51 protein-coding genes and 1 pseudogene (2 of these 52 only partly in view) are annotated in these 57,157 nt (G+C 62.8%); 32 read left to right on the top strand and 20 right to left on the bottom strand.

The features are described 5' to 3' along the window. The 7 genes from NKJ80_RS01840 to NKJ80_RS01810 form a co-directional block, all read left to right on the top strand. On the top strand, positions 1-662 hold the 3' portion of the coding sequence (locus tag NKJ80_RS01840; RefSeq protein ID WP_352496935.1) for a DUF427 domain-containing protein. 115 nt of this gene lie to the left of the window's left edge; only the last 662 of its 777 coding nucleotides appear in the window; its start codon lies beyond the left edge, outside the window; its stop codon occupies positions 660-662. A 35-nt stretch (positions 663-697) separates the two neighbouring features. Beyond that, on the top strand, positions 698-2,341 hold the full coding sequence (locus tag NKJ80_RS01835; RefSeq protein ID WP_023684250.1) for an ABC transporter substrate-binding protein: 1,644 nt from the start codon (positions 698-700) through the stop codon (positions 2,339-2,341). A 37-nt stretch (positions 2,342-2,378) separates the two neighbouring features. Next, complete coding sequence (locus tag NKJ80_RS01830) at positions 2,379-3,338, top strand: ABC transporter permease (RefSeq protein WP_352496934.1); 960 nt, start codon at positions 2,379-2,381, stop codon at positions 3,336-3,338. Further along, the gene (locus NKJ80_RS01825; RefSeq protein ID WP_352496933.1) at positions 3,335-4,216 is read left to right on the top strand and encodes an ABC transporter permease; all 882 of its coding nucleotides are present in this window, start codon (positions 3,335-3,337) and stop codon (positions 4,214-4,216) included. The genes NKJ80_RS01830 and NKJ80_RS01825 overlap by 4 nt, the downstream gene beginning before the upstream one ends. Before the next feature lie 100 nt (positions 4,217-4,316). Next, entirely contained in the window at positions 4,317-4,802 is a 486-nt protein-coding gene (locus tag NKJ80_RS01820) for a hypothetical protein (RefSeq protein ID WP_023694218.1), read from the top strand. Between the two features lie 165 nt (positions 4,803-4,967). Continuing rightward, entirely contained in the window at positions 4,968-6,407 is a 1,440-nt protein-coding gene (locus tag NKJ80_RS01815) for an aldehyde dehydrogenase family protein (RefSeq protein ID WP_023746609.1), read from the top strand. A 15-nt stretch (positions 6,408-6,422) separates the two neighbouring features. Beyond that, positions 6,423-7,004 (top strand): DUF1349 domain-containing protein, encoded by a 582-nt coding sequence (locus NKJ80_RS01810; protein ID WP_023732560.1) that lies wholly within the window; start codon positions 6,423-6,425, stop codon positions 7,002-7,004. 19 nt (positions 7,005-7,023) lie between these two features. Here NKJ80_RS01810 and NKJ80_RS01805 read toward each other — a convergent pair whose 3' ends face one another. After that, positions 7,024-7,803 (bottom strand): helix-turn-helix transcriptional regulator, encoded by a 780-nt coding sequence (locus NKJ80_RS01805; protein WP_352496932.1) that lies wholly within the window; start codon positions 7,801-7,803, stop codon positions 7,024-7,026. 109 nt (positions 7,804-7,912) lie between these two features. Between NKJ80_RS01805 and NKJ80_RS01800 the strand changes: the two genes are divergently transcribed. The 5 genes from NKJ80_RS01800 to NKJ80_RS01780 all read left to right on the top strand — a co-directional run bounded on the left by NKJ80_RS01800 (position 7,913) and on the right by NKJ80_RS01780 (position 15,267). Next, positions 7,913-10,072, top strand: coding sequence for a hydantoinase/oxoprolinase family protein (locus NKJ80_RS01800; RefSeq protein ID WP_352496931.1), 2,160 nt, complete (start codon positions 7,913-7,915; stop codon positions 10,070-10,072). A gap of 12 nt (positions 10,073-10,084) precedes the next feature. Continuing rightward, positions 10,085-12,289, top strand: a complete 2,205-nt coding sequence (locus NKJ80_RS01795) for a hydantoinase B/oxoprolinase family protein (protein WP_352496930.1) — start codon at positions 10,085-10,087, stop codon at positions 12,287-12,289. Then, on the top strand, positions 12,286-12,771 hold the full coding sequence (locus NKJ80_RS01790) for an acetone carboxylase subunit gamma (protein WP_023725869.1): 486 nt from the start codon (positions 12,286-12,288) through the stop codon (positions 12,769-12,771). The genes NKJ80_RS01795 and NKJ80_RS01790 overlap by 4 nt, the downstream gene beginning before the upstream one ends. Positions 12,772-12,867: 96 nt before the next feature. Continuing rightward, positions 12,868-13,695 carry an SDR family NAD(P)-dependent oxidoreductase gene (locus tag NKJ80_RS01785; protein ID WP_352496929.1) on the top strand — a complete coding sequence of 276 codons (828 nt, stop codon included), beginning with the start codon at positions 12,868-12,870 and terminating at the stop codon, positions 13,693-13,695. A 288-nt stretch (positions 13,696-13,983) separates the two neighbouring features. Beyond that, entirely contained in the window at positions 13,984-15,267 is a 1,284-nt protein-coding gene (locus tag NKJ80_RS01780; RefSeq protein WP_352496928.1) for an O-antigen ligase family protein, read from the top strand. Between the two features lie 10 nt (positions 15,268-15,277). On the opposite strand, the gene NKJ80_RS01775 is transcribed toward NKJ80_RS01780, so the two are convergent. The 3 genes from NKJ80_RS01775 to NKJ80_RS01765 form a co-directional block, all read right to left on the bottom strand. Further along, positions 15,278-16,369 (bottom strand): acyltransferase family protein, encoded by a 1,092-nt coding sequence (locus NKJ80_RS01775; protein ID WP_352496927.1) that lies wholly within the window; start codon positions 16,367-16,369, stop codon positions 15,278-15,280. Positions 16,370-16,484: 115 nt separating this feature from the next. After that, positions 16,485-17,708, bottom strand: a complete 1,224-nt coding sequence (locus tag NKJ80_RS01770) for a polysaccharide biosynthesis/export family protein (RefSeq protein ID WP_032885928.1) — start codon at positions 17,706-17,708, stop codon at positions 16,485-16,487. 218 nt (positions 17,709-17,926) lie between these two features. Then, the gene (locus tag NKJ80_RS01765; RefSeq protein ID WP_023746616.1) at positions 17,927-18,604 is read right to left on the bottom strand and encodes a sugar transferase; all 678 of its coding nucleotides are present in this window, start codon (positions 18,602-18,604) and stop codon (positions 17,927-17,929) included. A 577-nt stretch (positions 18,605-19,181) separates the two neighbouring features. Here NKJ80_RS01765 and NKJ80_RS01760 point away from each other — a divergent pair. Beyond that, positions 19,182-19,484 (top strand): exopolysaccharide production repressor protein, encoded by a 303-nt coding sequence (locus NKJ80_RS01760; protein ID WP_348524462.1) that lies wholly within the window; start codon positions 19,182-19,184, stop codon positions 19,482-19,484. Between the two features lie 47 nt (positions 19,485-19,531). On the opposite strand, the gene NKJ80_RS01755 is transcribed toward NKJ80_RS01760, so the two are convergent. From NKJ80_RS01755 to NKJ80_RS01730, 6 genes are all read right to left on the bottom strand, one after another. Beyond that, positions 19,532-21,367, bottom strand: a complete 1,836-nt coding sequence (locus tag NKJ80_RS01755) for an ABC transporter ATP-binding protein (RefSeq protein ID WP_352496926.1) — start codon at positions 21,365-21,367, stop codon at positions 19,532-19,534. 5 nt (positions 21,368-21,372) lie between these two features. Then, positions 21,373-22,341, bottom strand: a complete 969-nt coding sequence (locus tag NKJ80_RS01750) for a phosphoenolpyruvate carboxykinase (ATP) (protein ID WP_023715553.1) — start codon at positions 22,339-22,341, stop codon at positions 21,373-21,375. Next, complete coding sequence (locus NKJ80_RS01745; protein ID WP_352496925.1) at positions 22,341-24,257, bottom strand: lasso peptide isopeptide bond-forming cyclase; 1,917 nt, start codon at positions 24,255-24,257, stop codon at positions 22,341-22,343. Before NKJ80_RS01745 ends, NKJ80_RS01750 begins: the two co-directional genes overlap by 1 nt. 3 nt (positions 24,258-24,260) lie before the next feature. Continuing rightward, complete coding sequence (locus tag NKJ80_RS01740) at positions 24,261-24,635, bottom strand: lasso peptide biosynthesis B2 protein (RefSeq protein WP_245261015.1); 375 nt, start codon at positions 24,633-24,635, stop codon at positions 24,261-24,263. 25 nt (positions 24,636-24,660) lie between these two features. Beyond that, the gene (locus tag NKJ80_RS01735) at positions 24,661-24,960 is read right to left on the bottom strand and encodes a PqqD family protein (protein ID WP_352496924.1); all 300 of its coding nucleotides are present in this window, start codon (positions 24,958-24,960) and stop codon (positions 24,661-24,663) included. A 134-nt stretch (positions 24,961-25,094) separates the two neighbouring features. Next, positions 25,095-25,247 carry a lasso RiPP family leader peptide-containing protein gene (locus NKJ80_RS01730; RefSeq protein ID WP_023684233.1) on the bottom strand — a complete coding sequence of 51 codons (153 nt, stop codon included), beginning with the start codon at positions 25,245-25,247 and terminating at the stop codon, positions 25,095-25,097. Between the two features lie 484 nt (positions 25,248-25,731). Here NKJ80_RS01730 and NKJ80_RS01725 point away from each other — a divergent pair, with 484 nt between their 5' ends. The 9 genes from NKJ80_RS01725 to NKJ80_RS01685 all read left to right on the top strand — a co-directional run bounded on the left by NKJ80_RS01725 (position 25,732) and on the right by NKJ80_RS01685 (position 36,379). Beyond that, positions 25,732-26,856 (top strand): nucleotidyltransferase family protein, encoded by a 1,125-nt coding sequence (locus NKJ80_RS01725; protein WP_023831204.1) that lies wholly within the window; start codon positions 25,732-25,734, stop codon positions 26,854-26,856. Between the two features lie 142 nt (positions 26,857-26,998). Further along, positions 26,999-28,021 (top strand): glycosyltransferase family 2 protein, encoded by a 1,023-nt coding sequence (locus tag NKJ80_RS01720; RefSeq protein ID WP_023668808.1) that lies wholly within the window; start codon positions 26,999-27,001, stop codon positions 28,019-28,021. Between the two features lie 127 nt (positions 28,022-28,148). Further along, positions 28,149-28,544 carry a cytochrome P450 family protein gene (locus NKJ80_RS01715; protein ID WP_023668807.1) on the top strand — a complete coding sequence of 132 codons (396 nt, stop codon included), beginning with the start codon at positions 28,149-28,151 and terminating at the stop codon, positions 28,542-28,544. A 121-nt stretch (positions 28,545-28,665) separates the two neighbouring features. Further along, positions 28,666-29,565 (top strand): endo-1,3-1,4-beta-glycanase ExoK, encoded by a 900-nt coding sequence (exoK, locus tag NKJ80_RS01710; protein ID WP_023668806.1) that lies wholly within the window; start codon positions 28,666-28,668, stop codon positions 29,563-29,565. 55 nt (positions 29,566-29,620) lie between these two features. Beyond that, a complete protein-coding gene (locus NKJ80_RS01705; protein WP_023668805.1) occupies positions 29,621-30,952 on the top strand; it encodes a UDP-glucose dehydrogenase family protein in 1,332 nt (443 codons plus the stop codon). A 31-nt stretch (positions 30,953-30,983) separates the two neighbouring features. After that, positions 30,984-32,063 (top strand): glycosyltransferase, encoded by a 1,080-nt coding sequence (locus NKJ80_RS01700; RefSeq protein WP_023668804.1) that lies wholly within the window; start codon positions 30,984-30,986, stop codon positions 32,061-32,063. Positions 32,064-32,286: 223 nt separating this feature from the next. Further along, entirely contained in the window at positions 32,287-33,528 is a 1,242-nt protein-coding gene (locus NKJ80_RS01695; protein WP_023736210.1) for a glycosyltransferase, read from the top strand. 221 nt (positions 33,529-33,749) lie between these two features. After that, positions 33,750-34,919 carry a glycosyltransferase gene (locus tag NKJ80_RS01690; RefSeq protein ID WP_023736209.1) on the top strand — a complete coding sequence of 390 codons (1,170 nt, stop codon included), beginning with the start codon at positions 33,750-33,752 and terminating at the stop codon, positions 34,917-34,919. Continuing rightward, complete coding sequence (locus NKJ80_RS01685; protein WP_023684224.1) at positions 34,916-36,379, top strand: lipopolysaccharide biosynthesis protein; 1,464 nt, start codon at positions 34,916-34,918, stop codon at positions 36,377-36,379. The genes NKJ80_RS01690 and NKJ80_RS01685 overlap by 4 nt, the downstream gene beginning before the upstream one ends. A 225-nt stretch (positions 36,380-36,604) precedes the next feature. Here NKJ80_RS01685 and NKJ80_RS01680 read toward each other — a convergent pair. After that, a pseudogene (locus NKJ80_RS01680) lies at positions 36,605-37,654 on the bottom strand (polysaccharide pyruvyl transferase family protein); the annotation flags it as partial. A 294-nt stretch (positions 37,655-37,948) separates the two neighbouring features. Between NKJ80_RS01680 and NKJ80_RS01675 the strand changes: the two are divergent. The 6 genes from NKJ80_RS01675 (at position 37,949) to NKJ80_RS01650 (ending at position 45,581) form a co-directional block, all read left to right on the top strand. Next, a complete protein-coding gene (locus tag NKJ80_RS01675; RefSeq protein WP_023689991.1) occupies positions 37,949-39,121 on the top strand; it encodes a glycosyltransferase in 1,173 nt (390 codons plus the stop codon). A 42-nt stretch (positions 39,122-39,163) separates the two neighbouring features. Continuing rightward, positions 39,164-40,159: a glycosyltransferase family 2 protein gene (locus NKJ80_RS01670; RefSeq protein ID WP_023711254.1), complete on the top strand. Its 996-nt coding sequence runs from the start codon at positions 39,164-39,166 to the stop codon at positions 40,157-40,159. Beyond that, positions 40,156-41,103 carry a glycosyltransferase family 2 protein gene (locus NKJ80_RS01665; protein WP_352496923.1) on the top strand — a complete coding sequence of 316 codons (948 nt, stop codon included), beginning with the start codon at positions 40,156-40,158 and terminating at the stop codon, positions 41,101-41,103. Before NKJ80_RS01670 ends, NKJ80_RS01665 begins: the two co-directional genes overlap by 4 nt. Further along, positions 41,093-42,040, top strand: a complete 948-nt coding sequence (locus tag NKJ80_RS01660; RefSeq protein ID WP_023689993.1) for a glycosyltransferase family 2 protein — start codon at positions 41,093-41,095, stop codon at positions 42,038-42,040. Before NKJ80_RS01665 ends, NKJ80_RS01660 begins: the two co-directional genes overlap by 11 nt. 75 nt (positions 42,041-42,115) lie before the next feature. Beyond that, positions 42,116-43,012 carry a UTP--glucose-1-phosphate uridylyltransferase GalU gene (galU, locus tag NKJ80_RS01655; protein WP_023668795.1) on the top strand — a complete coding sequence of 299 codons (897 nt, stop codon included), beginning with the start codon at positions 42,116-42,118 and terminating at the stop codon, positions 43,010-43,012. 190 nt (positions 43,013-43,202) lie between these two features. Continuing rightward, a complete protein-coding gene (locus NKJ80_RS01650; RefSeq protein ID WP_023816349.1) occupies positions 43,203-45,581 on the top strand; it encodes a polysaccharide biosynthesis tyrosine autokinase in 2,379 nt (792 codons plus the stop codon). A gap of 89 nt (positions 45,582-45,670) precedes the next feature. Here NKJ80_RS01650 and NKJ80_RS01645 read toward each other — a convergent pair whose 3' ends face one another. Next, positions 45,671-46,372, bottom strand: a complete 702-nt coding sequence (locus NKJ80_RS01645; protein WP_352496922.1) for a metallophosphoesterase family protein — start codon at positions 46,370-46,372, stop codon at positions 45,671-45,673. A gap of 71 nt (positions 46,373-46,443) precedes the next feature. Continuing rightward, positions 46,444-48,351, bottom strand: coding sequence for a propionyl-CoA synthetase (locus NKJ80_RS01640; protein ID WP_352496921.1), 1,908 nt, complete (start codon positions 48,349-48,351; stop codon positions 46,444-46,446). Positions 48,352-48,569: 218 nt separating this feature from the next. On the opposite strand from NKJ80_RS01640, the gene NKJ80_RS01635 reads away from it, so the two are divergent. From NKJ80_RS01635 to NKJ80_RS01620, 4 genes are all read left to right on the top strand, one after another. Then, positions 48,570-49,367 (top strand): DUF2259 domain-containing protein, encoded by a 798-nt coding sequence (locus NKJ80_RS01635; protein ID WP_023689998.1) that lies wholly within the window; start codon positions 48,570-48,572, stop codon positions 49,365-49,367. A gap of 545 nt (positions 49,368-49,912) precedes the next feature. Continuing rightward, entirely contained in the window at positions 49,913-50,200 is a 288-nt protein-coding gene (locus NKJ80_RS01630; RefSeq protein WP_023684213.1) for a PqqD family protein, read from the top strand. Continuing rightward, positions 50,200-50,634 (top strand): lasso peptide biosynthesis B2 protein, encoded by a 435-nt coding sequence (locus NKJ80_RS01625; protein WP_023668789.1) that lies wholly within the window; start codon positions 50,200-50,202, stop codon positions 50,632-50,634. The genes NKJ80_RS01630 and NKJ80_RS01625 overlap by 1 nt, the downstream gene beginning before the upstream one ends. After that, positions 50,631-51,626, top strand: a complete 996-nt coding sequence (locus NKJ80_RS01620; RefSeq protein ID WP_023694189.1) for a phosphoenolpyruvate carboxykinase (ATP) — start codon at positions 50,631-50,633, stop codon at positions 51,624-51,626. Before NKJ80_RS01625 ends, NKJ80_RS01620 begins: the two co-directional genes overlap by 4 nt. A gap of 8 nt (positions 51,627-51,634) precedes the next feature. On the opposite strand, the gene NKJ80_RS01615 is transcribed toward NKJ80_RS01620, so the two are convergent. The 7 genes from NKJ80_RS01615 to dhaL form a co-directional block, all read right to left on the bottom strand. Further along, entirely contained in the window at positions 51,635-52,660 is a 1,026-nt protein-coding gene (locus NKJ80_RS01615) for a nucleotidyltransferase family protein (RefSeq protein ID WP_023668787.1), read from the bottom strand. A gap of 448 nt (positions 52,661-53,108) precedes the next feature. Beyond that, positions 53,109-54,095, bottom strand: a complete 987-nt coding sequence (dhaK, locus tag NKJ80_RS01610) for a dihydroxyacetone kinase subunit DhaK (protein ID WP_352496920.1) — start codon at positions 54,093-54,095, stop codon at positions 53,109-53,111. Between the two features lie 22 nt (positions 54,096-54,117). Continuing rightward, positions 54,118-54,543 carry a hypothetical protein gene (locus NKJ80_RS01605; protein WP_023668784.1) on the bottom strand — a complete coding sequence of 142 codons (426 nt, stop codon included), beginning with the start codon at positions 54,541-54,543 and terminating at the stop codon, positions 54,118-54,120. A gap of 10 nt (positions 54,544-54,553) precedes the next feature. Then, positions 54,554-56,140: a phosphoenolpyruvate--protein phosphotransferase gene (ptsP, locus tag NKJ80_RS01600; protein ID WP_023702322.1), complete on the bottom strand. Its 1,587-nt coding sequence runs from the start codon at positions 56,138-56,140 to the stop codon at positions 54,554-54,556. Then, positions 56,124-56,426 carry an HPr family phosphocarrier protein gene (locus tag NKJ80_RS01595; protein WP_023729629.1) on the bottom strand — a complete coding sequence of 101 codons (303 nt, stop codon included), beginning with the start codon at positions 56,424-56,426 and terminating at the stop codon, positions 56,124-56,126. Before NKJ80_RS01595 ends, ptsP begins: the two co-directional genes overlap by 17 nt. Positions 56,427-56,447: 21 nt before the next feature. Then, positions 56,448-56,837: a dihydroxyacetone kinase phosphoryl donor subunit DhaM gene (gene dhaM / locus NKJ80_RS01590; protein ID WP_023668781.1), complete on the bottom strand. Its 390-nt coding sequence runs from the start codon at positions 56,835-56,837 to the stop codon at positions 56,448-56,450. Beyond that, positions 56,834-57,157, bottom strand: partial view of a dihydroxyacetone kinase subunit DhaL gene (gene dhaL / locus NKJ80_RS01585; RefSeq protein ID WP_023668780.1) — the 3' portion only. It continues 279 nt past the right edge of the window; the window shows 324 of its 603 coding nt (coding positions 280-603); its start codon lies off the right edge, out of view — the gene reads right to left on this strand; its stop codon occupies positions 56,834-56,836. The genes dhaM and dhaL overlap by 4 nt, the downstream gene beginning before the upstream one ends.

The following is a 57,157-nucleotide window of genomic DNA, read 5'->3' as shown; positions in this document are numbered from 1 at the left end:
GCCGCAACGTCCTGGTGCTGCGCTCCAACCATTTTCTGCCGATCTATTTCTTCCCGGCCTCCTCGGTGGACCGCTCGCTCTTGAAGCCGTCCGAGCATCGCCAGCCGCATCCAGTCGGCGGCGAAACCACCTATTGGAACCTGGAGACGGGAGAAAAAGCTTCGCCCAACGCGGCCTGGTCGCTTGCCGCGCCGCCGGATGAAAATCTGTCGCCGCTGGCCGGGCGTATCGCCTTCACCTGGAAGGCGGTCGACCAATGGTTCGAGGAGGAAGAAGAGGTCTTCGTCCACGCCCGCGATCCATACGCACGCATCGATGTGCTGCAGAGTTCAAGTCACGTCCAGATCTGGTTCGACGGCGAACTGATCGCCGACAGCCATCGCCCGGTGCTTCTGTTCGAAACGCATCTGCCGACGCGTTTCTACCTGCACCCGGACGATGTCAGGCTCGACCGGCTGACCGCTTCGGACAGCACGACGCGCTGTCCCTACAAGGGCATCGCCTGCTACTGGTCGGGCCGGCGCGCCGACGGCTCGGTAAGCCCCGATGTCGCCTGGAGCTACCGCGATCCCATTGCCGAAATGCCCAAGATCAGGGGCCTCATCGCCTTTTACCCGCAAGCCGTCGACCGCATCCATCTCGACGGCGAACCAGTCGCTTAAGCCATTCAACAGTCATTTCAGACAGGGGTTTCAAAATGACCAAACGCAACGACATCGATACGCTTCGCAATATGTCCGGCGACATCTGGAACGTCGCCGTCGATGAGCACCAGGCCGGCTTCCTCAAGCGCCGCGATCTCCTGAAATACGCAGCCTTGATCGGCCTCACCGGCTTTGCCGCCTCGCAGGGACTTGCTGGTTTCGGGACGGCGCGCGCTGCCGGCGCCGGCGGCACGGTCCGCGTTGGGCTCGGACAGCCGACCAAGGCGATCGATCCCGTCTCTATCACCGATCCGGCCAGCATCGGCGTCATCAGCCAGGTCGGCGAATATCTCATCCTCGACGATCCCAAGGACGGTCTGCAGCCCAAGCTCGCTCTGTCGTGGGAGGCCGACGAGACCGCCAGCCGCTGGACCTTCAAATTGCGGCCGGGCGTGAAATTCCACGACGGCCGCACCGTCACCGCCAAGGATGTGGTGGCGAGCTTCGAGCGGCTGGTCGATCCGGCCAGCGGTTCGTCCGCTTTGTCGGCCTATAAGGGCATCCTGTCCAAGGGCGGCGCCAAGGTCGTCGACGACCAGACAGTCGCCTTCGACCTCGACGGGCCCAACAGCAACTTCCCCTTCTATGTCTCCTCCGACGTCTACAATGCCGTCATCCTGCCGGCCGACTATGCCGGCGATTTCGAGAAGAATTTCAACGGCACCGGCCCGTTCAAGCTCGAATCCTTCCGCCCCAAGCAGGGCGCCAGCTTCGTGCGCAACCCTGACTATTGGGGCGACAAGGCGCTGCCCGACCGCGTCGAAATCAAGTTCTTCGACGACGAGCAGGCGCAGGTGCTGGCGCTGCAGGCCGGCCAGCTCGACGTCATCCCGAGCACGACCCGGCTCGAATTGGCGATCGAGGGCAATCCCAACTTCAAGCTGCTCAGCGTGCAGGCAAGCTCGCATGACGAGGTGCATCTGCGGACCGACCAGGCGCCGTTCACCGACAAGCGCATCCGCCGCGCACTGGCGCTCACCATCGATCGCGAGGCGGTGGTCAAGGGCTTGCTCAAGGGCCGCGCCATTGTCGGCAACGACACGCCGTTTGCGCCGATCTTCCCCTCGGCCGATCCGTCGGTGCCGCAGCGCAAGCAGGACATCGCCGAGGCCAAGCGCCTGCTTGGCGAGGCCGGCGTGCCGAACGGCTTCCCGGTGACGCTGACCACCGAACGCGCCTATGACATTCCCGACTATGCGGTGCTGATCCAGAACTTCGCCAAGAAGGCCGGCATCGACATCAAGCTCAACGTGCTGCCGCAGGACGCCTATTATGGCTCGGCGAAGTTCGGCTCGTCGCCATGGCTCGATTCCAATCTCGGCATCACCGATTTCGGACATCGCGGCACGCCCGACATCTTCCTCAACGCGACGCTGAAGAGTTCGGGCGCCTGGAACGCCGCGCATTTCAACAACCCGGCCTATGACGGGCTGCTGCTCGAATACGGCAAGGCCCGCGACCTTCAGGCGCAACGCCTTGCCGCGGGCAAGATCCAGACCTTGCTGCTGGATGAGACGCCGCTGATCATCAGCTACTTCTCGCAATACAGCCGGATCGTCTCATCGAAGGTCGAGGGCGTCCGCTTCACGGCAATCTCGCATCTGCTGCTCGACCGCGTGACGTTCGCCCAGGCATGATTGCGAGACGTCCAGCCACTCCGGGCACCAAAATCCGATGCTGACCGGCCGCACTGTGTCGGTGCGGGCAGCCTCGCTTCTGCTCACGCTGTGGTTGGTCAGCATGCTGGTGTTCTTCGCCGGGCAGGTTCTGCCCGGCGATGTCGGCCGCCTCATGCTCGGACCGTTCGCCGATGCCGAGGCCGTCGCGGCGCTGAACAGGCAGCTCGGCGCCGACCAGCCGGTGCTCGTGCAATACTGGCACTGGTTCAGCAGCGTGCTGTCAGGCGACTTCGGCACCTCCCTGTCGCTGCGTTTGCCGGTGGCGCCCTTCGTTCTGGAAAGCTTCAAGCGCTCGGCGGCCCTTGCCGGAATTATCCTCGTCTTTCTGCTGCCGCTGGGCATCGGCGCCGGCATCGTCGCCGGTCTCAACCAGGGCCGCTTTATCGACCGCCTGATCGTACTCGCCGGCGTGTCCTTCGGCATTGTCCCGGACTTCGTCTCCGGCCTGCTGTTGCTCATCGTCTTCGGCCTGTGGCTGAACTGGTTCCCGATCACCGGCGCTGCTCCCGATGGCGCCGGGCTGTGGGTCAGTGGCTATTACCTGATCCTGCCGGCGCTGCCGCTGGTGCTGAACCTTGCCGGCTACATCACCCGCATGACGCGGGCCGGCGTGATCGAGGCGCTGGCCGCCGACTATACGCGCACCGCCGTCCTGAAAGGCCTCGAGCGTCGCGAAATCCTCATCCGGCACGTGCTGCGCAATGCGCTGACGCCGACCGTCGCCGTGCTCGCGACGCAGACCGGTTACATGCTTGGCGGGCTGGTGGTCATCGAAGCGCTGTTCGGCATACAGGGCCTCGGCAACCTTGTCCTCAACGCCGCCAAGTCGCGTGACTTCCCGATGCTCGAAGCCGGCGTGCTGGTCATGGCGACCATCTTCGTGCTGTCGGCCGCGGCAGGCGATCTCGTGAATGCCTTGCTCGATCCGCGGCAGCGCCGCCGTGTCTCGCCATGATGGAACTGATGGAATTGCCGGAGCGCCGTACGCTGGGCTGGCGGGCAGCAAGTCGCATCCGCGAGACTGTTTCGCAGCTGCCGCCCTCGGTCATCATCGGCTCGCTGATCCTGCTGTTCTGGGTCGGCTGTGCCGTGTTCGGCAGCCTGTTTGTGCCCTACGATCCCTATGCCGAGGATTTCCTCGTCATGCTGGCGCCGCCCGACGCGGCGCACTGGTTCGGCACCGACCAGCTTGGCCGCGACGTGCTGTCGCGCATCGTCGTCGGCTCGCGTGACATCCTGCTGGTCGCGCCGGCAGCAACCCTGCTCGGCGTAGCCGCCGGCAGCGTGCTTGGCCTCGTGCTCGGCTATTTCGACGGGCTGATCGACGCCATCGGCGCCAGGCTGCTCGACACGCTGATCGCTTTTCCCTTCATCGTGCTCGTCACCATGACGCTGGTCGCGCTCGGGCCGTCCAACCTCACCGTCATCCTGGTGATCGGCATCGCCTATGCGCCGCTGGTGGCGCGAACGGTGCGCGCCGCCGTGCGCGAACAGCGCGAACGCGACTATGTCAGCGCCGCTCGTCTCGGCGGCGAGAGCGCTCTTTCCATCATGTTCCTCGAGATCCTGCCTAATGTCAGGGAAACCATCCTCATCGAGCTGGTCACAAGGCTTGGCTACGCCTTCTTTTCGATCGCCACGCTGAGCTTCCTCGGCCTCGGCATCCAGCCTCCCTCAGCCGATTGGGGACTGGCGGTCGCCGACGGCTACGGCTTCCTGACCGGCGGCAAATGGTGGGTGGTGATCTTCAACTCCGCAGCCATCGTTTCGCTTGTCATGGCAACCAATCTGATCGCGCAAGGCATGGGGGCCTTCGAAAACAGCGACCGGTGAAGAGCGGAACGCTCAGCAAAGCTGACGCGCAATCGCGGACCGTGCGCTAAAATCGTTCCTCGTGATTCGGCTCTGACAGGGCCTCAAAGCAAGGAACGGCATGAGCAAGGCCCTCATTACATTCGCATTGGTCGCGGTGCTCACCGCATTGCTCATGGCGCTCAGCCTGGCGGTGGCCAGGCACGGCTATCCCTATGGCGCGATCGGCGTGAGGCGGCTGGACGGCATTGCCGATGCCGGCTCGTTCCTGCCGCTCGCCGCCGTCTATTTCTTCGGCGCCATGCTGATGATGATCCTGCCGATCCGCGCCGCCGGCATCGTCTTGACCCATGCTGCGGATGCGCTGTTCTGGGCGGTGATCGCCTTGTTCGCGACCATTGTCGGCTGTCTCGTCGCCCGCTGGGCCTTCGGACAGAGCAGCGTGCTGTGGGCACTGCTGAACTGGCGTTTCCTGTTTGCCGCGGCCATCGTTGGCAGCCATTTCACCATGAACGAGCTGCGCCGCAACATCCTGCTCAGGAGCCTGTTTTTCGTCATCTTCGCCGCGGCGACGCTGGCTTGCCTGTTCTGGACTTTTCCGACCTGACAGGGCCCCTTCATATTGTCCATCTTGAGGTCGCGGCTTTCATAGCCGCGCGCCATCGGCTATCCAGTCCGCAGCCAGATTTCAGCCCTCACAGTGTCGTCATTTGTCTGATAAATAATTCAGGCATACGGCACCCCCAGCGAACCAATACAAGGAAACCGCGACATGAGCCTCTTTCGTAAAAATCTGATCGATGGCGAGTGGGTGGGCGAGGCCGGCTCACGCAACATCAATCCCTCGAACACGGGGGATGTCGTTGGCGAATATGCCTCGGCCGGCGCCGAACAGGCAAAGCAGGCCATAGCGGCGGCCAAAGCCGCCTTCCCGGCCTGGTCGCGTTCGGCGCCGCTGGTGCGCCACGCCGTGCTGAAAAAGGCGTCGGACGAGATCATGGCGCGCAAGGACGAGATCGGGCGCGCCCTGTCGCGCGAAGAGGGCAAGACGCTGGCCGAGGGCATTGGCGAGACCATCCGCGCCGCCCAGATCTTCGACTTCTTCGCCGGCGAGACGCTGCGCCTGTCGGGTGAATTGGTGCCCAGCGTGCGCCCGGGCGTCGGCGTCGAGATCACCCGCGAAGCCGTTGGTGTGGTCGGCATCATTACGCCATGGAATTTCCCGATCGCCATTCCCACCTGGAAGATCGCGCCGGCGCTCGCCCACGGCAACACCATCGTCTTCAAGCCGGCCGAACTCGTTCCCGAAAGCGCCTGGACCATCGTCGACATCCTGCACCGCGCCGGCCTGCCGAAAGGCGTGCTCAACCTGGTCATGGGCAAGGGCTCGGTGGTCGGCCAGGCCATGCTCGACAGCCCCGACCTCAACGCCATCACCTTCACCGGCTCGGTCGGCACCGGCAAACGCGTCGCCGCGGCAAGCGTCGAGCACATGCGCAAGTTCCAGCTCGAAATGGGCGGCAAGAACCCGATGGTTGTGCTCGACGACGCCGACCTCGCCACGGCTGTCGAGTGCGCCATCAACGGCGCCTATTTCTCGACCGGCCAGCGCTGCACGGCATCGTCGCGCCTGGTGGTGACCGAAGGCATTCACGACCGCTTCGTTGCCGCGCTCAAGGAGCGCCTGGAAAAGCTCGTCATCGGCGATGCGCTCGATGCCAAGACCCAGATCGGGCCCGTCGTCGATGCGAGCCAGCTGAAGCAGGACGAGGATTACATCGCCATCGGCAGCCAGGAAGGCGCCAACCTTGCCTTCGGCGGCGAGCGGCTCGATCGCGAAACGCCCGGCTTCTACCTCCGGCCGGCGCTGTTTACCGAGAGCACCAACGCCATGCGCATTTCGCGGGAAGAAATCTTCGGGCCGGTAGCCAACGTCATTCGCGTCAAGGACTATGACGAGGCGCTTGCGGTTGCCAATGACACCCCCTTCGGCCTGACCTCCGGCATCTGCACCTCTAGCCTCAAGCATGCCACGCATTTCCGGCGCAATTCCGAGGCCGGCATGGTGATGGTCAATCTGCCGACCGCCGGCGTCGATTTCCACGTCCCGTTCGGTGGCCGCAAGGGATCGAGCTACGGCCCGCGCGAGCAGGGCCGCTATGCCGCGGAGTTCTACACTACGGTGAAGACAGCCTACACCTTTGCCGGCTAATCGACGGGTGAACCGATGACAGCGGCGAAAGAGGAACTGACCTGGCTCAACCCGCCGCCGCACCATGCTTTCGGTAATGGCATCGTGCATGTGCGCACCGGCGGGGAAACCGACTTCTGGCGCGAAACCTTTTACGGCTTCTGGCGTGACAATGGCCATTTCCTCTATCGCCCGGTTGAGGGTGACTTCAGCGCCGAAGTCACCGTCAAGGGCGACTACAAGGTGCTCTACGACCAGGCCGGGCTGATGCTGCGGCTGAGTGAAACGCACTGGATCAAGGCCGGCATCGAATACACCGACGGGCTGGCTTACTTTTCGGTGGTGGTCACCAACGACACCTCGGACTGGTCGCTGCTCAGCATTCCCACCGGCCCCGACGGCGTGCGCATCCGGCTGACCCGCCATGCCGAGGCGATCCGCATCCAATATCTTGATACCACCGATGGCAAGTGGAAGCCGGTGCGGCTGGCTTATTTCCCGATCTCCAAATCCGTCGATGTCGGCATGATGTGCTGCTCGCCGCAGCGCGAAGGGTTTGAGGTAACATTCTCCGGCTTTACTGTCGGCCCGCCGATTTCCAGGCAATTGCACGACTGACGGCCATATCGATGGCGGACTAACCGTCTGCCCGATGCTGGAAGAACTGCAAAAACAGCTCCCGTTCGGTGGTTATGTCGAGCTTCTCGTAGATGCGGCGGCGGTGGTTCTTCACCGTGCCGACGGCGATGCCGAGCCGTTCCGCGATGTTGGCGGTCGGATGTCCCGCCAGGATCAACTGCACCAATTCCCGCTCGCGCAGCGACAGCTCCGGCCACAGGCTCGCCGGGATGGTCGGCTCCTGCCGGGGCGAGGCGCCGGGGCCGGTCGGCGCCGATGTGCGGGAGAACTCGGTGCCGCGCGCCTTGATGTCGAGCGCATGCAAGGCCTCGAACACCGGCAGCCGCTCGTCCAGCAGGGCGATCTCGCTCTCCTTGAAGGTGGAGGTCGAGCGGTCGAGGAAGATGCCGAGGCACCAGTCGCCGCCATCGGCCAGCATGATGCCGACCTCATCGCAGATTTCCGACTGCGCCAGGAAGCCGGCTATGTACTGGCCGCGCTTGGCCTCGTCATCGGCAAGCCGCTTCAGCGGCAGGATGCCCAGCCTCTGCTCACGCCGCCACGAGGCATAGAACGGGTCGAAGACGTAGTAATTGTCGAGATAGCGCCGGACCATCTCGTCGGAGAAGCGCCGGTGCTTGATGAATTCCGGCGTCTTCGTCGCCGAATATCGGGTCACGGTGACGAGATCGTGCTCGATGTCCGCGCCGATCAGGTCGATCAGGCAGTCGACATGCCTGTCCGTACCGGTGGCGGCAATCGCCCTGGCGAGCGGCCCCCAGATATTGCCCATGCGCATGCCCTTTTCTCAGCGATCCCGGTCCGGCGGTCATTGTGTCTTTTGGCACATGGCGCAAGGCCGCCCAAGGAATCTAGCTTGAGCATCCTAGAGCAATCCCGAGGCGACCGTGACACAACCCAACCTCACCAGTCCCATCGTCGGCAATCCAATCGTCATCGGCATCGACGCCGGCGGCACCATGACCGACACGATCCTTGTCGACCAGGACGGGCACTTCAAGATCGGCAAGTCGGCAACCACGCCCAAGAACGAGGCCGAAGGCTTCCTCGCATCGGCCGAAGACGCGGCCGACGCCTGGGGCATCTCGCTGGAGCAGCTGTTCTCCGGCGTCAACGTCGTGCTCTATTCCGGCACCGGCATGCTCAACACACTGTTGTCGCGCACCGGGCGCCGGCTGGGCCTGATCACCACCAAGGGTCTGGAAGACATGATCCTGATGGGTCGCGGCCTGCAGGCCTGGGCCGACTATTCCTATGCCGACCGGCTGCATGCGGTGACCCACCACCATCCCGATCCGCTGGTGCCGCGCCGCCGCACCCACGGCGTCACCGAGCGCATCGACCAGTTCGGCGACATCGTGCTGCCGCTCTACGAGCATGAGGTCTCGGCTGCGGCCAAAAAGCTGATCGCCGACAAGGTCGAAGCGATCTGCATCATGACCATCTTCTCGCACGTCAATCCGGTGCACGAAAAGCGCATCGCCGAGATCTGCCGCGAGGAGGTGCTGAAAGCCGGCGCCGACATCCTCGTCTACACCAGCCACGAGGTCCGCCCGGTCATCCGCGAACAGTCGCGGCTGAACTCGGTGCTGATCGAGGCCTACGCGACGTCGCGCGGCCGCAAGCAGCTTAGGGGTATCGAGGACGTTTCGAAAAAATACGGCTTCAAATACGGCGTGCAGACGCTGCTGTCCTTTGGCGGCCTGACCTCAATCAACCATCCGCGCCTGCACGAAACCATGATTTCGGGCCCGATCGGCGGTATTCTCGGCGCGGCCTATGTCGGCAAGCTCATCGGCAACGACTCCCTGATCTGCTCGGACATGGGCGGCACCTCCTTCGACATGGGCGTCATTTCGCGCGGCCAGACGCGGATCGAGAACGAGCCGCTGATGGACCGTTTCAAGCTCAACGTGCCGACGCTGCATCTCGACACGATCGGCGCCGGCGCCGGCATGATCCTCAAGGTCGACCCGCTGACCAAGAAAGTCTCGCTCGGGCCGGAAAGCGCCGGTTCCGACCCCGGCCCCATCTGCTTCGCCAAGGGCGGCACTGAACCCACCATCGCCGATTGCGACGCCATACTAGGCCGCCTCAACCCGTATTATTTCCTCGGCGGCAAGGTCGTCTTGCAGGTCGAGAAGGCGCGCAAAGCGTTTGAGGAAAAATGCTCCAGCATCCTTGGCGTCGGTGTCGAGGAGGCTGCCGAAGGCATGATCGACATGCTGGAAGCCGATGCCAACAACGCGCTACGCCGGGTCATCTCCGGCCAGGGCATCCATCCCTCGGAATTCACGCTGCTGTCCTATGGCGGCTCGGGTCCGCTGCATCTGGCCGGCTGCTCCAGGGGCATCGGCTTCAAGGACATCATCACCTTCCAGTTTGCCGCCGCCTTCTCGGCCTTCGGCTGCACCACCGCCGATTTCATGCGTCGGCATTCGGTCTCGACGCAGCACGACATCGGCGCCCGCGCAAGCGATGACGAGCTGCTCGCTTTCGGCAAGAAGGTCACCGACGTCTGGAATGATCTCACCAAGGCGGCGGTCGACGAGATGATCAGCGACGGCCATATCAGAGACAAGATCAAGACCGTGCCGTTCCTGATGATGCGCTACACCGGCCAGCTCGAGGATGTCGAGGTCATGGCACCGCTTGCCGAGGTCAATTCGGCTGACGACATGCGCAGGGTCATCGACGAGTTCGAGGCGGTCTACGCCAAGGTCAACCATCGCGTTTCGCGCTATGGCGAAGCCGGCTTCACCATCACCGAGCTCGGATTGATCGCCACCGCCGACAAGGTCAAGCCGGTGCTCTTGAAGCGCCCGCTCGGCAAGTCGGCCCCGGCAGCAGCGCACAAGGGCGTGCGCGAGGCCTATATCGGGGGACGCTGGCACAAGGCCAATCTCTACGAGATGGACCTACTGCAGCCCGGCCATGAGGTGATTGGTCCGGCCATCATCGAACATCCCGCCACCACGCTCGTTGTTCATCCGCAGGACCGTGTCCACGTCGATGAGTGGACGCTGCTGCATTACACCCATTCTTGAAAGGGCACCGCCATGTTGGACAGACCTGCCTCGGCCCTGCGCCTTCGCGAACGGCTGCTCGATTCAGAACGGCTGATGGAAGAGACCGGCTGCTATGACGGCATCACCGAGCTCACGCTACGCAACCAGGACCCGCTGAAATTCGAGACGCTGCACACCAAGCTGCGCGCCTATTGCGTCTCGGCCCGCGAAATGGCCCGCCGCATCTCGGCCTCGCCCGGCGTGCGCGAAGTCGGCGAAATGGTGGTGGCGATCTATACGCCCGAGGGCGATGCGATCGCGCTGTCCAACGGCATCATGGTCCACGTCCACACGATGAGCCGCTTCATCAAATGGATGATCAAGAACAATTACGAGGAAAACCCGAAGATCCGCGAAGGCGACATCTTTGCCAACAACGATGCCTTCATCGGCACCGTGCAGGTGCCCGACGTCATGGACGTGGTGCCGATCTTCCATGAAGGCACGCTGGTCGGCTGGGCCGGTGCGGTCTGCCACGAGCTCGAAGCCGGCGGCATCACGCCCGGCGGCGACGTCTGCCTGGCGCAGGAGCGCTTCACCGAAGGCCTGTTCGTCTGCGCCGAGAAGATCGGCGAGAATGACGAGATCCGCCGCGACTACGTCATCCGCTGCGAGCGCAATCTACGCATGCCGATCTACTGGGTGCTCGACGAGAAGGCCAAGGTCGCCTCCTGCATCGACATGCGCGAAAGCGTCAAGCAGCTGATCTCCGAGATCGGCCTCGACTACTGGATGAAGGTGTCGAAGGAGTTCATCGAGGAGGGCCGTCGCGCCCAGCTCGCCCGCACCCGCCAGCTCACCGTGCCCGGCATTTATCGTGGCCACACCTTCTACGGCCATGTCACGACGGGCAAGCCCGGCTTCCAGCTGCTTGGCGATCCCGACTGGCTCTACAACATCCCGATCGAGATGGAGATCACCACCGACGGCAAGATCACCATGGACTTCGAGGGCACGCAGCCCTGGGGCTACCATTCGATGAACTGCACGCCGGCCGGCATGGATGGAGGCATGTTCGTCACCTTGACCCAGCACATGAATTTCGAGGGCCTGGTCAATGACGGCGCCTGGATGGCGACCGAGCTGAAGCTGCCGCCCGGCACCTGGACCAACCCCGACAATGAGATGGTGGCGACCGCCACATCCTGGGCGCTGCTGCTGCCGGCCTATGGCGTGTTCCAGCGCCTTTTGTCGCGCGGCTTCGTCGCGCGCGGCTACGTCGAGGAAGCCTTCGTCGGCCAGGTCAACAGCCCGATGATCGAGATGGGCGGCGAAAGCCAGTACGGCACGCCGTTCGGCATGGCGCATTTCGAATGCGCCGCCGCCGGCTCCGGCGCGCTGGCCATCGCCGATGGCCTCGACACCGCCTATGTCGGCTGGAATCCGGAATCCGACATGGGCAACATTGAGGTCTGGGAACAGTCGATGCCGATGGTCTATATCGGCCGCTCGATCATGCCCAATTCGGGCGGCGCCGGCAAATATCGCGGCGGCTGTTCCTTCGTCTCGACCTGGCTGATCAACAAGACCTCGCACCTGCGACTGCACACCTCGGAACACTCCTCGCGGGTATTCGACAATGGCGGCATGTGTGGCGGCTATCCCGCGCCGACCTGCCAGAAGCATCGCGCGGTACGCAATTCCAACATCCATGAACTGGCGGCAAAAGGCGAACCGCTCGCGCATGCCCCAGGTATCGATCCGCATGTCTCCGACTACGAGAAGAACATCGGCGGCGACCATGCCGTGGTCGAAGGCCCCTACATCACCTCGCCGCACAAGTCGGGGGACATCTTCAGCCATTCCTACAATGGTGGCGGCGGTTACGGCGACGTGCTGGAGCGCGATCCGGTCAAGACCGCCTGGGATGTCGAGAACGGTTTTCTCACCCGCCAGGCGGCGGTCCAGATTTTCGGCATCGTGCTGAAGGACGACGCCGAGGGTTATCCGGTTGCCTATATCGACGCCACCGTCGAACGTCGTGCCGCCATGCGCAAGGAGCGTCTGGCCAAGGCGATCCCGGTTTCGGACTGGATCGCTGCCGAACGCGGCCGTGTCGAGAAGGCCGACTTCGCGCCCGAGGTGAAGAAAATGTATGCCAGCGCGATCAAGCTATCGTCGCGCTTCACTAGGGATTTCAGCGATTTCTGGACCGTCGACGCCAGATCGATCTTCATGCCGGGAGCAAAGCCATGACCTCATACAGCAAGGAAGTCCTCGGCGATCTCTCAGCCGGCAAGCTGCCCTGGCCGCAGACAAAGCGCATCATGAGCGCCTACAAGGACGACGACCGCTTCTTCAAGATGCTCGCCGTCTATCAGGACCGTGTCACCTGGAAGGACCCGATCCTGCTGCCGGTCTCGGATCATTTGTTCATCTGCCAGAGCGGCGACGAGCGCATCACCCGTTGCGAATGCGGCCACTCTTTCGGTGACTATCGCAAGAACTGGAAGCTCAAGGCCGCGATCAACGTGCGCAACACCGAGGAGGCGCTGCGCGAGATCTATCCCAATAGCGATATCCCCGATCCGCAATGGATGGAAATCCGCGAATTCATCTGCCCGCAATGCGGCACCATGCACGAGGTCGAGGCGGCGGCTCCGGGCTACCCCATCGTGCACGACTTCGAACCCGATCTCGAAGGCTTCTATCGCGAGTGGCTGGGCAAACCGCTTTAGCGACGTGGTGACCAGCGCTGCAGGCAAGGTAGCGCTCGTCACCGGGCTGGGTCTAAGACTATGGCATCAAACGTCGGCATCGGAGATTCACTGCCCATGACAGACCTTTCCGGCCGCAGCGCGATCGTCACCGGCGGGTTTTCCGGCATGGGCTTCGCCATTGCGACGGCGTTGGCGCAGGCCGGCGCAAATGTAGCGGTCGGCTCCTACATCGCCCCCGCCGGCGCCGACAGAACCGACGCCGCCTACTATCCCGGCGCCGATGAAATCGAGCGCGTGCGGTTGGCCCTGTCGGCACACGGCACCAGGGTTTATGCCGCCCACCTCGATGTCCGCGATAGCGAGGTGACCAACCGGTTTGCGGCTGACGCGCAGGCCGCCATCGGCCCGGGAGACATACTGGTCAATGCCGCGGGCACCACCGCCGAACAGCCGGTCTGCGGCCATTCCGACGCACTGTGGGACAAGATCGTCGACACCAATCTGAGCGGAGCGTTCCGCGTCACCCGAGCTGTGCTGCCCGGCATGATCGCGCGCGGCTGGGGCCGTATCGTCAACATCGGCTCGACAGCGGCTTCCGTCGGCTGGAAGGACAACCCGGCCTACTGCGCCTCGAAGGCCGGGCTGCTCGGCCTTACCCGCTGCGTGGCGCTGGAAGGCGCCCCGCACGGTGTCACCTGCGTCATGATCAGCCCCACCTGGGTCGAGACCGAACTGATGCGCCGCAACGTGGCGCAGGTCGTCGAGCGTGAGGGCAAGGGCAGAACCGCCGAGGAAGCGATGGCCGAGATCGCCAAGGGCAATCCCCAGCAGCGCATGCTGCAGCCGCAGGAAATCGCGGCTCTAGCCGTGTTCCTGTGCTCGGATCTGGCCAAGGGCATCACCATGGAAAACATCCAGATCACCGGCGGAGCGCTGTGGTAGCGGCCACAGCTTGTATTTTCGAACGAGCGAGCCGCATTAACGCCATTTGTCGGTTGCATGGTCGTTTTGGCCCTGCCTGCGGCAACTTTACCCCTCGCGGCAAATTTACCATTGAGTGACAGGCATAGAGGTTATATTGTGCACTGCACAATGGATGCCCGCTGATAGGGGTCCGGCAAGGGCAGGTTCCGGCGATCGCGCATGCAAGGGCGGACCTGACGCAGAAAAGCCGACCATGGGCGCTTCAGCCCAGCCGAAAGGCGGCAGCATGAGAAATCCGGTACGGATATGAAGATCCCGAAATCCATTCTGATCGATCCGGACAACAACAAGGTCTATGCCGCCTTCGCCGTTGCGGTGTCGGTCTTTGCCTTCGCCTACTCCACCAATTTCGGCCAGATCCTGATCCTCGCCTACTATCTGGTATGGCTGCCGCTGCTGTTCGTCGATTACCGGCGTTTCGCCCGCGATCTCTCCAGCGCCTGGCTGCCGCTGCTGTTTGCGGCCTATGTCTGCCTGTCGCTGTTCTGGTCGCAAGCGGCCGGCACCAGCGCGCGGGCGGGGCTGCAATATTTCTCCCACATGCTGTGCGCCTACATCGCGGCGCGCACCATCAGCACGCGCACGCTGGTGCTGGGCTCGCTGATCGGCATCTTCATCGTGCTGCTGTATTCGCTGAAGGTTGGCGCCTATGCGCTCGACACTATCGACGGCACCACCAATTTCGTCGGCGCCTTCGGCTCCAAGAACCAGATCGGCTTCTTCGCCTCGCTCGGCATCTTCTCCTGCTTCGCTTTTCTGGCCTTCTACCGGCGCAACTGGATGAGCTTCGTCTGGACCGCGCCGATCATCCTGCTGTCGGTCTATATGCTGGCGATCGCCCACTCGGCGACGTCGGTCGCTTCGCTTCCGGCGGTGATCGGTGTCGTTGCCTTGCTTGCCATGAGCAAGGTTCTGTCACGCCGCTACCGCCGCGTGCTGTTCGTCGTCGGCGCTACCGCGCTGGTCGGCGGTGTGATGGCTGCGCTGAACCTTGGCCTGCTCGATGTCGTGCTCGGCATCTTCGGCAAGGATTCGACGCTGACCGGCCGCACCTATCTCTGGGAACAGGGCTGGGCCGCCGCGCAGCAGCGTCCGGTGCTCGGTTATGGCTATGCCGCCTACTGGATCCAGGGTTTTGCCGATCCGGAACGGCTCTGGGCCGAGTTCTACATCTCCACCCGCACCGGCTTCCATTTCCACAACACCTATATCGAGACGCTGGTCGAGCTCGGCTTCATCGGCGTGACGATGCTGGCGCTGATCATCCTGCGCTCCTTCTGGGGCCATGTTTCGAAGGTGGTGTTCGGTGACTGGAGCGCCGATTCGGTGGTGCTCGCCGGCGCGGTCGGCATGATGCTGATCCGCTCCTTCTTCGAGGTCGAGATCCTCGGCCCCTATTTCATGGCCTCGTTCATCGTCTATTACGGCCTGTTCAAGCTGCGCCCGGTGCCGCTCGCCAGGGCAAGGCGGGCCTATGTTCCGGTGCCGGACGAGAACACCGCCAACGGCCGCATGCCGGCGCGCGTCTGACTTGCTTATCTCAGGCGACGGCGCGCTTGCGCAGCATCAGCCGCTGCAGGAAGCGGCGCAACGGCTCGTCATAGAGGCGCGTGGCGATGTCGGCGATGACGATGACGGAAACCGCCATGACGATTCCGAACCAGGGATGATGCGCGAACGGGTCGATCGCTGCGGCCTTGCCCGCCCCGGCGATGATCATCAGCAGCGGCGTGTGGATGATGTAGATTGGGTAGGAAATCCGCCCCAGCCAGCCATAGAGGCCTGACAGGCGCGGCGCCGTCGGCGCAATAGTGCCGACCACCACCAGCGCCGGGAAAACAAAGACGACGCAGGCGAGATCGTAGGCGACGCGCGCGCCGCCGGCCGGCGCGATGGCAAAGACGACGAGCGTCAGTGCGATCGCGGCCTCTATCCACCAGCCGCGCCGCAGAAAGCCGAGCCCGCTTTGATAGCGTGTCATGGACCGGCAAAGCAGCACGCCCAGGAAGAACGAGAAACAGACGCGCGGCAGGCCGCTGATGATGGTCGATCCGGTCATGCCGAAGTCGAGGGTGCCGGCAATGATAGAGACGACCACCAGCAACACCAGGCTGACGGCGATGAGCGTGCTCAGCACGCGTTTCGTCAGCAGGAAGAAGAAGGCGACATAGGCTATGTTGACGATCAGCTCGAAGAACAGCGACCACGACGCGGGGTTGAGCGGAAAGATCGTGCGATAGGCGTCGCTGACCAGCGGGATGAAGAACATGCCGGTCGTCAGCATGGTGCCGATCTCGGAGATCGGCATGTATTCCGCCGGAATCAGCCGGTTCTTGACGATGAGATAGAAGAAACCGAGCAGCGTGCCGGCGAGGTAGAGCGGGTAGAGGCGGATCAGGCGGATCGCCACGAACGTGCCGAAGCCCATGCCGTTTTCGATCTTGCGGTCATAGGCATGCGCGATGACGAAGCCGCTGAGCAGGAAGAACAGGTCGACCGCCAGATAGCTCGACGGCAGCACCTTGCCGGGGGCCAGGAACGGCGAGAAGTGGTAGAGCATGACGCTGATCGCCGCGACGCCGCGGATGGCATCGAGATTGAGGTAGACGTGGCGCGGTGCGGCGGGCTGCATGGAATGCCTTCAAGCGGTCGAAAAACGGAAGTTCCCGCCCGCACCCTGGCGCGAACGAGCCGAACTGGTTCTCCCGCCCCTCCGTCGTTCCGGTCTAGCTGAGCGAGACAGGAACTTACTGGCTGGCCGTCGGCGCCAGCTTCACCTTGATGACGTCGCCCGGCAGCACCGGCGTATCTTCCTTGGCGTCGATCTCGCTGGTCTTGCCGTCGGTCACGCGCACCAGCGAATAGATGAGCGCCGGCTCTTCATTGTTGTTTGTGATGGCGGCGGTCGTGGCCGGGTCCGATGCCTGGGCCATCAGGCCCTGTTGCATGTTGACCCTGAGTGCGGCTTCGTTGAGGTCTGCTTCGACCTGCTGCCGGTCGGCGGCAAGTCTCGAGTTCAACGTGTTCTGGGCATCGATGGCATCCTGCGTCGCCTTGCTGACCGACTGCTTGGCGGTGAGGATCGCCGTCTCATAGTCCAGGATCTTGCCCTGCAGATCGGTGACCGACTGTTGCGAGGAAAGCAGGCGTGCGTTGGCGACCAGGCCCTTTTGCGCCAGCGGACCGATACTGTCCGCCTGCTGCTGCGCCAGGTCGACCTGCTTTTGCTGGTTGACGATCTTTTTCTGCAGCGCCTCGATTTCGGACTGCAGGACCCCTTTCAGATCGTCAAGCGCCTGCAGCTTCAGCTTCAACGCTTTCTGGTCGGAGATCAGGATCTGCATTTCGTCGGCGACGATTGTCGCCAGGCGCGGGTCGCCCTCGACTTCCTTAGGCGCCTCGAAACTCTCCTTGCCGGCGAGATCGGCATCGATGCGGGCACGCTTGACGATCAACCGCACGCGCTGGTCGTCATAAATGTCGAAATTGCCCTTGGCGGTGATCAGGTCCTTGCCGAGCTGGGTGCCCAAATCGGCGTTGCGCCGGATGCCGCCGGCGATGCTGATCGCCTTGAGCACGGTCAGCTCCGGCACATAGGGAAACTGGCCAGGCGTCTGGATCTCGCCCGAGATGTAGAACGGCCGGAACTGCACCATTTCCACCGAGGCTTCCGGCTTGTCCGACAAGGCAAGCTTGCGCTGCAGGGCGACGCTGATCGCGGCCGCAACCTCCGACGTGGTCTTGCCGGCGGCCGGCAGTTCGCCGACGAACGGCACCGACAAATTGCCGGCGGGACCGACCGAATATTCGCCGTTTACCGCCGACCAGTCACGGAACGTGCCTTCCACCGTCTGCCACTCGGCGACGCGGATGTTGAGCTTGTCCTGCGAGCCGAGCCGGTACTCGTCGGCCATGGCTGGAACCGCGAGCGACAGAGCGAGGCACGTGGCGACGAGCCGTGCCGGCCGCATCGGGCCGGCAAGGCGAAAATACGCTGATATGTCTGTTTTCAACTGAACGTTTCCGATCCGTTTTGGCCCCATCCGCCCGATAGGCCTGCTGCCGAGTGCCTCCTTCGGAACCTGGCAGAACACTATGGCTGCAATGCGAGACCGGCCCATCGCCGAATAGCTTTGGACCGGATTGGCTTCGGGCCGTGCCGGCCCGATTGCTGACCAGTTGCGGTCGGTCAGTAGGAACCGCGCGACATCCACACCGCAGGCACGGTCTTGAGGATGATGCGAACGTCTTCGAACAGCGACCAGTTCTCGACATAGTGACGGTCGAACGCGACGCGACTGTCATAGGAGACATCGTTGCGTCCGCTCACCTGCCAGAGCCCGGTCAGGCCCGGCCGCGACTTCAAATAATAGACCGCGGCGCTGCCGTAGATCTCAAGCTCGTCGCGCACCACCGGGCGAGGCCCGACAAGGCTCATGTCGCCCTGCAGGATGTTGATGATCTGCGGCAGCTCGTCGAGGCTGAGCTTGCGCAGAACGGCGCCGACGCGGGTGACGCGCGGATCGTTCTTCAGCTTGCGGGTCGCGATCCATTCGGCGTTGGCTTCCGGATTGGCCGCGAGATAGGCGGCCAGCACACGTTCGCCGTCTTCGACCATGGTGCGGAACTTGAGGCAGGGGAAAATCCGCCCACCGCGTCCGATGCGCTTGTGGCCGTAGAAGATCGAGCCGCCGTCGGAAAGCTTGACCAGAAGGGCCACCATCAGGAACAGCGGGCTAAGCGCCACCAGGCCGACAAGTGAACCGAAAACATCGAAACTGCGCTTCAGCAGCCCGCCGATGGGTGGCGGAAAATCTACGCCGACATGCGAAAATGCCGCATTGGCCGACTTGGCAACGTCCCTCATGCAAAAGCTCCATACGTTGAACGGATGGTTTATGCCACGATACCAAAAAAATGCTGCAGCGCAACACACAATTTCCCATATGGCTGAAATAATCACGTCAGGAATTGACTAAATAATAAACGCTCCTTGCCCAAATTTTGCCCTTTATGGCGGGTTTGTGACGAATAATTAGCAACCGTAGGAAATGTAATGCCTTTTTTCGGCGGGTTTTGGGCAAATCGTCCTTTGCCGCAGAGGGAACGGCTTTAACTGATTTTCGAATCACTGGCTTTGCTAAATTAATCAAGTAAAATACTAATCAACATTGTAGATTCTACTGTAGTATAAAGCGCATGACGAGTTAGGTCACCACCCCTGCGTGTGCATCGCAGCATGGCGGAGTCCAAGCCGCCGCCAACCCGAAAATTATTGCTGGTTGCCCTTGCCGTCAGTTTCGCGCCTTAATAGAGTCGCAAATTATTCCTGATAGAGTCTGGATGGGTTGGGAAGGCCGGAAGCAACCGGCCGAAAAAGAGCAGCTAAATAAGCTCGCATGGCGAATGGGGAGATACTCGGGTGGGTAAGTCATCGCTTTTGCATGCTCGGGCCGGTTGACGGGCCGCCGAACATGTCATTACCAAAATTCGTCATTGGAATGGTTTTCGCCCTCGCGATCGTGGTCGCGTGGTCCTATGTCGACGGCGCGACGGTCACCACAACGGTGCTTCGCGTCATCGGCTGCGCTGTCCTCATCCAAGTCGGTTATTTCCTGCTGGTGTATGTTATGATCGCCAGCAGCGCGCCGACATCGGCCGACAGGGCTCGCGACGCCGAAAGAAGCCTCGGCGCCGACAAGGCGGTTGAAGGCGAGAAGCTCTCGGCGAGGCGCAGCGTGCATTGAGCAGTCTGAAGCCGCAAGGTCGGCCTCGGATCATCTTGCAGCCGGACTCAGCCTGCTTCGGCCGGCTCGGGATCCGATTGCTCGCCTGAAAGCATTTTCGACAGGCGGCTGCCGGCCTTCGCTTTCAACCTCTGATATTGCCCCACTTCGACGATTCGTCCGTTTTCGACTGCAACCACCCAGTCGGCGAAGGCGATCATCGATGGCCTGTGCGCAATGGTCAGGATCGTCATCGATCCGCGCAAGCCGTCGATCGATTTGGCGATCAGGGACTGGTTCTGCCAGTCGAGCGCGCTGGTCGCCTCGTCGAGAATGAGCAGCGAAGGTTTGCGCAGCAGCGCGCGCGCCAGCGCGATGCGCTGGCGTTCGCCGCCCGAGAGCCGGACGCCGCGGTCGCCGACCACCGTGTCGAGCCGCAACTCCAGCCGCTCGACGAAGTCGGCGCCATGCGCAGCGCGCAGTGCAGTCCACAGCTCCGCGTCACTGGCTTGCGGCGCGGCAAGGCGCAGATTGGCGGCGATCGTATCGTGCAGCAGGAACACGTCTTGCGGCACATACGCCACCTGGTCGCGCCAGCGCCGGCGGTTGGCGGCGCCGATCTCGACGCCATCGGCCAGGATCTTGCCCTCGCTCGGTTCGAGCAGGCCAAGCAGCATGTCGGCAAGCGTGCTCTTGCCCGAGCCTGACGGACCGATCAGCGCCGTTACCTTGCCGGCGGGAAGGCCAAAGGTGACATCGCTCACCACCGGCTTGCCGCCGGCCTCATAGGCAAAGGAGACATTGCGGATGTTGAGCCCGACATCGAGCGACAGCTTGGCATCCGATTCGAGGTTTGCCGGCTCGCGTTCGGCATCGAAACGCGCCTGCATGTCGCGCATCGAGGCATAGGCCGGCAGGTTGATCAGCACCTGCTGCGCCTGCATCTGCATGTCCATGAAACGCGGCGCAATGCGCATGAACACCAGAAGCAGCACAACGATCTCGGCCAGTGAGAGGTTGAAGCGGATCAGGGCGACATAGATGAACAAGCTCAGACCAATGACGCTGGCGACCTGGAACAGAGCGGTGCCGATGGTGCTGTTGCGGACGTAGTTGATGTTGTCGGCCTTCATCTTCTCCAGCGTCGCGCGAAGCTGTGCGTAATAGGTCGCCTCGACATTCAGGCTCTTGGCCACCTTGATGCCGCCGAGGAACTCCGAGACCGTTCGGTACTGCTCCTGGCGATTGCTGGTCAAAACCCGGCCGAAGGCGCTGGCTCGTGCCCGAAACGGCTGCAGCGCCAGGAAGGTGACGATGCCGACGACAATGGCAAATGCCGTCATCACTGTCGAAATGAACAGCGAGACAACGAGATAACCCGCCAGAAGCACGGCGATCTGCACCAGCATCAGCAGCGAGAACGCCGCCGACTGCACGCGGTCGATATCGCCGGTCAGCGCATGGTCGAGATCGGAGCTGCGCATGCGCGCGAATATCCCCCACCGCGCCTTGCCGATGCTCTCGAACAGGTTCATGCGCAGGCGATTGATGAAGTCGAGCAGCAGCCGCGCCATGTAGACGGATTTATAGCGGTTGAACGCCGCCTGCAGCGCGACAAGCCCGACCAGCAGGCAAAGCACCGTGGTCAATTGCAGCGTTCCGTCCGGAGCCAGCCAGCGCACCCAGTCGCGGTCAGGCAACCTGACCGCGAAATTCTGCTCGGGTCGCCCGACCAGATGCAGCAGCGGCACCAGAAGCAGGATCGAGATGCCTTCGGTCAGGCTTCCCAGGATCAGGAACAGCAATGCCGTGAAGGTCCTGCGCCCGCCGATCCGGGCCATGGCGGCGCCGAAGCCGGCGACATCGCGGTAAAACGAAAAGCGCAGGATCTGCGATGCGGACATGTCAGTCACCGCGGCCCTTTGTCGGCCGCCAGATCGTTTTCGATCAGGGCGACGGCTTCGCCGATACGGTCGAGCCCGGTGGGCACTTCGAGGCGACAGACGCCGATCTGGCTGGCCAGGGCGGCGCATTGGCGAAGATGTGTCGTGGCAAAATCGCCGACCAGGGCTGGACGGCCGAAACGCGTCACATAGGAAAATTTGATGATCGCCGGCAGGGCGCCGATGCCTGGCAGCGGCGTGATCGCTGCCTTGTCGCTGCGCTCGAGGATATAGATCCGGGTCGCCGGCACCGCGTCTGCCGCAAATCCGGCGTGCAGGCGGTGCTGCATCTTGTCGATCGCCGCATGCACCTGCGGGCGTATCTCTGCCTGGCGGATGGGAAACGCGGCGGCGGCATCGGCGGCGAGTTTCAGCTGCGGAAAACCCGGAACGATCATCGGCCGGTCCGTGAGATCGAGCGCCACGACATCGTCGGTCAGCAATCGATGCCCGGCACGGATCATCGCGCTCGCCGTCGTCGATTTGCCGGCGCCCTTGTCGCCCATGAAGACAGCGCTCTTGCCGCCGACCGCAATGGCGCTGGCGTGCAGGATGAGCAGGCCGCGCTGGTGCAGGAGCAGTGCCATGACCGGACCGAGCAGCGGAAACGCCAGCAGCGCATCGTCGACATCGGGCGCCGGCTCCACCTCGATCCGGCAGGCATCGGTGATCAGGAAGGCGCCGACCGTCTGCCATGCCAAATATTGCTGCCGCGGCTCGAAACGGAAAGCGGTTCCGGTCTCGGGCGAGGGTTTTGGCAGGTCGATCGGGCCGACCGTGATCAGCACATCGACGCAAGCTGGTTCGCTCGGCTCTAGCTCAGGCAGTTCGACCTGCGAAGCGATCGTCAGCCCATAGGCTTTGTAGAAGTGCTGTGCGCGAGCAGCAATTGCATGGCGGTCATCAGCGGCAAGAGGCATGTTGGCCGGCATCATCATTGGCTCCCGCGCTGTTGCACCTGCCGCAGCCACAACGATAGCGAAATCGAACGCCAGACATACTGGACATCGGGCAGGGTTGCTTCGTCCGGTTGCCGCGCGATGCGGCCATAGGCGGCTGTCACTTCGGGCAAATTGACATAGGGCGCGATCAGCGCCGCATCCGCTACCAGCACCTTGTCGAGGAGATCACGGTGATTGCCGAGCATGCCTTTGACCAGGTTCGAGGTGAAATCGATCTTGTCGCGCCGCCACTGCACCGCCGGCGGCAGGATTCCTTCCATGGCGCGGCGCAACACCGAGCGGCCAAAGCCCTGGTTCAGCTTTTCCGCGCCGGGCAGCGCCAGGCAGAACTCGACCAGCGGCTTGTCCCAGAAGGGGTAGCGCGGCTCGACGCCGAAATTGGCGGCGGCCTTGTCGAGAACCTCGAAGGCGTGCGGCACCATGCCGTTCGACAGCAGCCAGCGATGGGTCAAGGTCTCGCTGGCGCTGACCGCGGGCGGCATGTAGCCGGCCCTGCGGAACCGCTCGACGAGGTCGGTGCGCATCGCCAGGTCCGGATTGATCAGGCCGCGCCAGCTCGTCGCCGGCCGCCCAGTTGGATGGCGCCGCAATTTGCCAAGCACGCGGTTCGCGAACCGCTTGATTCTCGCGATGCGCCAGGCCGGTCCGTAAAGGGTAAGGAACTGGTAGTAGAGGCCGAGCATGCCGTCGCCATAGGTGTTGGAGGCGCTGCGCAGCTCGCGCCACAGCTCCATCCATTTGCCGGCATAGGCGAGTTCGTGCAGATGGCCGTGGCCCTGCGAAACCACCTCGTCGCCGCCATGGCCGTCCAGCAGCACCTTCATGCCCTTGGCGCCGGCGGTCCTGTAGATGTCGCGGGTCAACGACAGGCCGGGCGCCAGGAACGTTTCCTCCTGCTCTTCCAGAATGCGTTCGAACTCGGCGAAGGGCGCGTAGTTGCCGACGGAAATCAAAGTGCCGTCGACCTTCTCCTGTCCAAGCACTGCCTCGATGAAAGGCCGCTCGTCCATCGGCGAACCCTTTTCGAACACCAGCGAGAAGGTCGGCAGCCTCGGCTTTCTCTGCGCGGCATTCTGAAGGCCCGCCACGCAGGCGATCGAGGAGGAATCGAGCCCTCCGCTCAGCATTGCGCCGACCGCAGGCGTGCCGCGCATACGGTTGCGGACCGATTGCGAAAACAAATGCCGGAATTCCTCGACCGTATCCGATCGCATCTGCCTTGGCGAGGGTTCGATCTGCCAGTAGCGACGCAGCACCACCTGTTTGCCGGTCACGGTCAGACTGTGGCGCGCCGGCAGGCGGAAGATATCGGCATAGGCTGTCGACTGCGGATTATCGGGCAGCCCGGCCAGGAATCCCGAAATCTGGTGTTCGCTGATGCGCATGTCGACGCCGCCGGCATCGAGGATCGGCCCGATCTCCGAGGCAAAGACGAAGCGCCGGTCGCTCGAATGATAGTAGAACGGTTTGACGCCGAAATGGTCGCGCACGCAAAACAGCTGCCGGCGCTCGCCATCCCAGATGGCAAAGGCGAAGTCGCCTTGCAGATGCTCGGGGCAGGCTTCGCCCCAGCGCAGATAGGCGCGCATCAACAGCACGGCGTCGGCAACCGAACTGTCCCTGATGCCAAGCCTGGCCAGCAATTCGTCGCGATTGTCCAGCCGGCAGTCCGCGGTGATCGCGAGCTTGCCGCCGGCCATGGTCAGCGGGCCGGGGCCGGCTTCATCGGTGGTGTTGAGCCAGGCGTGGCCAAGAACGACGCCCTCGTCCATCCACCACGAACTGCCGTCAGGCGCGCGATGTTGCATGCGGGCAAGCATGCGCTGGATGTCGGCCGCGGCGGCCGGCTTGCCTTCCTGCCTCAGCAGAATTCCGGCGACGCCGCTCATCGCTCACTGGCCGTGGTCGACGAGATGGTTAAACCTGCCAAGCGAGCCACCGAGCACGATATGGTCGCCGCTGACCAGCCAGGCATGCGCCTTCAACTCGGTGCCGGTATCGCGCTCGATGCCGATGCGGATTTTTGAGGCGTTGCCCTGGCGGGCAAGCAAATATTGGCCGGAAAGCGCTTGGGTCAGACAGCTTGCGCCAGGCACCAGGCGGGCAGCCGCAGCCACGCCCCAGGCGACACGCCTGAGATCGCCGATGTCGGCTGGTTCGCGCGCGTCGAGCCGGGTCACCATGCGGCGCACTTTGTTGTAGGAAAGCAGCGTCAGCCCCAGCCGCACCGCCACGACCACCGCAAGGCAGTGGGCGAGAAAGAGCATCTCCGGCCCGCTCAGTGAGAAAGCTCTAGACAAGTTCCTCATCATGGAGCCTCGCAAGCCCGGCGTCCGCCAAGCCCTTCAACAATCCATCGACATCGGCCTTGCAGCGTTCCGGATCGACATTGTAGCGATCCAGCACGGCGCTGCGGATTTCGGAAATCGGCCGCGGCTCCTGGATCAGCTCCCAGATAAAGGCGCCGACGCTGTTCAGGCTGTAATAGATGTTGGACCTCATATCGAGCAGCGCCAGGCCGTTGCCGAATTCGCAGGCCACGGCATCCTCGCTCGCGCTCACCCGATCATGGTCTGAGGGGTTCCAGTCCATTCCTAAACCTCACTCACAACACCAACGCTTCGGCAAGTCCGGAAAAAGGCGCGAGAGCCGGGGTTTGACCCCCGACTCTCCTTAGTGCGCTCTGTTTGCAGAGTCCGGACTTTGTCACCCCAACGAGAGAATACTCAGGAGAAGGTGAGTTCGCCGACCGGCGTATGTGCCGGAAACGAGGCGTCGAGTGCCGTAGTACCGCTACCGCCTTGCGTGATGGTCTCGATCGAGCCGTGGACCGTCAGGCTAGGGGTTTCGTACTCATGCTTTTCAACATTCTGTTCCAATTTACTCTCCACTTGTGGACTGGAAGCGGCCTGTCGATTGCCGGCAGCGAGCTATTGCTGCACCGCAATAGCTGCATGGCAGCATTTATGAGTCAAGCCTGATTTACCAGCCGTTAATCAATTCTCGGTTGCGACTCCCTTCAATGGTGATCAAAGCGCTTTGCATTTCACATCTCAGGAGAATTCAGCAGAGTGTCCGAGGCCGTCAACTAAGTATCTGATTTAATTACGTTAAATTTTCCTTCGAATGCTCCTCACTTGGGCGCTGGCGCATTCCCACAAAAATTGTTGCTGACGTACCCGCCACAAGCCCCGATCAGGCGGCGCCTTGCATCTCGTTGTAGGACTGTGTTGCGAAACGTTCAGGTTGCAGGAAAATTGCGCCAAAGGAAAAACTGGACGCGGCGCATGAATTTGGCGATGCTTTGCTTCGCAGTTGCAATATAACGCGCCTGGCGAATTTTTTGCGGAGATGCTGCAGCATATGGCATTGCAGGAAGGGACCTTCGAAAGGTTGCGCGCCGCTGGCTGCGCCGACGAAGTGGCCTATGTGCAGGCTTGCCTGCGGCTGTTCTTCGCCTCCAGGGCGAGCCCCAGCGCCGCGCCTGCACCGGCCATCTCCGTTGCCGATGTTTGCGATATCGCCAGGCTGAACAAGGTCGCCACCTTCATGCTGAAGGCGCTGTCGCGCCCACCGGCGGGCGAGACGCCGCCGGGATTGCTCGAGTGGCTCGACACTTATCGCCGGCGCACAATTGCGATGAACTCGTCCGGCATCATGGATTCGATGGCCATCGACAAGGCGCTGCGCGGCAGCAGCATCGATTTCGTCTTCCTGAAGGGCCCCCTCCAGCAGCAACTGCTCTATGGCGACCATTTCATGAAGCCGTCCGGAGATGTCGACATATTGGTGTCGCCGGCCGGCTTCTTTAGAGCTCGTGATGCGCTGCGCTCGATCGGCTACGAGGTCGCCGGCAAGTCCCGCTCCGTCTGGTGGGTTCGCTTTCTGGGCGAGCAGCACATGGTTCGCAGCCAAGGTCGGAAATTGTCCACCGTCGATCTCCATTACCGGCTCCAGCAGCCGGGATCGCCCAGCCCGCGCGATACGGAAGGGTTCCTGCGCCGCAAGCGCGCGCTTGCGATCGCCGGCTCCAGCGTGCCGTTCATCTCGGCATCCGACACTTTGCTTCTGTCCTGCATCAGTGTCGCAAAGGCGCTGTTCAACCGCGAGCCATGCGCGGGCTATGTCTGCGATATCCGGGCCGCTGCCAGTCGGCTGAGCGAGGCCGAGCAGCAGACTGTGCTCGACTACGCGGCCGAGCAGGGGCTGGCTGACACCCTGCTGCTGGGCCTGCGCGCCGCCGATGTGCTGCTTGGTGGCGCCGGCACGCTGCTGTCGGATCGGGCCACCAGGATCCTGTCACGCATCGGCAATGAAGACCTGTTCCACATGGTCATCGCGCCGTGGCTGTCGTCGCTCAGATGGCCGCAACGGCGCACCGTTTTGTGGGAATTGTGCGGCCGCGAACCTGTCCGCTATCTGACCGAGGCCGGCTGGGCCGCGTCAGCCGACCTCAGCCGGCGGATTTTCGAGCGGGAAAGCCGGTGACGATGAGGGTCGTCATGCAGCAGGCAGATAACGTTCCGTCCCGATCCGCTGGGGATGGATCGGGGGATGGATCGGGGTCCGGCGCCGCGCGCCGGGAGGGCGAGGGGCCTCGCGACACTTTATGCAATCGAAAGGCCACCCTATGTCCATGACAGAATCCCGGGTCTGCGTGATCATCGCGGCGCGCAACGGGGCCCGGACCATTCCCGCAGCCATCGCCTCGGCGCTGCGCGAGCCGGAGGTGGCGGAAGTCGTCGTCGTCGACGACGCCTCCACCGATGACACCGCAAAGGTGGCCAGCGCTGCCGATGATGGCAGCGGCCGGCTTTCGGTCATCCGGCTCGACGCCAATCGCGGCCCGTCCTTCGCCCGCAATACCGCCATTGCCGGGTCGAAATCACCTTTCATCAGCATTCTCGACGCCGACGATTTCTTCCTTCAGGGACGGTTTCGCCAGCTGTTTGCCAGCGCCGACTGGGATTTCGCCGCCGACAACATCATGCTGATCCGTGACGATACGGCGACCGATGTCTCGAAGATCGTCGCCCCGTCCTTTTCGGCGGACCCGGAATTCCTCGACTTCGAGCGATTCATCGAGGGCAACATCTCCAGACGGCGTGTCCAGCGCGGCGAACTCGGCTTTCTCAAGCCGGTGATATCAAGAGCTTTCCTCGACAGGCATGGGCTGCGTTACGACGAGAACCTGCGTCTCGGCGAAGATTACGAACTCTACGCTCGCGCCTTTGCCCTTGGCGCACGCTTCAAGGTCATCCGTTCCTGCGGCTATGGCGCGATCGTGCGCGCCGATTCGTTGAGCGGGCGCCACAAGACACAGGATCTGAAGCGCCTCGCCGATGCGGATCTGGCACTGCTCGAGATCGACAGCCTGCCGGAAGGCTCCAAGGCCCTGCTGCGCAAGCACGAGCGGCATGTGCGTGACAAATACCGGCTGCGCAATTTCCTCGATGTGAAGGCCGAGCGCGGCATGGCGTCTGCCGCCGCCTATGCGCTGGCCAGCCAGTCGAACTTCATTCCCATCGTTGTCGGCGTGGCCGCCGACAAGCTCGATGCGTTGTTTCGCCACGCCGGTCTGTCCCCGCGGCAGCAGCCGGTGCCGCCTTTGCGCTTCCTCATGGCCGCTACCAACACGGCGGCGCAAAAGTAGGCTCCGCCAAGTCCGGGACGGCGGCCGCAAGGCTGAAAAAATTGCCTTTCTGAAACTCGGAGGTTGCCTACACGCCCCGACGATGGCACTGTATGTTGCGGTGCAGCAATTTTGGAAGGCCAACCGGATGGCTTCAATTTTCGGCTTCAGGTCCAGGGACCCAGCGCGCGACAAGCAGACCGATCTGGCGCGTTTCGACCGTCTGGCAAAGCTGTTGGATCAGATCACGGCCGAGATTGCGGCCGAGAAGACCGGGTTGGAGGCCCGCTACCGGTCGAAGTCCACCAACGCGGCCTTCCTGGTCGAGTCGATGGAGAACGGCTCGGCGTCGGCACGCAAGCTGTCGGAAGTCGGCGAGCTGACGAAGTCCATCCTGAACTGCGAACAGCGCATCGCCGAGCTGGTGCGCCAGACGAGCCGGATGAAGGAACTGCGTCATTCACTCGACGCGATCGTCGGCGAGGATGGCCAGAGTTCTGATTCGCACGGGGAATATGTCAAACCCGCAGGTCGCTTCGGCTGAACACGGTCACACGAGACACAGAAGAGAAAGTTCGGGGACGGAGGATCGGGATCGGCCCGTTAGCAATGTGGGCCAATCGGTGACTTTGGGTTGGGGCGGAACAGCACAAAGGTGAATTGATATGAACGCAGATCCGAAGACGACGCCCATGGCGGCAATCGATGCCATGATTTCGACGCGGCCAAATCGGCCAATGCGTCTTGTAAACCCAACGCGTCTTCTATCCGTTGGTGCGCTTCTGTTGGCGGCAGCCGCAGCTCTGCTCGGCGCCGCCCACCCCTCCCGCGCCCAGGACGCCTCCCCGGAGATGCAAAGCGCACCGTCCTTCGTCGACGATTTCAAGAGTTTCGATCGTTCGCGCTGGTATGTCTCCGACGGTTGGTCGAACGGCAATCACCAGAACTGCACCTGGTCGAAAAGCCTGGTAAAATTTTCCGACAACATGCTGACGCTCGGCTTCGAAAAGCGCAAACTGAAGGACCGCGAGTTCGCCTGCGCCGAGATCCAGACCAAGCAGCGCTTCGGCTATGGGACCTATGAAGCACGGATGAAGACCGACACCGGATCCGGTCTCAACGCCGCTTTCTTCACCTATATCGGCCCTGCCGACAAACAGCCCTGGTATGAGATCGACTTCGAGGTGCTGACCAAGGATACATCCAAGGTGCAGGTCAACAGCTACATCGCCGGCAAGCCCAAGAACGAGAAGCTGGCCGAGGTCGAAGGCGGCGCCGACAAGGGCTTCAACGACTATGCCTTTATCTGGGAAAAGGACCGGCTGCGCTGGTACGTCAACGGCAAGCTGGTCCAGGAAGTGACCAATCCCGAGCAATTGCCGACCCACTCGCAGAAGATATTCTTCAGCCTCTGGGGCAGCGACACGCTGAAAAACTGGATGGGCGCCTTTTCCGACCCCGGCCGCCAGGTGACGATGCAGGTGCAGCGCGTCGCCTTCACCGCGCTCGGCCAGCCGTGCCAGTTTCCGGAATCGCTGGCATGCAGTGTAAGCAGCATAAAGTAGATCTGAACCGGCCCGGCTATATAAGGCCAAAGGGCGTGAACAGGAATTAACCCGAATGAATTTGACGGTCTTTGGAATTGGCTATGTCGGTCTCGTGCAGGCCGCGGTGCTGGCGGAGGTCGGGCACCAGGTGGTGTGCGTCGATGTCGATGAAAAGAAGGTCGAGCGGCTCAACCAGGGCCTGGTGCCGATTTTCGAACCGGGACTGGAGGCCCTGGTCAAGGAGAACCACGCCGCCGGCCGCATCAAGTTCACCACCGATGCCGCCGCCGGCGTCAAGCATGGCGAGATCCAGATGATTGCGGTCGGCACGCCACCCGGCGAAGATGGTTCGGCCGACCTCAAATATGTGCTGGCGGTGGCCGAGACCATCGGCCGCGAGATGGACGGTCCCAAGATCGTCGTCGGCAAGTCGACCGTGCCGGTCGGCACCTGCGAAAAGGTGAAGGCCAAAATCGCCGCGACGCTGAAGGCGCGCGGGCGCCAGGACCTGGCTTTCGACGTCGCTTCCAATCCTGAGTTCCTCAAGGAGGGTTCCGCCGTCGCCGACTGCATGAAGCCTGACCGCATCATTGTCGGCACCAACAGCGAGGGCACCGAGGCGGTGATGCGGGAGCTCTACGCGCCGTTCAACCGCAACCACGAGAAGATGATCGTGATGGACGTGCGCAGCGCCGAATTCACGAAGTACGCCGCCAACTGCATGCTGGCGACCAAGATCTCCTTCATGAACGAAATGGCCAATTTGGCCGAGCAGCTCGGCGCCGACATCGAGGAGGTACGCAAGGGCATCGGCTCGGATCCGCGCATCGGCTACCACTTCATCTATCCCGGCCTCGGCTATGGCGGTTCGTGCTTTCCCAAGGATGTCCGCGCGCTGATCAAGACCGCCGAAGGTGTCAAGTTCGACGCCAAGCTGCTGCGCGCCGTGGAGGAGCGCAACAATGCCCAGAAGTCGGTGCTGTTCGACAAGGTGCACCGTTATTTCAAGGGCAGTCTCAAGGGCAAGACCTTCGCGCTCTGGGGCCTCGCCTTCAAGCCCAACACCGACGACATGCGCGAGGCGCCGGCGCGCGTCCTGATGGAGGCGCTGTGGCAGGCCGGCGCCAATGTGCAGGCCTACGACCCCGAGGCGATGCAGGAATGCCAGGCCATCTACGGCCTGCGCGACGACCTTTTGTTGTGCGGCACCAAGGAGGCGGCACTGCGCGGCGCCGACGCGTTGCTGATCGCCACCGAATGGAAGAGTTTCCGCGCCCCGTCCTTCGACGCGGTGAAGGATGCCCTGACCACGCCGGTCATCTTCGATGGCCGTAACCTCTATGATCCCAAGGTCATCGCCCGTCACGGCATCGAGTATTTCTCGATCGGCAGGATGGCGGCGTGAAGGCAGGGCGGCACAACGCGGAGCCAGGTTCATGAAAGTTCTGTTTGCAGGCGGCACCGGCTACACGCCGCAATTCAGCGGGGGCGTCCAGTCGAGCACCCACCACCTGGTCGAGCAATTGCGCGAAAACGGTCACGAGGCATCCGTTCTGGCAGCGCTGTTCGGCGACGGCATGTTCGGCTTCAGGGCGCGCGCCAAGATGAAGCTCCTTCGTCAGCGCGCGGTCATCGACAATTTCCCGGGCTATCCGGTTGTACGGGCGTGGTTCCCCTGGGAAGCGGCCGACTTCGCCGTCAAAAAGTTGAGGCCGGATGTCGCGGTCGTGCAGTGCCACAATTCGGTGCCGATCGGCAGAGAGCTGCAGAGGCTTGGCGTGCCGCTGACCGTCTATCTGAGGAATGTCGAATTCGACGAATTGGCCGGCGATCTGCGTGAGCTCCATTCGGCGGTCTATATCGCCAACTCCGAGTTCACCGCGCGCGCCTATAAGGCAAAATTCGATATCGATTCGACGGTTATTCCGCCGACCATCAATCCCGCGTTCTACAGCACACCGACGACCGGTGAATTTGTCACGCTCATCAATCCATATGAGGAAAAAGGCTTCGATCTTGCGGTGCGCATTGCCGCCGCCTGTCCCGAGATCCCGTTCCTGTTCGTCGAAAGCTGGAAGCTCGACGACGATCATCGAGCCCGGATCGAAGCAACAATCTCTCCCCTCCAGAACGTCAAGCTGGAAAGCCGCACCAGCGACATGAAGACGGTCTACGGCCGCACGAAAATCCTGCTTGCGCCCAGCAAATGGGAAGAAGCCTGGGGCCGGGTGGCCTCGGAAGCGCATTGTAGTGGCATTCCCGTGGTCGGCTCGCGGCGCGGCGGTCTGCCGGAAGCGATCGGCGCCGGCGGCGTGGTACTGGACTACGACGCCCCGCTCGCCGACTGGGTCGCAACGATCAGGCGGCTGTGGAGCGATGAGGCCGAGTACAAGCGGCTGTCAGCGACAGCACGTCAGTTTTCGGAGCGGCGGCAGATGAACCCCGACAGCCAGTTCGCAACGTTCATGGGCGTTCTCGACCGCGCAAGACGTGTCGGTTTGGAGCGCGCAGCCTAAACGCGTCGTGTTGCATTTCAGCTGAGACGCTGCACGACCGTGGTCGCGCAAAGTTCCCGTTAGCCAGGTCCAGGCGTCGTGCGCCCGTCCGGATCACTTTTAATTGCTGCAGTGCAATATTTTGTGGCACTGCAGCAATCAACGTGTATTCTGCCTGTCTACATTAGGGCTTGTGCGATATGGACCGCTTGGTCCGAGCAAGCCCCAACCTTATGGGCGGGTCATGCGCGTGGGCTTTGTCGTTGGCGAATTCCCTCTGCTTTCGGAAACCTTCGTCGTGGACCAGATGGCTGGGCTGCTGGCGCGGGGCTTTCAGGTCGAAGTGGTCTGCGAAAAGATGCAAGGTGACCACCGAATTGACCGGCAAAGCGAGCCGATGGCGACGCTGCTCGCCAGAACCCGACATTGGTGGCGATGGGCCGCTGTAATCAGCAAATTTGTACAGCGTCTGCCGCCGCGTCTGCGATACAAGGCCTCGACCGTTCTCGACATCGCCTTTGCACGCCGCCTGAACCGCTGCGACGTGATTGTCGCCCACTTCGGACAGAACGGCGAGAGAGCAGCCGCACTGAAGAAATGGAAGGTGCTCAAACCACCGATCATAACCATCTTTCACGGCGCGGACGTGGCGATCCCGGCGCGGCAGGCAGTGCTCGCGACACAATATGCCGGGCTGACCAAGCATGGGACCCTGAACCTGCCCGTCAACGATTACTTCCGCACGATGCTGCTGGAAGCCGGCCTGTCCCAGGCGAGCACGACGGTCCACCATATGGGAATTGACACCCGCGAAATCGGCTATCGCTGGGAATCGTGGGAAGGCACCCAACTGGTCGTGACGACGGTTTGCCGCCTGGTCGAAAAGAAAGGCGTCGAGTTCGCCTTGCGAGCCCTGGCCTCCCTCAAGGCCTCCCAGCCGCAGCTAGACTGGCGTTACGACATTGTTGGCGACGGTCCTCTGCGGATGAATCTGGAGAAGCTGGCCGTAGAGCTGGGCTTGGCTGGTCGCGTAACATTCCTCGGCAGCCTCCCTCACGCAGAGGTGAAAAGACGGCTTCGCATGGCGCATCTCTTTTTGCTGCCAAGTATCACTGCCAGCGACGGGGATATGGAAGGCATTCCGGTCGCGCTCATGGAGGCCATGGCCGCCGGATTGATTGCGGTCAGCACGTATCATTCGGGAATCCCGGAGCTCATCAAGGATGGGGAGACGGGGTTGCTTGCGCCCGAGCGAGATATTTCAGCGCTTGCCGGCAAGCTTACCTGGGCCGCGGAGCACCCGACCGAATGCGAGCGTATCGCGCTTGCCGCACGCCGCAAAGTCGAGGAGGACTTCAACGCAGATGTTCTGAATGAACGTTTTGCGCAGATCGTTACCCAACTGGCCACATCGAGCCCTGCGCATGCACCCACCGGTCATGTCGGCGTTTCCGAGGGCTTGGCGGATCCTTCATCTGCCGGCTGACACTGCTCCTCTGCGTTTGATCGGCAGGCACGCCAAGCTGAGGGAAATCTTGCTACACTGCACCAAAAATGTTGCAGTGCAGCAAGACCTGTACTAACGTTCCTGCGGGTGGGCCAACAGCGGTAGAGTTCCATGCTGCATGTCTTGTGCTTCCGCCACCCTGTCTTCGGCCCGGCTTTTGTCAAAGGGACACCGGCTCCCCGGACGAGCGCATCCTGCCGATGAAGATCTGCTTTGTAGTCGACAAGTTTCCCTCATTGTCCGAAACCTTTGTTCTCGACCAGATAGCCGGATGCCTTGAGCGCGGCATGGAAGTCGGCGTCGTCTGCAACGAGACGTCCTTCGGCAGGGACAGCAACATCGATGATCCGCGCTGGCAGGCGTTGCCAGGAAAGGTCGTATGCTGGTGGGGTGGCCTGGGTCGCTATCGCCCGCTGCTCAGGAAGTGGTCCGGCAGGTTCTGGGACAAGCTCTCGACCGCCATCGACATTGCTCATGCGCGAAAACTGCAGGGCGCCGACGTCATCGTTGCCCATTTCGGCAACAACGGCATGCGCGTGGCCCGCGCGATCAAGCGCGGGAGGATTTCCGCTCCCCTGGTGACGATATTTCACGGCCGTGATGTCGGCGAACCGCTGCATGACAATACGCTCGCGCGCTACAAGATTGTGTTCGAAAAGGGCGTTCTTCAACTGCCGGTGAATGCGTTTTTCCGCGATGCCTTGATTGAGGTCGGTGCATCGCCGGAGCAGGTTGTGGTTCACCATATGGGGGTGCGGCCGAGTGACATCGACTATCGGTGGCGTTCATGGGAGCAGGCTACGCTCTCCTTCATCTCGGTCTGCCGCCTGACTGAAAAGAAGGGCATCGAATATGCGCTTCGCGCGCTTGCTGGCCTGCCGCGGCGAGACTGGATCTACTCGGTGATCGGCGGCGGAGAACTTCTCGAGCAGCTGAAGGGGATCGCCGCAGAGCTTGGCATTGCCGACAGGGTGAATTTTCTTGGGCCCCGGCCGCACAGCGAAGTCAAACAGCGTCTGCGCGATGCGCATGTGTTCCTGCTGCCCAGCGTCGGCGCCCGCGATGGCGATCTGGAAGGCATTCCGGTTTCCCTGATGGAAGCGATGGCCGCCGGCCTGACGGTGGTCAGCACGTATCATTCCGGGATCCCTGAACTGATCGATGATCACAAGACGGGTTTTCTCGTGGCTGAGCGGGACGTTGCGGCGCTGACCGGAAAGCTTGCCTGGATCGCCGAGAATCCGAAGCCGTGTGAAGAGATCGCTCTCGCAGCGCGCAAGAAGATCGAGGCCGAGTTCAACTCCGATCTGCTGAACCAACATTTCGTGGAAATCGCCATGCGGCTTGGCGAAACGAGGTCGCTTGCATGAACGCCAATCCGCCCCCCCAGTTCGGTCGTGTCGCCCTGCGCGGCGGGCTGGTAACCATCGGCGCCCAGGGCTTCAAGATGGCGATCCAGTTTCTCTCCGTCATCGTGCTGGCCCGTCTGCTCGTCCCCGAGGATTTCGGTCTGGTGGCTTCCGTCGGGCCGATCGTGGCCTTCGTCGGGCTGCTTCAGAATCTGGGCCTGCAGCAGGCTGTGGTTCAGCGCAAGGACATCAGCAACCAGCAGCTCAACCAGGTGTTCTGGATCAGCGCGCTCGTCGGGCTGGGTAGTGCCGTGGTAGTGGCCGGCCTGGCGCCTGCCATCGCCGCGTTCTATGGCGATCAACGTATGTCCGGCATCACCCTTGGCTCCGCCCTGCCGCTGCTTCTCGGCAGTCTCGCCGCAGTGCCGCTGGCGTTGATGAACCGGCACCTGCAGTTCGGCCAGCTCGCACTGAACGACGTGATAAGCGCCGCCGCCGGACTTCTGGCCGCCGCGATCGCGGCCTATGCGGGGTTGGGCTACTGGTCGCTGGTCATCGGCCCGGCGGTTTCGGCAGCTATCGCCCTGGCTGCCGCCTGGCTGGTGGCGCGTTGGACGCCTTTGCGGCCGGACCTGAAGGTCGATGCCGATATATTGTCGTTCGGCGCCAACCTGACCGGCTTCAACCTCGCCAACTTCTTCTCGCGCAATCTCGACAACATTCTCATCGGAAAATATTCCGGGGCGATCGAACTCGGCTATTACGACCGCGCCTACAAGCTCCTGTTGTTCCCGCTTCAGAACATCAACCAGCCGCTTACACGGGTCATGGTGCCGCTGCTCAGCCGCATCCACGATGACAAGGCCCGCTTTCGCGATATCTATGTGCGCACCAACTGGATGCTGGCGGCCGTTACCATGCCGGGCATCGCGGCGCTGACGCTGACCTCCAATCAGATCGTCGGACTTCTCTTCGGCGCGGGCTGGGCACCGGTCGCACCGATCTTTGCCTGGCTGGGCATCGCCAGCCTGGTCCAGTCCGTTTCAAGCACGACGGGATGGATATTCATCTGTCAGGGCAAGACGAAGACCATGTTCCATTGGGGCATCTATTCGTCGCTGACGACCGTCGCTGCCTTCGTCGTTGGCCTGCACTGGGGCGCCGTCGGCGTTGCCGCGGCCTATGCCATCAGCGGTTACGTGCTGCGCGTTCCCGTGCTGGCGCTACTGGTCCATCGCGTCGGTCCGGTGACCGCCGCCGACTTCCTGCTCATGCAGGGGCTTTTCATCGCCTCGTCCCTGCTTGCCTGGTTCCTGTACCTGTGGTTGCCGGCGTCTCTAACGGGCCAGTCAGACCTGCTCGCGGTCTTTTTGGCGCTTGCCCTCAACTACGGCATCGGTCTCGTTTTCATGCTTGCCGTCCCGCAGTCGCGACGCGCTTTGTTCACCACCCTGTCCAACGCCGCGCGCAATATCCGCTGAGCGGCCGGCGATCAGCGGCGCCAGCAGGTTTGTGGCCGACATTGCCGAAGCATGTTCTTCGAGCACGGCCTGAAGGCTTGTCTTGCGATAGCGGTCGAGATTTCCCGCAAATCGGCCGAGCTTTTCGCGCGCCTCTTCGGGCGTCACGGTGTCGATGTCGAGCAGCACATCGTCGACACCGATTCGCTTGGCCACTTCCTTGGTTTTGAACTCGTAGGCGATCGGCAGCACCGGCGTGCCGACGCAAAGCGACATGATCATCATATGCATGCGCGTCGCGACGACGAAGTCGAAGCCCTTCACCAGCGCCATCAACTGGTCCGGCGTGTGGAACGAAGCGTCCACTGTCACGTGGCTGGCGATCTCAGGATCGAGCTCGGCAACGATGGCCTGTGCGGTCTTGGAATCGTCATGGGCATATTCCGGCACGCCCTGACACGTGGAGACGAAGGTCACCTCCTTGCCAAGGTCCCTGACAAGAATTGTGGCGATCTCGCGGACCGAATCCAGATAGCGGCGCATGCCGCCCTCACCGTCGCTGACGTAGTTCCAGTGGCGGACCGAAATAGCGACGCGGCCCGTCGACGCCGGCGGCTGGCTGGAAGCGAGACGCTTGCGGATCCTGTCGGTATCGGCCAAGGCGAATACGGCATCGGCCACCACGCGGCACTTGCCGAGATCCTTCACCAAGTCCCGGATATGGGTCCGCGACCGTTCGTCGCGCAACAGGATGAGCGGACTGCGGTCAAAGATCGGGCCGAGCTCCTGGCGGTTGTAACTTTTGTCGAACGGACCGAGGGATTGCGTGAAGAAGACCGGATCCTTGCCAAATACGGCATCGAGCCTGAACTGATTGAGGCGTCGTTCGAGATTGTAGTTCTCGACGAGATAGGTTCCCCCTGTGGTGACCACCATGTCCGCGTCGGCGTAGATATCGAGACCGCGCCGGTCGCGATAGCTGAAAAAATTGCCTAGCGCGCTGCTGCCAAACCAGCGCAGAGCCTGGAGAACGAGCCGATTGTAGATCGGCTTGAACCGGTCCCTCAGCCCGCTGCCATTCTTGTATCGGAACAGGGATTCCGACAGCAGCTTATGAAATTCGAGGTCGGGATAATCCGTCTTCGGATAGAGTCGTTCCGCAACCTCGGGCTGGCTGTCGAAGACGGCAAACCGCACGTCGCCTTGCACGATCGTCTTGAGAATGTGGCGGATCGCCAGCAGAATCGCCGCATCCCCGGTATTCAGGCAGACTGTGTTTTCAACGACGATCTTCATGGGATACCTCATTTCGTCAGCAGATTCCGCGGCGTGGCCTGCGGTGCCTAGGACGGGCATGGTGACCGAAAATACCCACGCCAGGACGATCCCGATGCGGCTCGCGTCACAATCCATCGCTGCATCGGGCTGGGTGACCAGCCAGAGCGGCGCTCAAGCCCGACGGAGGGTAACGCATCAATTTTGCAGTGCAACAAAAAACGTGCACTTATGCTACGGCGCACCAAAAATGTTGCGATGCAGCAAAAGCTGGGTTAGCATTCCCGTGGGTGGGCCAACAGCGGTCGAGTTTTCATGCTGCATGTCTTGTACCTTGTGCACGATGTTTCCGACCCGGCGGTGCGCCGGCGGATCATAATGCTCAAGGCAGGCGGCGCGCGGGTCACGTTGGCCGGCTTCCGTCGGACCACAAATGCTGTTCCCGACGTCGAGGGGCTGCAGCCGGTCGACCTCGGCGCGACGCGTGACGGCCGATTCGGCCAGCGTCTGGCGGCGGTCGCCAAGGCGGCGCTGTCGATAGGCTCGAAGCTTGCGGCGATGCCGAAGCCCGACCTCATCATCGCGCGCAATCTGGAAATGCTGGCGCTGGCCAGGCGCGCCAAAGCCGCCTTTCGCGGCGGCGTGCCGATCGTCTACGAATGCCTCGACATCCATCGCCTGGTGCTGCGCAATGACATGCTGGGCAAAGCACTGCGCACAGCGGAGCGTTATCTCGCCCGCGACGTGAAGCTTCTGGTGACGAGCTCACCGGCCTTCATCGCCAATTATTTCAAGCCGTTCGGGCAGGTCGCCGCACCGGTGGAACTGGTCGAAAACAAATACTTCGAAACCGCGCCGATCGCCTTGGATGACAGGTCAAAGGCCGAAAACCCTGCAGCACCCCCGTGGCGCATCGGCTGGTTCGGCGCGCTGCGCTGCCGCCGCTCGCTGGAGCTGCTGGCCGACTTCACGCGCCGTCAGGGCGGGCGCTTCGAGGTCGTCCTCCGGGGCCGTCCGGCACTCTCGGAATTCCCGGATTTCCATGCTTTTGTCGAGGCCGAACCCTATCTCTCCTTTCGTGGCCCCTACCGCAACCCGGAAGACATGGCCGCGATCTACGGCGAAGTGCATTTTTCCTGGGCGATCGATTTCTTCGAGGAAGGGCAGAATTCGGAATGGTTGCTGCCCAACCGCCTCTATGAGGGCTGCCGCTTCGGCGCCGTACCGATCTCGATGGGCACTACCGAGACGGGGCGCTTTCTCAACCAGCAGGACATTGGCATCCTGCTTTCTGCTGCCACGCCCGAAATCCTGGAAACCGCGCTCGGCCGCATGGACCAGGAGCACTTCGGCAAGGCCAAGGCGCGTGTGCTGGCCCGCAACCCACGAACCTGGAGCTACGACCGCAGCGACTGCCGCGCCTTTGTCGACAGGCTGCGCGGCCTTGCGGTTGCCCCTGGTTCGTTCGCCACCGAGGCACTGGCCTGAAGGATGACCAATGACAAAAGTGCAGTTCATGGAAAGGCGCCGATGACGCAAACCGAAGCGCTGCCGCCAAGCCTGATCGTCATTCCGTGCCTGAATGAGGCAGCCCATATCGGCGCGTTGCTCGAGCAGCTCAGGCCGGCAGCGCTAAGGCTCGGCGCCCGCATCGTCGTTGCCGATGGCGGCAGCACCGATGGTACTTTGGCCATTGTCGAAGCGGTTGCGGCCAAGGACCCTCAGGTCGTCCTCCTGCACAACCCAAAACGTATCCAGAGCGCGGCGATCAATCTCGCCGTCGCCAGCCTCGGTGACGGCGCCGAATACCTGATCCGCATCGATGCCCATGGCGGCTATCCCGCCGATTATTGCGACCGGCTGGTCGAGGAGGCGCTCGCCACTTCAGCCGATTCGGTCGTCGTCTCGATGCTGACCAGCGGCAGCGGCGCGGTGCAGAAAGCGGTCGCGGCGGCGCAGAATTCCAAGCTCGGCACCGGCGGCTCCAAGCATCGGCACTTCTCGGCCGGCGAATGGGTGGACCATGGCCATCACGCGCTGATCCGGATCTCGGCCTTCACCGCGGTCGGCGGCTATGACGAGACCTTCAGCCACAATGAGGATGCCGAACTCGACTACCGCCTGCGCCGGGCAGGCTACCGCATCTGGATGAGCGGCAAGACGCAGATGGTCTACTATCCGCGTTCGTCGCTGAAGGGCCTGTATTTCCAATATCTCGGCTATGGCCGCGGCCGCGCCAAGAATGTGCTCAAGCACCGCATGATCCCGAAAGTTCGGCAGATGATCCCGCTGCTGGTGGCGCCGGTCGTCCTTCTCGCGGTATTTTCCTTTATCCACTGGCTGGCGGCGGTGCCGCTGCTGGTCTGGGCTTCGGTCTGTCTGGGCTACGGCGCTGTGACCGCCATCAGCCAGCGCAATCCCAACAATGTGCTGGCGGGCATTTCGGCGATGGTCATGCATTTCGGCTGGTCGCTCGGGTTTTGGCTGCAACTGCTCGGCTCGCGATCGCAGCGCGGGGTGGCATGATGGTCGCCGACAGCCGCCGAATCGACATCTGCGTCTGCACGTTCCGGCGGCCGGAACTGGCCGACACGCTGCGGTCGCTCGCTGCCATGGATATGCCTGCCGGTTTCGGCATCGGCGTCATCGTCGCCGACAATGACGACGAGCCGACCGCCGAGCCGCTGGTGACCGCGCTGGCGAGCGAATTGAAGCTCGTGGCCCGCTACCGGCACGCCCCGGCGCGCAACATCTCGGTTGCCCGCAACGCCTGTCTTGATGCCAGCACGGCCGATTTTGTCGCCTTCATCGACGACGATGAAACCGCTTCCCGGCAATGGCTGGCCGAACTGATTGCTATCGCGGAGACAAGCGGCGCCGAGGCCGTGCTCGGTCCGGTGCGGGCGCTCTACCGCCCGGATGCGCCGGACTGGATGCGCAAGGGCGATTTCCATTCGACCTTGCCGGTCTGGGTGCAGGGCGAAATCCGCACCGGCTACACCTGCAATGTCCTTTTGAGGATGAGCGCCAACAGCTTGCGCGACCGTCGTTTCAGCCTGGCGCGCGGCCAGAGCGGCGGCGAGGACACCGAATTCTTCAACCGCATGGTCAAGGCAGGCGGTCGCATCGCCTTTGCGCCGGAGGCGTGGGTCGAGGAAGTCGTGCCGCGTTCGCGAGCCGCTTTCGACTGGCTACGCCGCCGCCGCTTCCGCTTCGGCCAGACGCACGGCCACCTCATCGGCCATGACGCAGGCGTGATAGAGCGTGCGAAGGCTGTCGGCCTTGCCTCGGCCAAGGCCGTCTATTGCTTCGGCATGGCGGCGTTGACCGCGATTAGCCCGGTCCGCCGCAACCGCAGCGTGCTGCGCGGCATCATGCATGTCGGCGTCGTCAGCGGCCTGGTCGGTATCAGCGAAATTCGCCAATACGGACTGTCTTCCCCGCAGCAAGGAGGCAAGCGTGCAGCCTGACGTCTCCTTTGTCATCGCAGCCTACAATGCCGCGGCCACGCTCGACCGGGCGATCGCAAGCGCCATGGCCCAGCGCGATGTCAGCGTCGAAATCATCGTCGCCGACGACCAGTCGCGCGACAACACGCTCGACGTCGCAAGAGCCTATCCAAAAAATGTCGTCAAAGTGGTTGCGCTGCCGGCAAATCGTGGCCCTGGCGGCGCCAGGAATGCCGGGCTCGAACTGGCTTCCGGCCGCTGGGTCGCGGTGCTCGATTCCGACGATGCCGTCCTGCCCGGGCGGCTTTCTGCCATGATCGCGCGGGCCGAAAGCGCGGGCGCTGTGATCGCCGTCGACAACCTCCAGGTGGTGCGCGAGGACGGCATTGCCGAAGCGACGATGTTTCCCGCCAAATATCTGGAGGGCCTGCGTGAAATCACGCTCGCCGACTACATCGCTGGCAACATCGTTTTCGAATCCACGTTCAACCTTGGCTATCTCAAGCCGATCTTCCAGCGCCGTTTCCTGATCGAAAACGGGCTTCGCTATGATGAAAGTCTGAGCATAGGCGAGGATTACATCCTGCTCGCCAACGCGCTGGCCAAGAGCGGAAAATGCGTCGTCGAGCCGACGACCGGCTATATCTACCACATCCGCACGGGCTCGATCTCGCGCGTGCTCGAGCTTCACCATATCGAGGCGATGCGCAAGGCCGACGCGGTCTTCGCCGAGACCAATTCCATGGACGCTGCTGCTGCGGCCGCCTTCGCCAAACGCGCCCGCAGCCTGCGCAAGGCGGCATCGTTCCTGTCGCTGGTCCAGCACATCAAGGCGCGTTCGCCGTTGAAAGCGATACGCACCGCGCTAAGTGATCCGGCGGCTGTCAGGCACATGTCGATGCCGATCGCCGTCCGCCTCAAAAGGGTGGCGGCGCAGTTTGCTGTCGGCGCGGAGTAAGGAGGGCGAGTACATGAAGACGTTTGTTCGTGGCCTGCAACAGGCTGAAATCGATCTGCTCAGAAGGAATTTGCGATGAAGAAAATCAGGAAGGCAGTCATCCCTGTGGCGGGGCTTGGAACACGGTTCCTGCCGGCAACCAAGTCGATTCCGAAGGAGATGCTGCCCGTGGTCGACCGGCCGGTCGTCCAATATGCGGTGGACGAGGCCTTCGAAGCCGGCATCGAGCACATCGTGTTCGTCACCGGCCGCAACAAGGCTGTCATCGAGGACTACTTCGACCTGCACCCCGAACTGATTGGAACGCTCGAACAAACCGGCAAGAAGACCCAGCTGGAGGCGCTCGAAAGCATGCTGCCCGTGGCCGGCGCCACCAGCTTCATCCGCCAGCAGTCGCCACATGGTCTCGGCCATGCGGTGTGGTGCGCACGCGAAGTCATCGGCGACGAGCCCTTCGCCCTGCTGCTCCCCGATATGGTGTCGTTCGGTCGCCGAGGTTGCCTGGCTGAAACAGTCGATCTCTATCAGCAGACCGGCGGCAATGTGATCGCCGTCGAGCGCTGTGATCCCAGCGAGACCAGCAAATACGGCATCGTCGGGCGCGGCGCCGAGACAGGCAGCGGCTTCGAGGTGACGGCCATGGTCGAAAAGCCGGCGCCGGCCAATGCGCCGTCGAACTATTACATCAACGGCCGCTACATCCTGCAGCCCGAGATCTTCTCGCTGCTGGGCAACCAGCAGCGCGGCGCCGGCAACGAAATCCAGCTTACCGATGCCATGGTGCGGCTGGCGAAAAGCCAGTCTTTCTTTGCCCAGCCTTTCAATGGCCGCATGTTCGACTGCGGCTCCAAGGAAGGCTTCATAGAGGCGACCATCGCCTTCGCGCTGGCGCGCGACGACATGAAGGGACCTGTGCTGGAAATGCTGCAGGCGTTCGTGCGGTCGCATGAGCGTCAGGAAGTGGCCGCATAATGCCCATCTTTCGAGGGCATATGCGTTTGGACGATGGCGCGGCTCATGCCTGCACGCCTGGCCGCTCAGGCCCGGCGCCGGATGGCATGAAGCTTGCGTTGCATATCTTGCCCCCGATCTCCGCAGCTTCGGACGAGGTGGGACCTGACCCGTCTCGCTCCGGCGCCTGTAACCTAGAATTGGATCGAAGATGAATTATGCCAGCTTTCCTCTCGACAAGAGGATGCCATTGCCCAACCCCGATCAGGAAAAGGGTGAAGACTTCATCGACGTCGAGCGCCTGCTTGGCATGGCGGCGCGTCAGGTCAAGGTGGTGGCGGTCTGCGCCATCATCGGCCTGTTCCTGGGGTTGCTCTATCTGCAGACCACGCCCAAGCAATACATGTCGGTCGCCAGCGTGCTGATCGACGAAGGCCTGAACAAGGTCATCGACGACATCTCGGCTGCATCCGTCACCATGCAGACCGACGCCGCCCTGCTCAGCCAGATCGAAATCATCACCTCGGCGCGGCTGGCCTCGGTGGTGGTCGACAAGCTGAAACTCGACCAGAACGCAGAGTTCATGAACCCGCCGCAATCGGCGCTGGTCAAGGGCATCGGCTTCGTGCGCGGCGTGATCGGCTATTTCCGCTCAAGTTCCGCCGAGCAGATTCCCGGCATGGAAAACGTCGATGAGGCGACACGCCAGGCCATGATGCAGACGGCGCGCCACGACTATGCCGTGCTGAAGCTGCAGAGCGAGGTGCTGGCGCAGCGCAACGGCCGCTCCTATGTGCTCGCCATCGGTTACCAGTCGACCAATCCGGCGCTCGCCACCGCCATCACCAAGGCCTATGCCGACGCCTATCTCGCCGACCAGCTCAATGCCAGCTTCGACGCCACCGAGCGCGCTGCGGTCTGGCTGCAGGGCCGGCTGACCGAGCTTCGTCAGAACTCACAGGCGGCCGCTATGGCGGTCGAGAAATTCAGGGCCGAGCATGGTCTGGCCGCCAACAGCGACGGCCAGCTGATCAGCGACAAGCAGATTGCCGATCTCACCGCGCAACTGATCGTCGCGCAGGCCGATACGGCGCGCGCCAGCGCCCGCTATCAGCAATACAAGACCATCGTCGAAAGCGGCTCGGACAATGCCTTCAACGATTCCGCCATCTCAAGCGATCAGCCGGCAAGCTCCGTCATTGCAACGCTCAAGACCCGCTATCTCGCAGTGGCCAAGCGGCTGCAGGACGTGACGGCCAATTTCGGCGCCGACCATCCGCAGGCGGTGGCGCTGGCCAAGGAAAAGGCCGACCTGTCGACCCAGATTTTCGGCGAGTTGAAGCAACTGACCGAAAGCTATCGCAATGAATATGAAGTCGCGCTTTCACGCGAGACCTCACTGAGGCAGAAGATCGCCGACGCGGCCGGCAAGAGCTCCATCGACAACCAGAGCCAGGTCAAACTGCGCGAACTCGACCAGCAGGCGCAGGCGCTGACCACGCTCTACCAGACCTTCCTTAGCCGCTACGAGGAGGCCTCGCAGCAGCAATCCTTCCCGGTCGGCAAGGTCCGCATCATCTCGGATGCCTCAACGCCGCTTTCCGCCTCAAGCCCGCGCACCTCCAGGGTGCTGGCGCTGTCGCTGGTGCTTGGCGTGCTGCTTGGCGCCGGCTTCGGTGGCCTGAATGAGTTCAACGAGCGCTTCTTCAGGACCGGCGAGGACATTCGCGATCGCGTCGGCCTCAAATTCCTCGGCTATTTGCCGATGATCGGCGGCAGGCTCGGCAAGGACGCCGACGACGGTGCGGCGGATGCCAAAGGCGCCAACACATTGTCGGCGGCCGAGAAACGGGCGCGCTTGCGGGTCAGCGTCGATGCGCCGGCATCGATGTTCTCCGAAACGCTGCGCAACGCCAAGATCGCCTTCGACGTCGTCATGGAAGGGCAAGGCAGCCGGGTCATAGGCGTGGTCTCGGTCCTGCCCGGCGAGGGCAAGTCTACGGTCGCCGCCAATCTCGCCGGATTGCTGGCCGCCAACGGCTCGAAGACGCTTTTGATCGACGCCGATCTGCGCAATCCTGGCCTCAGCCGCAACCTCGGCATGGAGGCCGAGCAGGGGCTGATGGAGGCCGTGGTCAACGGCCAGACCTGGCAGTCGGTCGGCAAGGTCGACCGCCAGACCAAGCTGGCGATCATCCCGGCCGTGCTGCGTGGGCAGTTCTCGCATACCAGCGAGCTGCTGTCGTCGGCCGGCATGCGGCGCTTCATCGACAACGCCAAGGAGACGTTCGAGTACATCATCGTCGACCTGCCGCCGCTTGGCCCCGTGGTCGACGCCAAGGCGTTTGCGCCGCTGGTCGACGGCTTCGTGCTGGTTGCCGAATGGGGCCGCACGCCGCGCGCCATGGTGCGCTCGCTGCTGGAGCAGGAACCCTACGTCGCAAGCAAGGTCGTCGGCGCCGTGCTCAACAAGGTCGATCTGAAGAAGCTGCCGAAATACGGCTCGCTCGGCGGCTCGGAAAAGTTCTTCGACCGCTATTCGACCTACTATCTGGAGAAATCGGACGTGCGGGCCAAGACCGCCGCCTGAACGGAGCGCGATCCTGAAAAGGAGCGTGATCCGGAAAAGCAGATCCGGTTTTCGGAAAAGATCACGCTCAAACGAAGAAGCACGGCAGGTCAGGAAAAGATCAGCTTGCCGAATTTACCGGCGATCCTGAGCGCTGTCAGCCGGCCGCTTTGAAAGGCGCCGGTGTCGATGCCGAGCCTTCGCCCGTCAATCCTGGGGATATCGACCGGCGTGTGCCCATGCACCACAAAGCGGTCGAGCAGATAGGCGGCGTTGAAGAACTCGTCGCGGATGTTGAGCAGATCCTGCTCATCCTGTGCGACCAGGTCGATGCCCGGCCTGATGCCGGCATGGACGAAAACGAATTTATCCGAACAGAGCAGCACCGGCAGGCTGCGCAGGAAGTCGATATGGCTGGCCGGAATGACTTCCTTCACGCGCCGGTCGACCGCGTCGCTTGAGGCATAGAGGCTGGCAAGCCGCGCCGGATCGACCCCATAGGAAAACAGAGTCTCGCGGCCGCCGACCGCCAGCCAGCGGTCCCGCGACAGATAGCCGTCGAGATAGTTCAGCATGGCCACTTCGTGGTTTCCCGCCAGGCAGACGCGCAGGAACCCTGTTGGCGGCAGCGCCAAGAGGTGGTCGAGCACGCGCGCCGATTGCGGCCCGCGATCGATATAGTCGCCGAGCATGACGATAATCTTGCGGCCGCGAAATTGCAGCGCGTCGAGCTGGATCTTCTGCTCCAGCGACAGCAATTCCTTGTAGCAGCCATGCACGTCGCCGATCGCGTAGACGACGGTGTCGTCCATATCCATTTCCAGGCGCTCGCGCGGCGCCGGCCGGGGGGGCCTGGATCGCTGGAACAACGCCACTGGGGCCGTCAGACCCCGATGCCGCGGGCTTTGAGCGCCGCGGTGATCTCGTCAAGAATGGCGGGATCGTCGATAGTCGCCGGCATCGTCCATTCTTCCTTGTCGGCGATCTTCTGCATGGTGCCGCGCAGGATCTTGCCGGAGCGCGTCTTGGGCAGGCGCTTGATCGTCACCACGGTCTTGAAGGCCGCGACCGGGCCGATCCGTTCGCGCACCAGCCCCACCACTTCGCCTTCGATGGCAGCGGTATCGCGCGACACACCGGCATTGAGCACGACGAAGCCGAGCGGGACCTGGCCCTTCATAGCGTCAGCGACGCCGATGACGGCGCATTCGGCAACATCGGGATGCGCTGAAAGCACCTCCTCCATGGCTCCGGTCGACAGCCGGTGTCCGGCGACATTGATGATGTCGTCTGTGCGCGCCATGACATAGAGGTAGCCGTCGTCGTCGATCATGCCGGCATCGGCCGTCTTGTAGAAGCCGGGAAATTCCTCGAGATAGGCTTGCCGGAAACGCTCGTCGGCATTCCACAGCGTCGGCAGGCAGCCGGCCGGCAGCGGCAGTTTCACCGCCACATTGCCAAGTGTGCCGCGCGGCACTTCATGGCCGGCATCGTCGAGCACGCGAATGTCGTAGCCCGGCATCGGCACGCCGGGCGAGCCGTATTTCACCGGCAGCAGGCCGAGGCCCGCCGGGTTGATGGTCATCGGCGAGCCGGTCTCGGTCTGCCACCAATGATCGACCACCGGCACGTTGAGTTTCTGCTCCGCCCATTTGATGGTTTCCGGGTCTGCGCGTTCGCCGGCCAGGAACAGAGTGCGGAATTTCGACAGATCGTATTTCGGCACGAATTCGCCCTTGGGGTCCTGCCCCTTGATGGCGCGGAAGGCCGTCGGCGCGGTGAACAGCGCGACCACGCCGTGTTCTGCGATCACCCGCCAATAGGTGCCGGCGTCGGGTGTGCCGATCGGCTTGCCCTCGAACAGCACGCTTGTCGCACCATGCAGCAGCGGTCCGTAAACGATGTAGGAATGGCCGACCACCCAGCCGACATCGGAGGCCGCCCAGAATACTTCGCCCGGTCTGACGCCGAACTCGTTTTCCATCGTCCATTTGAGCGCGACCATGTGGCCGCCATTGTCGCGCACGATGCCCTTCGGCTGGCCGGTCGTGCCGGAGGTGTAGATGATGTAGAGCGGGTCGGTGGCGAGCACCGGAACGCAATCGACGTTGGCGCCCGCGGCGCGCTCGCGGGCAACGGCGTCGGCAAAATCGATATCGTAATGCTCCCTCAGATCGCAGCGCAGCTGGTCGCGCTGCAGGATCAGGCAGGCGTCCGGCTTGTGGCGGGACATTTCGATCGCATTGTCGAGCAGCGGCTTGTAGGCCACGACACGTCCAGGCTCCAGGCCGCAGGACGCGGAGATGACCAGCTTCGGCTTGGCGTCGTCGATGCGGGTGGCGAGCTCGTGCGAGGCAAAGCCGCCGAACACCACCGAATGCACCGCGCCGATGCGGGCACAGGCAAGCATCGCGACCGCCGCTTCGGCCACCATCGGCATGTAGATGATGACGCGGTCGCCTTTGCGAATGCCGCGGTTCTTGAGCACCGAAGTCAGCGCTACCACTTCGCGCTTCAATTCGGCATAGGTGAATTTCTTGACCGTGCCGGTGATCGCGCTGTCGTAGATAAGTGCGATCTGGTCGGCACGGCCGCCTGCGACATGGCGATCGAGAGCGTTGAAGCAGGTGTTGCAGCTGGCGCCGTTGAACCAGCGCCCGTAAACGCCGGCCTTGGCATCGAAGACGCTGGTCCACGGCGAATACCAGTCGATCGCCTCGGCCGCATCGGCCCAGAATTGTTCTGGGTCGCGTTTCCAGCCGTCATAGACCTCGTGGTAGCGTGACGCCATTCATCCCTCCTCGGGAAAACTCTCTATCTTGCAATAGCCTATGCGGGTTTTCCCGGCCACGTCTTTCCCCAAATGCCATGTCTTTCCCGAAATTTGGCGCTTGGCCGATCTCGCCTTGGCCATAAATTGCAGGCACCATGGCCGGGTTTGAAATCGGGGCAGGGCGCGCAATGACGGTACGATACGGGGTTGGATCTGCCGTTGGAGCAGCGCTGCTGTTGACGATCGTTTCCGCCGCCCAGGCCGGCGATGCCGCCGCGCGGCGCATCATCGGCTTTTCCCCCGACGGCAAATATTTCGCCTTCGAGCAATATGGCGAGCTCGACGCTGCCGTTTCCGGCTGGTCGCAGATCGACATCATCGACACAAGCACAGACGAGTTCGTCGGCGGCAAGCCGATCCTTGTCCTCGACGAATCGGAAGAGGCGACCACGACGGTGGAGCAGGCACGGGCGCAGGCCGCAAAGCAGGCCGCGCCAATCCTGGCCAAATACGGCATCGCCGAGCGCGGCACGCGCACGGCCTCCGACAGGTTCACCTTCCCGGACGACACGGTCGAGTACAACGACATTTCCCGCCTCGAGCAGGCCGCGCAGAAATGGCTGTCGCCGTTCTATGGCGAAACACAGATTTCGACCATCCAGCTCGATGAGATTTTGGCCGACAGCAAGACGGACTGCTCGGCAAGCTTCGATGACGCCAAGCCAAGCGACCAGGCTCTTCCGAGCGACAAGACACTTCAGGGCGAAAAGAAACTTCAAGGCGCCAAGACGGGCAAGGCGCGCGGCTTCCGCCTGTCGCTGCAGGGGCAGGACGGCAAGCCGTTCAAGGTGCTGCACGAGGACAAGGCCGTGCCGGGCTCGCGCAACTGCCCGACTTCCTACAGCCTGTCGGAATCCTACGAATACACCCCGCCCGGCAGGCCGGCGGTAGTGGCGGTGCTGGTGCAGCGCTTCAGCCAGGGCTTCGAAGGACGCGACCGCCGCTTCATCGCCGTAACCGGCCATGCACGCTAAGCCGCGGCCCGTCTTGTGGCAGGCAGAAAAAGCTCATGCGCCCGGAGAAAGCAGGGCGTTCGTGTCGGATATCAGTCTTAAAGCGGCAAGGCCGCCAGCATCAGCCCGACGCCACCCGCAATCAATATGGCGGCTGCCAACGCTTTTCGATGACGTTCGAACGCGGTCGGCGCCCGCTCCCAGTTGTAACGCATACCCAATGCTCTCCCAAAACCCCGCGACTCCATAGCTTACTTTAGGTAAGAAAAGCAACACCTTGACCCTGCGAGATAGCTGGCTTGACCGTTTGCGGCGGTGATTCCCAGCCGCAATCACCGACTATTTCTGGGGTGCTTCCCCGTTCTCAGGCTCTGAATGATGTGGAAGTTACCACAATCTGAAATTGGATGTCTCCATTAGGCTTCGGTTGCCTGTGTCGTGAGGATGGTGGCGTTGCCGGATTGCCACAGAACGGTCAGGCCGGCTTGTTCTCCCTCTCGTCCGCGCAATGGACAGACCCGCATCGCCGCGCTATCTGCTCTCCAGGAAAATGGTGGAGGGGCTCCATGGCCCAAATCGGTTCTGAAATGGTTCTGCGGCTGGCGGACGACGCCTCGGTCCAGCATGTCGGCGATGGCGCCGTCGTGCTCTTGGCGCGCAGCGGCCAGCTTTACACCTGCAACGGCACCACCGAAGCCTTTCTCGACAAGGTGGACGGCGCCCGCAGCCTTGACCAGATCGTCGTCCTGTTGTCTGACGAGTTCGAGGTCGACAAGGGCACGCTCGACCAGGACATGGCGGCGCTGGCCGCCGAACTGGTGAGCGAAGGCATTCTCGCCGACCCGGCTCCCTGATGGTGGACGGCGTTCTCCTGCGCGCTTTGTTTCGTGTCCATTTATGGGCAAGCGCGCGGCTGATGCCGACCCTGATCGGCCGCCGCAGCTTCGAATCGGTGCTGAAATGGGCGCCGCTCAGCGCACCCACCCCTTATCGCGGCCTGTCGTCAGCCTACATCGTCGCTGCCGTCAACCGGACCGTCCGGCACCCCTGGCTGATGCGCGACCGCAGATGCCTGCGCGAGGGCCTGCTCGCCCACCGCTTCCTGCGCTTTGCCGGCTTCGATCCGGATCTGCGCTTCGGCGTCGATCCGAAGTCGATGCAGGCGCCGCGTATGTCTGCCCATTGCTGGGTCTGTCTCGATGGCCGCCCGGTGGTCTCGGACAGCCTCCCCGGCATGGTGCAGATCTATCGCCATCACGCCGATGCCGGAAAGGCGCACGCTGCTTGACCGGTCCGGCGACCACCTTCTGCTATGATCTCCAGGGCCAGGTCATCAGCATATCGGCCTCGCGGGCCGATCTCTGGCCGAGCTTCGACCTCTTGCTCGGCACGTTGCGCGTGAGCGGGCCGGTCGAGCCCGATTTCCGCGTCGACATCGTCGAGACGCGGGAGTTACCGGAATCGCCTGCCGGAAAACTCGCTTTCGACGGCGAGGTGCCGGAGGACGGCCATTGCCGGCTGATCGACGGTGGCGGCACCGTTCATCTGGTCTTTCCCGGCCTGCAGACCGTCTCGATCAATGCCGATGGAGGCTGGGCCGAGATACGAGTCCATCCCGATGCCAAGGTCAAATGGACGGTGCTGATGATGGTGCTGGATGCAGCACTTGATGCCGGCGACCAGCACATGCTGCACACCGCCGGCCTGACATTGCCCGGCCGCGAGGCGCTCGTGCTGATCCATGCGCCGAGCGGCACCGGCAAGTCAACGACGTCGCTGGCGCTGGCGTCGCAAGGTTTCGGCCTGTGCTCGGATGACGCCATGATCCTCAAGGTTTTGGCCGGTGGCGGCATCACGGCCTGGGGCTTGCCGCGCAAGGTGAAGGTCCACCGCCACACCGCGGCAATGCTGCCCTTCGTGGCGCCTTGCCTTGGCGACAAATGGGACGCCAATGGCGAGCAGGCCGTCTCGCTGGAACGTCTCGCCGAGATCATCCGCATCGAGGAAACTGTCGGCAGACCGGTTGCGGCACTGTTTCATCTCGCCCGCTCGGCGGACGCGCAAACCCGGCTCGTGCCCATGACCAGGACAGACGCCATGGTGGCGCTTGCCACCGACAATGTCAGGACCGGCATGACCGGCCTTTTGCCGGCGCAGAAGCGCCGCATGGCAACCATCGCAACGCTGGTCAAAGCCGTCCCGACATTTACCCTGGAAGTCGGCGCGAACCCGGCCGAGGCGGCCCCGCTGATCCGCTCGGCGCTGGCGGCGCGGGACTAAAGCACACTTCAGGCAGAATGCGGCTTTGGCCTGGCGAGGCGCTGGATCCAGCGGAAGGCGTCGCGGCGCAGGCGCGAATGCATCTTGTCCCTGGAATTGACGCCGAGCAGCGTATCGCCGGTGATCAGCCATTTGGCCAAAAATATCGAGAGGTCGGGCTTGATGCGGTCGGCCAGTTCGATCGCGCGCGGTGCATCAAACAGCCGCCCCGTCACATTGAGAACCGTCGCCAGTTCGAGCTCGATGCCGCTGATGCGCGCCGCCTCGAAAAGCCGGTCTTCATCCGCGGGCGACCGCAGCGCGCGCACGCCCTGCAGCACATCGACGCAAAGCTGCAGCCGGTGGAACTTGTGCCCGCCGGCGGCGTGGACAATGGCGATGGTCAGCAGCGCGGCCGGCGTGTCGGCCTCGCTGCCGTCGATGATCTGCAATTCGCGAAAGCCCAGCGACAGCCGCCGCCGCATGCCGGAATCATGCACCAGGTTGCCGTGCAGTTCGATCAGCAGGCTGGTATTCTCCTTCTCCAGCCACTTGAACTCCTGCAGATCCTGCGACTGCGCCTCGCCGCTCCAGAGCTCGAAGCCGCATCCGGCAATCACCGTGTTGGCTTCAATGATGCTGGCCGGCTCGACCAGAATGTCGATGTCGGTGAACGGCCGGTCAGCGGCGTGGCGGTAAAGTTTGCGTGCGAAGACCGGACCCTTGACGATGCGGGCCGGAACATTTTTCGCCGCCAATGCCTTCATGATGCGGTCGCCATGATATTGCAGCAGCATCGATTGGCCGGTCGCCAGCGTCGAGCGATCACGCAGTTCCGACAGCTTTTGCCGCAAGGCTGCGTCCGCAGGCAGTTGGGCGTCGCCGATCTCGCTGAGCTTGCGCAGCATGATCGGCAGCACGCCGTGGAACTCGGCATTGGCGAGCAGTGCCAGCAAGCTTTCGGCAGCAACGTCACGGCCAATGGCAACCGTCGCCTCCGGGTCGGCGAAGGTCAGCAGCAGTTTTTCATCGGCAGGCGCAAGAGATGGCAGCATCAAACCCGGATTGCGTTCGCCCACATCAGCAATTCCCGTCCGGAATTGCGTCAAACAACCAACTCAGAGGAGCGTATGTTGCAGAAAAGCATGCATGAAGCCAGCGTGTGGTGGCAGAACCAGCTCATGAATTGACTTTCCACGGTTTCGGTCCATTCTTTTGCACTTGACTGAAAAGGGTGTTTGGAATGGCCAAGAAAAAGTATGAAGCGCCCGTGCTGCGCAAGGCAGGAAAGTTGTCCAGCGTGGTGGCCGGGCCGTCGCTGCCGATACCGCGATAAGACTTCTACGGCTTCGGTTTGGATGAAGCCGGAGCGGTCGGCCGCAAGGCAAGCCGCGCTGCAGGCGGGCAATCTGTCGGCGTGACTGCGGGTAACGGTCCGTCCGGTCCCGCAGGCTAAGGCAAGTTCATAAGCCGCCTGTTCGGGATATGGGCAAGGCCCCTCCGTTACAGTCCCCAGCGCAGCGCGGCTGTGTGCACCGGCGCGTCCCACATTGACGTTACCTCGTCATCCAGCATGGTCAGCGTGATCGAGCAGCCGGCCATGTCGAGCGATGTCACGTAGGACCCGACCAGCGAGCGGGTCACCGTCACGCCCTGTTTTTCGAAGATGTTTCGGGCGCTGTTGTACATCAGATAGAGCTCCATCAGCGGCGTGCCGCCAAAGCCGTTGATGAACAACAGTGCCGGGCCTTTCGCCCTGTCGCCGAGATCGCCCAGGATCGCGGCGCAAATCTCTTCGGCGATCGCATCGGCGCTTTTCAACGTGTCGCGACGCCGGCCGGGCTCGCCATGAATGCCGACGCCGAATTCCATCTCGCCATCACCAATCTCGAAGGTCGGCCTGCCGGCCGCCGGCACCGTGCAACTGGTCAGCGCCACGCCCATCGAACGCGTCGCGCTGTTGATGCGACCGCCGAGCGCCTTGAGATCCGCCAGCGCCATGCCTTGCTCGGCGGCGGCGCCGACGATCTTCTCCATCACCAGCGTGCCGGCGACGCCGCGCCGGCCGGTCGTAAAGGACGAATTCTCGACGGCGACGTCATCATTGATCACCACCTGCAGGACGCCGTCGGCCATTTCGCCGGCCATGTCGAAATTCATCACGTCGCCTTCATAGTTCTTGACGATGAACAGGCAGCCGGCGCCGGTATCGACGGCGGCGGCCGCCGCCAGTATCTGGTCCGGCGTTGGCGAGGTGAAGACCTGGCCGGGGCAGGCGGCGTCCAGCATGCCGTGACCGACAAAGCCGGCATGCAACGGCTCGTGGCCGGAACCGCCGCCCGAGATCAGCGCCACCTTCCCCGGCTTCATCACCTTGCGGCGAATGAATTTGTGCTCCTCGCCCAGCACCAGGATGTCGGCATGAGCTGCAACGAAGCCGTTGAGGCTTTCGGTCAGCACCGTGTCGACGGAATTCATAAACTTCTTCATGTGTCCTCCCGACACAACACGATCAGCCACCACTCCTGCCGGTGATGCTGGTGATCTTCTGGATGAATTCGTTGATCGCCTTGTCGAGCGCTGCATTCTGCTTGTCGTCGCCGAAATCGGGCACGATCAGCGAGACATGCCGGGTCTTGCGCATGCCTGCCGCAACCGACATCTTGCCGGGATGCGCCAGATGATAGGCAGCCAGAAACTGATCGCGCTCGGCCGGACTGAAATGGCAGACCGAAAAAATAGCCGGCAGATGTTTTGACGGGATCGGGGTCGAATAGGCCGCGCTGGAAATCTGGGTGACGAAGCTGCGGTGCTTGCCAAGCGCGTCGGCAAGGCGTTGTCGCATACCCGACGGTCGCTGGTCGATGACCTGCGACAGGATCGTCTTGTAGGCGCGGATCGCCTCTTCGGAGCCGGCTTCTGGTGTCTTGTCGGCCATCTCAGTCATCCTAGACCGATGCATCCGAGATGGCCGCCTTGGCCATGGCGAGTTGGGCGGGAGCCACCGAGAGATCCCGCAGGCCGGCCTCGAGCAGTGCCGGGATCGATGCCGGATCGCCGCCGGCATCGCCGCACAGGCTGACTGGGATTTTCGCGCGCAGGCCAAAAGCGGCAACCGAGCCGATCAGCCGCAACACGGCGGGATGGCGGACAGAATTAAGATGCGCCACGGCTGCGTTATCGCGGGCAGCCGCCATTACATATTGGGTCAGATCGTTCGAACCGATCGAGAAGAAGGCGACATCGGCGAACGCCTCCGGCGCGATCGCCACCGAAGGCACCTCGACCATGATGCCGAGCGGCGGCATTTTTTGCGCGATGCCGCGCGCGGCAAGCCCGGCCTGCTCCTCCACGAACAGAGCGGCGGCGCGTTGGTATTCCTCCGCGACGGCGATCATCGGAAACATCACCTTCAGATTGCCGTGCACCGCCGCGCGCAGCAGCGCCCGGATCTGTACGCGAAACACCTCCGGCCTTGCCAGCGACAGCCTGATGCCACGCAGCCCGAGGAACGGGTTGCTCTCCTCGACGGTGAAGCCCGGCACCGGCTTGTCGCCGCCGGCGTCGACGGTACGGATGGTCACCGGCTTGTCGCCTGCCCATTCCAGCACCTTGCGATAGGCCTGGTATTGCGTCTCCTCGTCCGGCGGCGCCTTGCCGAACAGGAATTCGGTGCGCATCAGCCCGACCCCGTCGCAGGTCGAAATGTCGATGCCGTCGACCTCGGACGGATCGGCGATGTTGACCTGCACGCGCACTGTCGTCCCGGCCCGGGTTACCGCCGGTTTCGCGAGATAGACTCCGGCCTTGTCTCGATGTGCCACAAACGAGGACGAGGACCGGTGGAACGCTTCGATCTCGGTCGTGGTCGGCGAAAGCACGATACCGCCATGCTCCGCATCGAGCAGAGCCAGACCGACGGGATTAGCCGGCGAAGCGCCAAGCCCCACCACCATCGGCACGCCGCGCGAGCGCGCCAGCATGGCGACGTGGCTGGCGGCGCTGCCGGCCCTCAGCGCGATGCCGCCGCCGGTGCTCCAGTCGGTCTCGAGAAAGCGCGTCGGCGCGATGTCCTCGCCATAGAGAATGGCGCCCGCTGGTGGAGCGCTCTCCTGCTCCTCGGTAAGGGCGCGCAGCACGCGGTCGCGGATATCGCTGATATCGGCGGCGCGAGCCCGGAAATAGTCCTGGTCTGACGTTTCGTAGCCGGAGATCTCGGCGTCCAGCGCCTGTCGCCAGGCCATGTCAGCCGGCATGCCGGACGCGATCGCGGCAAAAGCCGGGCCGGTCAGGGCATCGTCCTCAAGCATGGCGAGCTGGAATTCGAGAATGCCGGCGGCCTCCTCATCGGCGGTTTCAATCAGGGTCGCGAGCCGGTCAGCCGAACTGGCGATAGCTGCTTCCAATGCAGCCTTTTCCTCGCCGGCTGTCGCCTTCCGTGAGTAGTGCGCGGTGCCGTTGTCGAGATTGAACAGCGGCCCCTCGGCGTAGCCGGCGGAGGCCGAAATGCCTTGCAGCCTAAGCGGTTCGGGCATGGCCCGCGCCTTCGTCGAAATCGCGCCGCACCAGCTCGACCAGCGCTCTCACGGCATCATCGGCGCCGTCGCCTGTGGCCCGGATGTGCAGCATGGTGCCTTTCGGCGCCCTGGCCGCCATCACCTTGACGATGCTCTTGGCGTCGAACCATGGGCCGTTGGCAGAAAGCGCAATCTCCACCTCGGCCGCAAAGCTCTTGGCAAGCTTGGTGAACTTCACCGAAGGGCGCGCATGCAGACCCACCTCGTGGGTGATCAGGACGGTCGCTTCGGCAAAGGCGGACATCAGGTCAAAATTCCCGTTCACTCACGACGGCGACAATTCATGCGCCGTCGCCACCACTTCCTTCAGCGAGGCGCCGCCGGAGGACTCGGTCGCCGCCATCACCGCGCCTTCGACGATCGGCGCGTTGCAGACGATGATCTTCTGCGCCCGCGGCTCGCCGATCATTTCCACCGCCATTTCCGAATTGGTCTCGGCGCCGCCGAGATCGACCAGTATGGCGACGCCCGCCTCCGACCACGCCTTGTCGATGGCGCCTATGATCGCTTCGACGCTGGTGCCGAGCCCGCCATGGCCGTTTCCGCCGCACCATGCAAGCGGCACTTCGTCGCCCACCATCTGCCGCACCATGTCGGCCGTGCCTTCGGCAACCAGCGGGGAATGCGAGACGATGACGATGCCGACATTGCTCATGCTTGGCCCTCGACGGTTTCGGCGACGGTCCGCACCAGCAGCGCCACAGAGCGTCCGCCGGCATCCATATGACCGATTGAGCGGTCGCCGAGGAATGAGGCGCGACCGCGTGTTGCCTTCATCGGCACGGTCGCCTCGGCAGCCATGTCGGCGATATCTGCAATTTCCATGGCCGTCTTTCCTTCGACCAACGCGTCCTGCACAGGTTGCAGCACATCGAGCATGGTCTTTTGACCGACCTGGGATTTGCCTCTGGCGGCCACAGCTTCGATTGCCTTGCCGAAAGCAGCCGCCAGATTGGCACGATCCGGCTCTCCCGA

Origin of the sequence: Mesorhizobium sp. M0030, from assembly GCF_040323695.1 — a bacterium.
In the GTDB taxonomy this organism is placed as follows: domain Bacteria; phylum Pseudomonadota; class Alphaproteobacteria; order Rhizobiales; family Rhizobiaceae; genus Mesorhizobium.
This window is presented reverse-complemented; position numbering and strand designations above follow the sequence as displayed.

Coding starts and splice junctions, on each gene's coding strand:
- NKJ80_RS01750 (WP_023715553.1), bottom strand. CDS start 22,341: ATGATGCCGGCCAACATGCCTCTTGCCGCTGATGACCGCCATGCAATT.
- NKJ80_RS01815 (WP_023746609.1), top strand. CDS start 4,968: ATGAGCCTCTTTCGTAAAAATCTGATCGATGGCGAGTGGGTGGGCGAG.
- NKJ80_RS01720 (WP_023668808.1), top strand. CDS start 26,999: ATGTCCATGACAGAATCCCGGGTCTGCGTGATCATCGCGGCGCGCAAC.
- dhaK (WP_352496920.1), bottom strand. CDS start 54,095: ATGAAGAAGTTTATGAATTCCGTCGACACGGTGCTGACCGAAAGCCTC.
- NKJ80_RS01810 (WP_023732560.1), top strand. CDS start 6,423: ATGACAGCGGCGAAAGAGGAACTGACCTGGCTCAACCCGCCGCCGCAC.
- NKJ80_RS01725 (WP_023831204.1), top strand. CDS start 25,732: ATGGCATTGCAGGAAGGGACCTTCGAAAGGTTGCGCGCCGCTGGCTGC.
- NKJ80_RS01630 (WP_023684213.1), top strand. CDS start 49,913: ATGGCCCAAATCGGTTCTGAAATGGTTCTGCGGCTGGCGGACGACGCC.
- NKJ80_RS01650 (WP_023816349.1), top strand. CDS start 43,203: ATGAATTATGCCAGCTTTCCTCTCGACAAGAGGATGCCATTGCCCAAC.
- NKJ80_RS01705 (WP_023668805.1), top strand. CDS start 29,621: ATGAATTTGACGGTCTTTGGAATTGGCTATGTCGGTCTCGTGCAGGCC.
- NKJ80_RS01625 (WP_023668789.1), top strand. CDS start 50,200: ATGGTGGACGGCGTTCTCCTGCGCGCTTTGTTTCGTGTCCATTTATGG.
- NKJ80_RS01645 (WP_352496922.1), bottom strand. CDS start 46,372: ATGGACGACACCGTCGTCTACGCGATCGGCGACGTGCATGGCTGCTAC.
- NKJ80_RS01745 (WP_352496925.1), bottom strand. CDS start 24,257: ATGAGCGGCGTCGCCGGAATTCTGCTGAGGCAGGAAGGCAAGCCGGCC.
- ptsP (WP_023702322.1), bottom strand. CDS start 56,140: ATGCCCGAACCGCTTAGGCTGCAAGGCATTTCGGCCTCCGCCGGCTAC.
- NKJ80_RS01780 (WP_352496928.1), top strand. CDS start 13,984: ATGAAGATCCCGAAATCCATTCTGATCGATCCGGACAACAACAAGGTC.
- galU (WP_023668795.1), top strand. CDS start 42,116: ATGAAGAAAATCAGGAAGGCAGTCATCCCTGTGGCGGGGCTTGGAACA.
- NKJ80_RS01715 (WP_023668807.1), top strand. CDS start 28,149: ATGGCTTCAATTTTCGGCTTCAGGTCCAGGGACCCAGCGCGCGACAAG.
- NKJ80_RS01755 (WP_352496926.1), bottom strand. CDS start 21,367: ATGTCCGCATCGCAGATCCTGCGCTTTTCGTTTTACCGCGATGTCGCC.
- NKJ80_RS01615 (WP_023668787.1), bottom strand. CDS start 52,660: ATGCTGCCATCTCTTGCGCCTGCCGATGAAAAACTGCTGCTGACCTTC.
- NKJ80_RS01775 (WP_352496927.1), bottom strand. CDS start 16,369: ATGCAGCCCGCCGCACCGCGCCACGTCTACCTCAATCTCGATGCCATC.
- NKJ80_RS01695 (WP_023736210.1), top strand. CDS start 32,287: ATGCGCGTGGGCTTTGTCGTTGGCGAATTCCCTCTGCTTTCGGAAACC.
- NKJ80_RS01640 (WP_352496921.1), bottom strand. CDS start 48,351: ATGGCGTCACGCTACCACGAGGTCTATGACGGCTGGAAACGCGACCCA.
- NKJ80_RS01825 (WP_352496933.1), top strand. CDS start 3,335: ATGATGGAACTGATGGAATTGCCGGAGCGCCGTACGCTGGGCTGGCGG.
- NKJ80_RS01805 (WP_352496932.1), bottom strand. CDS start 7,803: ATGCGCATGGGCAATATCTGGGGGCCGCTCGCCAGGGCGATTGCCGCC.
- NKJ80_RS01790 (WP_023725869.1), top strand. CDS start 12,286: ATGACCTCATACAGCAAGGAAGTCCTCGGCGATCTCTCAGCCGGCAAG.
- NKJ80_RS01595 (WP_023729629.1), bottom strand. CDS start 56,426: ATGTCCGCCTTTGCCGAAGCGACCGTCCTGATCACCCACGAGGTGGGT.
- NKJ80_RS01830 (WP_352496934.1), top strand. CDS start 2,379: ATGCTGACCGGCCGCACTGTGTCGGTGCGGGCAGCCTCGCTTCTGCTC.
- NKJ80_RS01740 (WP_245261015.1), bottom strand. CDS start 24,635: ATGCTCTTTCTCGCCCACTGCCTTGCGGTGGTCGTGGCGGTGCGGCTG.
- NKJ80_RS01770 (WP_032885928.1), bottom strand. CDS start 17,708: ATGCGGCCGGCACGGCTCGTCGCCACGTGCCTCGCTCTGTCGCTCGCG.
- NKJ80_RS01795 (WP_352496930.1), top strand. CDS start 10,085: ATGTTGGACAGACCTGCCTCGGCCCTGCGCCTTCGCGAACGGCTGCTC.
- dhaM (WP_023668781.1), bottom strand. CDS start 56,837: ATGAGCAATGTCGGCATCGTCATCGTCTCGCATTCCCCGCTGGTTGCC.
- NKJ80_RS01835 (WP_023684250.1), top strand. CDS start 698: ATGACCAAACGCAACGACATCGATACGCTTCGCAATATGTCCGGCGAC.
- NKJ80_RS01605 (WP_023668784.1), bottom strand. CDS start 54,543: ATGGCCGACAAGACACCAGAAGCCGGCTCCGAAGAGGCGATCCGCGCC.
- NKJ80_RS01820 (WP_023694218.1), top strand. CDS start 4,317: ATGAGCAAGGCCCTCATTACATTCGCATTGGTCGCGGTGCTCACCGCA.
- exoK (WP_023668806.1), top strand. CDS start 28,666: ATGAACGCAGATCCGAAGACGACGCCCATGGCGGCAATCGATGCCATG.
- NKJ80_RS01765 (WP_023746616.1), bottom strand. CDS start 18,604: ATGAGGGACGTTGCCAAGTCGGCCAATGCGGCATTTTCGCATGTCGGC.
- NKJ80_RS01735 (WP_352496924.1), bottom strand. CDS start 24,960: ATGGACTGGAACCCCTCAGACCATGATCGGGTGAGCGCGAGCGAGGAT.
- NKJ80_RS01760 (WP_348524462.1), top strand. CDS start 19,182: ATGCTCGGGCCGGTTGACGGGCCGCCGAACATGTCATTACCAAAATTC.
- NKJ80_RS01665 (WP_352496923.1), top strand. CDS start 40,156: ATGATGGTCGCCGACAGCCGCCGAATCGACATCTGCGTCTGCACGTTC.
- NKJ80_RS01785 (WP_352496929.1), top strand. CDS start 12,868: ATGACAGACCTTTCCGGCCGCAGCGCGATCGTCACCGGCGGGTTTTCC.
- NKJ80_RS01670 (WP_023711254.1), top strand. CDS start 39,164: ATGACGCAAACCGAAGCGCTGCCGCCAAGCCTGATCGTCATTCCGTGC.
- NKJ80_RS01675 (WP_023689991.1), top strand. CDS start 37,949: ATGCTGCATGTCTTGTACCTTGTGCACGATGTTTCCGACCCGGCGGTG.
- NKJ80_RS01700 (WP_023668804.1), top strand. CDS start 30,984: ATGAAAGTTCTGTTTGCAGGCGGCACCGGCTACACGCCGCAATTCAGC.
- NKJ80_RS01690 (WP_023736209.1), top strand. CDS start 33,750: ATGAAGATCTGCTTTGTAGTCGACAAGTTTCCCTCATTGTCCGAAACC.
- NKJ80_RS01685 (WP_023684224.1), top strand. CDS start 34,916: ATGAACGCCAATCCGCCCCCCCAGTTCGGTCGTGTCGCCCTGCGCGGC.